The following is a 57,671-nucleotide window of genomic DNA, read 5'->3' as shown; positions in this document are numbered from 1 at the left end:
GGCTATCGGGTATGTCACTGCCAAAGTTCATTATCGGAATGTGTTTTGCGCTGGCGATCGTGATCGTCTGGTCCTATTTGGGCGGCGCCTCGCTCGGTACGACGCTGTTTCGTGTCATCGGCTGCGCTATAGTCATCCAACTGGGTTATTTTCTGCTGGTCTTTGCCATGGTTGCCAGAAATGCCCCGACCCCGGCCGACAAAATCCGCGACGCTGAACGAAAGCTGAGTTCGAACGAAGCGGCCGAAGGCGAGAAACTCAGCGCCAGGAGAGGCCTTCACTGATTTCGGGCCTGGTCGCGGTCTGCGATGTCCATGTGACCTGTGGTTAAGCTCGCCGGTCCTCTGACGAATTGCTCGCCTCAACGACACCGGCAGTCGGCATTCCTGCTCTTTCAATTCCTTGACACTGCGGGCCTCGACGCGCTCGCTCCGCCCCGCCGCCGTCCGGTCGGCGAGGATCAGCAACTGGTTTCTGCCAGTCGAGCGCTCTGATGGAGCGTGCAGGAACGGCTCTGCCAAGCGGCGCATTTCTGGAGCCATCCCGATTGAGGCTCGCCGCCTGCCCAACCGGGCCATGACACGCAGCAAAATGAAAAACTGGACGGCGCCGATGATTTTGGCGATGCTTGCTTCGCACTTGCAGCATAGGCGTTTGGGCCGATGCATTTCAGAATGGGCGGTGGGGCATTGAGCGGACGGGGCGAGGAAACCCGCAACGACTTCTGCAATCGAGAGGCATGTTCATGACATCATTCCAGGTCTGCGTGATCATCGCCGCCCGCAATGCGGCGCGGACAATCCCGGCTGCCATTGCATCGGCATTACGCGAGCCTGAGGTTGCGGAAGTTGTCGTCGTCGACGACGCGTCTACCGACGATACCGCGAAAGTCGCCCACGCGGCCGGCGACGGCACGGGCCGCCTTTCCGTCATCCGCTTCGACGTCAATCGCGGCCCATCCTTTGCACGCAACGCCGCGATAGCCGGTTCCAGGTCGCCGTTCATCAGCATTCTGGACGCTGATGATTTCTTTTTCGAAGGCAGGTTTCACAGACTGTTCGCCAGCACCGATTGGGATTTCGCCGCAGACAACATCATGCTTGTCAGGGATGACGCGGCAACCGACGTTTCGAAAATCGTTGCTCCACCGTTCTCGCCCGAGCCGGAATTCCTCGATTTCGAGGGTTTCATCGACGCCAACATCTCCAGGCGCCGTGTGCAACGCGGGGAACTGGGCTTCCTCAAGCCGGTGATCAGCCGCGCCTTTCTCGATCGGCATGGGCTGCGCTACGACGAGAAGCTGCGCCTGGGTGAAGACTATGAACTCTATGCGCGCGCGGTTGCCCATGGCGCGCGCTTCAAGGTCATCAAATCCTGTGGCTACGGCGCGATCGTGCGCGCCGATTCGCTGAGCGGACGGCACAAGACCCAGGACCTGAAGCATCTGGCCGATGCCGACCTGGCACTGCTTGCGATCGACAGTTTGCCGGAGGCATCGAAGGCTGCGCTGAGAAGGCACGAGCGGCACATCCGCGACAAATACCGGTTGCGGAAGTTTTTAGACGTGAAGGCTGAGCGCGGGCTGGCGCCGGCCGCGGCCTACGCCTTGGCCGGCTCGTCCAATCTCACAGCCGTCGTCCGCGGCGTCGCCTCCGATAAGCTGGATGCGCTGTTTCGCCGCGCCGGCCTCGCCGCGAAGCGTCAGCATGTGCCGCCGCTGCGCTTCCTCATGGCCGGAACCAGCACGGCCAGCCAAAGCTAGGCCCGTCAACGTGCGACGGCGGTAGCTACTCCCTTACCCTTCGGTCGGCTCGCACCGTTTCAACGAGATTCATGAGTTTACGATCTAGGTGGTTGCCTATCCGCGCAGGGAATGGCAATCTATGTTGCGGTGCAGCAATTTTGGACGGCCAACCGAACTGGCCCGAGACATACCCTGTCGGAGGAGCTGGACGATGCAAGAAATGTCTTTTGAATGTGGACGGGCACTAAGGCCGTTCACCAGCTCGACGATGATGGGGCGCTGACTGCATGGCCTCGATCTTTCGCTTCCGATCGAGAGATCCGGCGCGCGACACGCAGACCGACACCTCGCGCCTCGATCGGTTGGCAAAGCTGCTGGACCAGATCTCGGCCGAAGTCGAGGCGGAGAAGAGCGGCCTTGAGAACCGCTACAGGACGACGGCTACCAATGCCGCCTTTCTGGTCGAGGCGATGGAGAACGGAGCGGTCTCCTCTCGCAGGTCTTCCGAAGTCGGCGAACTGACCAGGTCGATTCTGAATTGCGAGCGGCGCATCGCAGCGCTGTCGCGCCAGGTGCAGATGATGAAGGATCTCCGTCATTCGCTGGATGAAATCTTCGAGGAGAAGCGGCAGACCGGTCCCGACATAAGGACCGATTTTGTGAAGCCCGCCGATTCCGGCACAGGCTGAGCGAACACCCCGGGTCGGCGCAATGGTTTTAGGCACAACACGGAGCTTGGGAGCGACAGAGGTCAAGATCAGGTTGTTTTCGTCACGGTTCGAACGATCGCTTTGGGGGCGCACAGCACAAGGTGAGTTTGATATGAATACAGATCCTAAAAGCACGTCCGCCCCGGCAACCCGCGGCACCCCGTTCACGCGCCCGATCCCAGGCAAGCTGCAGCGGCTCCGTTCAGACGGCGCGTTTCTGCTGGTCGTTCTCGGCAGCATGGTTGCGGGCCTGGTCCCCGTGCGCGCCCAGGATCTCCCAACCGCGCCGTCCTTTGTCGATGATTTCACCAGCCTCAGTCGCGCGCGCTGGTACATTTCCGACGGCTGGACGAACGGCAAGCATCAAAACTGTACCTGGTCCAAAAGCCTGATCGGGCTTTCCAACGGCATGGTGACGCTCGGTTTCGAGAAGCGCAGGCTGAAGGATCGCGAATTCGCCTGCGCCGAGATCCAGACCAAGCAGCGCTTCGGCTACGGCACTTATGAGGCGCGGATGAAGACCGACACGGGCTCCGGCGTCAACGCGGCATTCTTCAGCTTCGTCGGCGACGCCGACAAGCAGCCGCATGATGAAATCGACTTCGAGGTGCTGACCAAGGACACGTCCAAGGTTCAGGTCAACGCCTACATAGCCGGCAAAGGCAAGAACGAGAAACTGGTCGACGTCGCCGGCGGCACCGACAAGGCCTTCAACGACTACGCCTTCGTCTGGGAAAAGGACCGGCTGCGCTGGTACGTCAACGGCAAGCTTGTCCACGAGATCACCGATCCGGCGAAGCTGCCCACCCATTCGCAAAGGATTTATTTCAGCCTGTGGGGCAGCGATACGATGAAGGGCTGGATGGGGCCGTTCTCGGATCCGGGCCGCAAGCTCACCATGCAGGTGGATCGCGTTGCATTCACCGCACTTGGCCAGCCCTGCCAATTCCCCGAATCGCTGGCATGCAACACCAACTAGAAGCGCATCTGAACCGGCCGGGCCGAAGGTGGTCGGAAACCCGAAGCTCGAAAAGGCCCGAAACCTTGAACAGGAATGAAACCGAATGAATTTGACTGTCTTTGGAATCGGCTATGTCGGTCTTGTACAGGCGGCGGTGCTTGCCGAAGTCGGCCATCAGGTGGTCTGTGTCGACATCGATGCAATAAAGGTCGAACGGCTCAACCAGGGTCATGTCCCGATCTTCGAGCCCGGGCTCGAAAATATGGTCAAGGAGAACCATGCCGCCGGCCGCATCAAGTTCACCACCGACGCCGCCGCGGCGATCAAGCATGGCCAGATCCAGATGATCGCCGTCGGCACGCCGCCGGGCGAGGATGGTTCGGCCGACCTCAAATATGTGCTGGCCGTCGCCGAGGCCATCGGTCGTGAGATGGACGAGCCCAAGATCGTCGTCGGCAAGTCGACCGTGCCCGTCGGCACCTGCGAAAGGATAAAGGCCAGGATCGCCGCAACGCTGAAGGCGCGCGGGCGCGAGGATCTGGCTTTCGACGTCGCCTCCAATCCGGAATTCCTCAAGGAAGGGTCCGCTGTGAGCGACTGCATGAAGCCCGACCGGATCATCGTCGGCACCAGCAACGAGGACACCGAGGCGGTGATGCGCGAGCTCTACGCGCCGTTCAACCGCAACCACGAGAAGATGATCGTGATGGATGTGCGCAGTGCCGAATTCACCAAATACGCGGCCAATTGCATGCTGGCGACCAAAATCAGCTTCATGAACGAAATGGCCAATCTGGCCGAGCAGCTGGGCGCCGACATCGAGGAGGTCCGCAAGGGCATCGGCAGCGACCCGCGGATCGGCTACCACTTCATCTATCCGGGCCTCGGCTATGGCGGCTCGTGCTTCCCGAAGGATGTGCGTGCCCTGATCAAGACCGCCGAGGCCGTCAAGTTCGACGCCAAGCTGCTGCGTGCCGTCGAGGAGCGCAACAACCAGCAGAAGTCGGTCCTGTTCGAGAAGGTGGACCGCTATTTCAAGGGCAATCTCAAAGGCAAGACATTTGCGCTGTGGGGCTTGGCCTTCAAACCCAATACCGACGACATGCGCGAGGCCCCGGCCCGCACGCTGATGGAAGCGCTCTGGGCCGCCGGTGCCAATGTGCAGGCCTACGATCCGGAGGCGATGCAGGAATGCCAGGCGATCTACGGGCTGCGCGACGACCTGCAACTGTGCGGCACCAAGGAGGCCGCGCTGCGAGGCGCCGACGCGCTCTTGATCGTGACAGAGTGGAAGAGCTTCAGCGCGCCGTCCTTCGATGCGCTGAAGAACGCGCTGACCACGCCCGTTATCTTCGACGGACGCAATCTCTACGACCCCAAGGTCATCGCCCGCCACGGCATCGAATACCACAGCATCGGTAGAATGGCGGCGTGACGCTAGGGCGGTCCAGCAAGGAGCCAGGTCAATGAAAGTTCTGTTTGCGGGCGGCAACGGCTACACGCCGCAGTTCAGCGGTGGCGTTCAGTCGAGCACGCACCATCTGGTCGAGCAGCTGCGCGAGCACGGTCATGACGCCTCGGTTCTGGCGGCGCTGTTCGGTGACGGCATGTTCGGCTTCAAGGCGCGCGCCAAGATGAAGCTGCTTCGTCAGCGAGCGGTCATCGACAGCTATCCCGGCTATCCGGTCGTGCGGGCATGGTTTCCCTGGGAGGCGGCGCGCTTCGCGGTCGAACGGCTCGATCCCGATGTCGCCGTCGTGCAGTGCCACAAATCGGTGCCGATCGGAAAGGCGCTGCAGGCACTCGGCGTGCCGCTGGTGGTCTATCTGCGGAACGTCGAATTCCACGAACTGGCCGGCGACCTGCGCGAATTGCATTCGGCGCTTTATATCGCCAACTCCGAATTCACTGCGCGCACCTATAAGGAAAGGTTCGGCATCGATTCGACCGTGATCCCGCCGACCATCAATCCCGGGCTCTACAGCACGCCGACCACCGGTGAATTCGTCACGCTGATCAATCCCTACAATGAAAAAGGGTTCGAACTCGCCGTGCGCATCGCCGGCCAATGCCCCGAAATCCCGTTCCTGTTCGTCGAAAGCTGGAAGCTCGACGACGACCATCGGGCGCAGATCGAACAGATCATCGCCCCGCTGCGCAACGTCAGGCTGGAAAGCCGTACTAGCGACATGAAGACCGTCTATGGCCGCACCAAGATTCTGCTGGCGCCCAGCAAATGGGAAGAGGCCTGGGGACGGGTGGCATCCGAGGCCCATTGCAGCGGCATTCCAGTCGTCGGGTCCCGTCGCGGCGGCCTGCCGGAAGCGATTGGCGCCGGCGGCGTGGTGCTCGACTATGACGCACCGCTCGACGACTGGGTCGCCGCGGTCAGGCGACTATGGAGCGACAAGGCCGAGTACGATCGGCTGTCGGCGGCGGCGCAGCTGTTTTCGGAGCGGCCGCAAATGAACCCCGACAGCCAGTTCGCGACCTTCCTCCGCGTTCTCGACAACGCCAGGCAAGGCGCGCTGGAGCGTGCCGCCTGATGCATTTCGTCCAAAACCATGCACGTTGCCCAAAAGCCGGCTCTCGCGCCTGACCGGGGTGGGAGCTGCCTTGGGACAAAGACACGCACAACACCAGACGCTTGAGGCGCCTCGCACGGTGGCGACGGGCGTCATCCCTCATCCGCGCGAGCAGATCGCCGACCGGCCTCGAAAGATCGTCCATTCGATGAAGATTTGCTTCGTAGTTGATAAGTTCCCCTCTTTGTCGGAGACCTTCGTCCTCGACCAGATAGAAGGGTGCCTCGAGCGCGGCATGCAAGTCGGCGTCGTCTGCAACGAGACGTCCTTCGGCAAGGACAGCAACATCGACGATCGCCGCTGGCAGGCTCTCCCTGGCAAGGTCGTCTGCTGGTGGGGCGGGCTGGGGCGCTTTCGCCCGACGCTCAGGAGATGGTCGGGCAGGTTCTGGGATAAGCTCTCGACCGCTGTCGACATCGCTTTTGCGCGCAAATTGCAGAACGCCGATGTGATCGTCGCGCATTTCGGCAATAACGGCATGCGCGTCGCCCGCGCCATGAAACGAGGCCGGATTTCCGCTCCGCTGGTGACCATATTCCACGGCCGCGATGTCGGCGAACCGCTGCATGACAACACGCTCACGCGCTACAAGGTTGTCTTCGACAAGGGCGTTCTCCAGCTCCCGGTGAACGCGTTTTTCCGCGATGCCCTGATCGGCGTCGGAGCACCCCCGGCGCAAGTCATGGTTCACCATATGGGCGTGCGGCCCGGTGAGATCGGCTACCATTGGCGTTCCTGGGACCGGGACACGCTGTCCTTCATCTCGGTCTGCCGGCTGACCGAAAAGAAGGGCATCGAATTCGCCCTTCGCGCGCTCGCCAGCCTGCCGCGGCGCGACTGGGTCTATTCGGTGATTGGCGGCGGCGAATTGCTGGAAGAGTTGAAGAAGCTCGCCGCAAATCTCGGCGTTGCCGACCGGGTGACTTTCCTCGGGCCGCGTCCGCACGCCGAGGTCAAGCAGCGCCTGCGCAATGCCCACGTATTCCTGCTGCCTAGCGTTGCCGCGCGAGACGGCGATCTCGAGGGTATTCCGGTGGCGCTTATGGAGGCTATGGCCGCCGGGCTGATCGTCGTCAGCACCTATCACTCGGGCATTCCCGAACTGATCGAGGATCAGGAGACAGGCTTCCTCGCACCGGAGCGAGACGTTGCGGCGTTGGCCCGCAAGCTTGTCTGGGTGGCCGAGAACCCGGACAAATGCGAGCGCATCGCACGTGCGGCGCGCCGCAAGATCGAGCAGGATTTCAACGCGGACGTACTCAACGAACGTTTTGCGCAGATCGTTGCTCAACTGGCCGAAGCCAGGCAGCCGGCATGAACGCCAACCCGCCCCCCCAGTTCGGTCGCGTCGCCCTGCGCGGCGGCGTGGTGACGATCGGCGCGCAAGGCTTCAAGATGGCGATCCAGTTTCTCTCCGTCATCGTGCTTGCGCGTCTGCTCGTGCCCGAGGATTTCGGCCTGGTGGCTTCCGTCGGGCCGATCGTGGCCTTTGTCGGGCTGCTTCAAAACCTTGGCCTGCAGCAGGCCGTGGTCCAGCGGAAGGACATCAGTACCGAGCAGCTCAACCAGGTATTCTGGATCAGTGCGCTGGTGGGGCTGGGCAGTGCCGTGGTGGTTGCATGCCTGGCGCCCGCCATCGCTGCCTTCTATGGCGATCAACGCATGGTCGGGATCACCATCGGCTCTGCCTTGCCGCTGCTGCTTGGCAGCCTCGCCGCGGTGCCGCTGGCGCTGATGAACCGTCACTTGCGCTTTGGCCAGCTCGCGCTGAACGATGTGATTACCGCCGCTGCCGGACTTGCGACTACCGCAATCGCCGCCTATGGGGGGCTGGGCTACTGGTCGCTGGTCATTGGCCCGGCGGTTTCGGCTGTTGTCGCGCTGGCCGCGGCATGGCAGGTGGCGCGCTGGACGCCGTCGCGGCCGGACCTGAAGGTCGATACCGACATATTGTCTTTCGGCGCCAATCTGACCGGCTTCAATCTGGCCAACTTCTTCTCGCGCAATCTCGACAACATCCTGATCGGAAAATATTCGGGCGCGATCGAGCTCGGCTATTATGACCGCGCCTACAAGCTCCTGCTGTTTCCGCTGCAGAACATCAACCAGCCGCTGACACGCGTGATGGTGCCGCTGCTGAGCCGCATCCATGAGGACAAGGCGCGGTTTCGCGACATCTATGTGCGAACCAATTGGATGCTGGCTGCCATTACTATGCCCGGCATCGCGGCGCTGACGCTGACGTCGGACCAGGTCGTCGGGCTTCTCTTCGGCGAGCGCTGGACAGCGGTGGCGCCGATCTTCGCCTGGCTGGGCATCGCCAGCCTGATCCAGTCCGTCTCGAGCACCACCGGCTGGATCTTCATCTGCCAGGGCAAGACCAAGACCATGTTCCACTGGGGCATCTACTCGTCGCTGACGACGGTCGCCGCCTTCATCATCGGCCTGCACTGGGGCGCCGTCGGTGTCGCGGCGGCCTACGCGATCAGCGGCTATGTGCTGCGCGTCCCGGTGCTTGCCGTTCTTGTCCACCGGGTCGGCCCGGTGACCGCAGCCGACTTCCTGGTCATGCAGGGGCTTTTCATCGCGTCATCGCTGCTTGCCTGGTCCGTGTACCGGGAGTTGCCGGCATCGCTGACCAGCCAGTCAGACCTGCTCGCGGTGGTCCTGGCGGTTGCCCTCAATTATTTGATCGGCCTGGTCCTCATGCTTGCCCTTCGCCAGTCGCGCAGCGCCCTGTTCACCACGCTTTCCAGCGCCATGCGCAACGCCCGCTAGGCCGGCAATCACCGGCCTCAAAAGCTCACCTGCCGACATCGCCGACGCATGCTCCTCAAGCACTGCCTGAAGGCTCGTCCTGCGATAGAGGTCGAGATTGGCGGTAAGTCTGCCGAGCTTCTCGCTCGCTTCCTCGGGCGTCACCGTGTCGATGTCGAGCAGCAGGTCGGCGACGCCGATCCGCTTGGCAAGTTCCTTGGTCTTGAATTCATAGGCGATTGGCAGCACCGGCGTGCCGACGCAGAGCGACATGATCATCATGTGCATGCGCGTTGCGACAACGAAGTCGAAGCCTTTCACCAGTGCCATCAGTTGCTCCGGCGTGTGGAACGAAGCGTCCACGCTGACATGCTTGGCGATCTCCGAATCGAGTTCGGCAACGATAGCCCGCGCCGTCTTGGAATCATCATGGGCGTATTCCGGCACGCCCTGGCAGGTGGAGACGAAGGTGACCTCCTTGGCGTGGTCCCTGACCAGGATGGTCGCGATCGCGCGGATCGAGTCGATGTAGCGGCGCATGCCGCCCTCGCCGTCGCTGACATAGTTCCAGTGACGGACGGAAATGGCGACGCGGCCGGTGACGGTCGCCGACTGGCCGGAGGCCAGAATTTTTCCGATCCTGTCGGTGTCGGCCAGGGCAAAGACGGCGTCGGCCACGACGTGGCATTTGCCGGGGTCTTTCACCATGTCCACAATGTGGCCTCGCGAACGTTCGTCGCGCAGCAGGATGAGCGGGCTCCGATCGAAGATTGGGCTCAACTCCTGGCGATTGTAACTTTTGTTGAACGGGCCGAGCGATTGCGTGAAGAAGACGGGGTCCTTGCCCAGAATCGCGTCGATCCGGAATTGATTGAGTCGCCGTTCCAGATTGTAAGTCTCGACAAGATAGGTTCCGCCTGTCGTGACCACGAGGTCGGCGTCTTTGTAGATCTCGAGACCACGGCGAGTGCTTGAGCTGAACAAACGCCCGAGAACGCCGCGGATGCCGAACCGCCGCAGGGCGTTGAGGACGAGCCGATTGTAGATCGGCTTGAACAGGTTCTTCAGCCCACTGCCGTATTTGTAGCGGAACAGCGATTCCGACAGCAGCTTGTGGAATTCGAGATCAGGATACTCTTTCTTCGTGTAGAGCCTCGCCGCCACCTCCGGCTGGCTGTCGAAGACGTAGAACTGGATATCGTCTAGCACGATCGTCTTGAAAACATGGCGGATCGCCAGGAGAATCGCTGCATCCCCGGTATTCAGGCAGACGGTGTTTTCAACCGCGATCTTCATGGAATGACCTCATTTCGTGAGTAGTCCCGTGCTTCCATCGACGGGTGCGAAGGGGCGGATTGCAGGCGGGTTGGCCGAAAATGCTGCACGCCAAGGATGGTTCTCGCGTCGTGATTATTGGCGCGCAGCCCGATGGCAGGCCAACGCGCGGTCCATGTGGCCCAAGCAGAGCGAGATTAACCCATCGATTTTGCAGTGCAACAAAAAACGGGGATCTTTGCTACGCTGCAACCAAAAATGTTGCGATGCAGCAAGAGCTGTACTAGCATTGTCGCGGGCGGGCCAACAGCGGTCGAGTTTTCATGCTGCATGTCTTGTACTTGGTACACGACGTCTCCGACCCGGCAGTGCGCCGGCGGATCATAATGCTCAAGGCAGGCGGCGCCCAGGTTACGCTGGCGGGCTTTCGTCGTACGGCAAGCGCAGTTGCTGATGTCGAGGGCTTGCAGCCGATCGATCTCGGCCCGACTCGTGATGGCCGATTCGCCCAACGTCTGGCCGCGATCATGAAGGCAGTCGTCTCGACCGGCTCGAAGCTGGGCTCAATGCCACGGCCCGACCTCATTATCGCGCGCAATCTGGAAATGCTGGCGCTTGCCCGCCGCGCCAGGTCGGCTTTCCAGGCAACGGTGCCGATCGTCTACGAGTGCCTGGATATCCATCGCCTGCTGCTTCGCGACGATCCGCTGGGCTGGGCGATGCGCGGCGCAGAACGCTTCCTGGCCAGGGATGTGAAGCTTCTGGTGACCAGCTCTCCGGCCTTCATCGCCAACTATTTCAAGCCGTTCGGACAGATTGCCGCCCCGGTCGAACTGCTCGAAAACAAGTATTTCGAGCCAGCCGCGGCCTCGCTGGATGACCGCGCGGCGCCGGAGAACCCCGTTGCGCCGCCTTGGCGGATCGGCTGGTTCGGGGCGCTTCGCTGCCGTCGCTCCCTGGAGCTTCTGGCCGAATTTTCGCGCCGCCTCGACGGCCGCTTTGAAATCGTCCTCAGGGGGCGCCCGGCGCTGTCCGAATTTCCCGATTTCCACGGTTTCGTCGAATCGGAACCCTGGCTCTCGTTTGGCGGGCCCTACCGCAATCCCGAGGATATGGCGGCGATCTACCGCGAGGTCCACTTTTCCTGGGCCATCGACTTTTTTGAGCAGGGCCTGAACTCCGAATGGCTGCTGCCCAACCGGCTCTATGAGGGCTGCCGCTTCGGAGCCGTGCCGATTTCGATGGGAAACACCGAAACCGGCCGGTTCCTCGACCGGCAAGGCATAGGGGTTCTTTTGCCAGAAGCCGCGCCCGAGGCGCTCGAAGCCGCCGTCGGCACGATGGAGCAGCATCGGTTCGGGACATTGAGGGAGCGTGTTCTCGCCCGAAATCCGCGCACCTGGAGCTACGACCGCGCCGATTGCCGGGCGCTCGTCGAAAAGCTCCGCGGGCTGACTGCGGCTCCCGGTCCATATGCTGCCGAAGCATTGGCATAGAAGGACTGCCGATGACGCAAACCGAAATTCCATCCTGCATGATCGTGGTTCCGTGCCTGAACGAAGCGGCCCATATCGGCGCGTTGCTTCGAGATCTCCGCCCTGCGGCCGAGAGGCTGGGCGCCGTGATCATCGTTGCCGATGGCGGCAGCACGGACGGCACCAGGACGATCGTCGCGGACATCGCCGCAAAAGATCAGCGGGTGATCCTGCTGCACAATGAAAAGCGCTTGCAGAGCGCGGCAATCAATCTCGCCGTCGCCAGGTTCGGGGAAGGCGTCGACTATCTCATTCGCATCGACGCGCATGGCGGCTATCCTGCGGATTATTGCAACCGGCTGGTCGAAGAAGCGCAGGCCACCGGTGCGGATTCGGTCGTTGTCTCGATGCTGACCAGTGGCAGCGGCATGGTTCAGAAAGCAGCGGCAGCGGCGCAGAACTCCAGGCTCGGCACCGGCGGCTCCAAGCACCGGCATCTTTCGGCGGGGGAATGGGTCGATCATGGCCACCACGCACTGATACGGATATCGGCCTTCACCGCGGTCGGCGGCTATGACGAAACCTTCAGCCACAATGAGGATGCCGAACTCGACTATCGGCTCCGCCAGGCCGGCTACCGCATCTGGATGACCGGCAAGACGCAAATGGTCTACTACCCGCGCTCCTCGCTGAAGGGCCTCTATTTTCAATATCTCGGCTATGGCCGTGGCCGGGCGAAGAACGTTCTCAAGCACCGCATGATCCCGAAGATCCGGCAGATGGTGCCGCTTCTGGTGTTCCCCGTGGTTCTTCTCGCCGCCTTTTCCTTCGTCCACTGGCTGGCGGCCGTGCCGCTTTTGCTATGGGCGTCGGTCTGCCTCGGCTACGGCTTTTGGACCGCCGTCAGCCAGCGCAAAGCCGACATTGCGCTTGCCGGGGTCTCGGCAATGGTCATGCATTTCGGCTGGTCGGTCGGTTTCTGGCTGCAACTGCTCGCACCGCGACCGCAGCGCGGGGTGGCGTGATGGACCCGCTCAGGAAAAATCGAAGCATCGATATCTGCGTCTGCACATTCCGCCGGCCGGAGCTTGCCGACACGCTTCGCTCCATAGCGGCCATGGATATGCCCGCGGGGTTCGACGTCGGTATCGTCATCGCCGACAACGACGATACGCCGACGGCCGAAACGCTGGTCGCCAAGCTGGCGGGGGAGTTGAAGCTACCGGTGACCTACCGGCACGCCCCGGCCCGCAACATCTCGATCGCGCGCAACGCTTGCCTCGATACCAGTGCGGCGGATTTCGTCGCCTTTATCGACGACGACGAGACGGCCACCGCTGGCTGGCTTGCCGAACTGGTGGCGACGGCGGAAGCAACAGGTGCTGCGACGGTGCTTGGGCCGGTGCAAGCCCGTTACCTGCCGGATGCGCCCGCCTGGATGCGCAAAGGCGATTTCCACTCGACCTTGCCGGTCTGGGTGAGCGGCGAAATCCGCACCGGCTACACCTGCAACGTCCTGCTCAGGATTGGCGCTGAGAGCCTGCGCGGCCGGCGCTTCAGCCTGGCACGTGGCCAGACCGGCGGCGAAGATACGGAATTCTTCGACCAGATGGTCAAGGCCGGCGGCCGCATCGCCTTTTCGCCGGAGGCTTGGGTCGACGAAGCGGTGCCACCTGCCAGGGCGGCATTCGACTGGCTCGGCCGCCGCCGGTTCCGCGTCGGGCAGACGCACGGTCATCTTCTGGGGCGCAACGCACACGGCCTTGCCCGGCTCAAGCAGGTCGGCATTGCCGCGGCAAAGGCCGCCTACAGTTTCCTGTCGGCAATTCCGGTCGCCATCGACCCCGTACGTCGGAACCGCAGCGTGCTTCGCGGCATTATGCATGTCGGCGTCGTCAGCGGCCTCGTCGGGGTTCGTGAAATCCGCCAATACGGCCTGTCTTCGCCGCAGCAAGGGGGCAAGCGTGCAGCCTGACGTGAGCTTCGTGATCGCCGCCTACAATGCCGAGGCGACCATCGATCGGGCGATTGCCAGCGCCGTCGCCCAGCGCAATATCAGCGTCGAGATCATCGTCGTCGACGACAAGTCGCGCGACCGGACGCTCGACCTGGCGAGATCGTACCCCGAAGACATCGTACGCGTTGTCGCGCTTGAGCAAAACCGTGGCCCCGGCGGCGCCAGGAATGCCGGCCTTGAGCTTGCACGCGGCAGGTGGGTCGCGGTCCTCGATTCCGACGACGCGGTCTATCCCGGGCGACTCTGCACCATGATCGAAGGCGCGGAGAAAGCGGGCGCCGAGATCGCGGTCGATAATCTGCAGGTCGTTCGCGAGGATGGCGTTGCCGAAGAGACGATGTTCCCGGCCGACTATCTGGAAGGCCTCCGTGAAATCTCGCTGGCGGATTTCATCGGCGGCAATGTCCTCTTCGAATCGAGGTTCAATCTCGGCTACCTCAAGCCGATCTTCCAGCGCCGGTTCCTGAACGAGAACGGGCTTCGTTACGATGAAAGCCTGATCATTGGCGAAGACTATATCCTCCTGGCCAGTGCTCTGGCTAAAGGCGGCAAATGCGTGGTCGAGCCGACGACGGGCTATATCTACCACATTCGCACCGGTTCCATCTCCCGGGTGCTCGAACTTCATCACGTCGAGGCGATGCGCAGGGCCGATGCCACCTTCGCCGCGACCCATTCCATGGATGCTGCGGCCGAGGCGGCGTTCGCCAGGCGCGCTCGCAGCCTGCGCCGGGCGGCATCATTCCTGTCGCTGGTCCAGCACATCAAGGCGCGGTCCCCGCTCAAGGCGATATGGACGGCGCTCAGCGATCCGGCGGCGGTTCGGCATATGAGCATGCCGATCGCCGTCCGGCTGCGAAGGGTAGCGGCACAGTTTGCCGTGGTGGCGGGGAGGTGAAGGGCTGCAGGTGAATGAAGACAGTTTCGCCTGCGACAGGGTTGAAATCGATCTCCTCAGAAGGAACGTGCAATGAAAAAAGTCAGGAAGGCAGTCATACCGGTGGCGGGGCTCGGAACGCGGTTCCTGCCGGCGACCAAGTCCATGCCGAAGGAAATGCTGCCGGTGGTCGACAGGCCTGTCGTGCAATATGCGGTTGACGAGGCGTTCGAGGCCGGCATCGAGCACATCGTCTTCGTCACCGGCCGCAACAAGGCGGTGATCGAGGACTATTTCGACCTGCATCCTGAACTGATCGGAACCCTGGAGCAGAGCGGCAAGAAGGCGCAACTCGAATCGCTTGAAAGCCTGCTTCCCGTCGCCGGCGCGACGAGCTTCATCCGCCAGCAGTCGCCGCAAGGCCTCGGCCATGCCGTCTGGTGCGCGCGCGAAGTCATCGGTGACGAGCCCTTCGCATTGCTGTTGCCGGACATGGTGTCCTTCGGCGGGCGCGGGTGTCTCGCCGAGGTCGCCGATCTTTATGCGCAGACTGGCGCAAACGTTATCGCCGTCGAGCGTTGCGATCCGACCGAGACCAGCAAATACGGCATTGTCGGGCGCGGCGCTGATGTCGGCACGGGCTTCGAGGTGACGGCCATGGTCGAAAAGCCGGCTCCTGCCAACGCGCCATCGAACTTCTACATCAACGGCCGCTACATCCTGCAGCCCGAGATATTCTCGTTGCTGGCCAGCCAGCAGCGCGGCGCCGGCAACGAGATACAACTGACCGACGCAATGGTGCGTCTCGCACAGACCCAGGCCTTCTTCGCCCAGCCTTTCGACGGCCGCATGTTCGACTGCGGTTCGAAGGAGGGCTTCATTCAGGCCAATGTCGCTTTCGCGCTGGCGCGGGAGGACATGAAGGGCCCGATCTTCGAGATGCTGCAGGAATTCGTCCGGTCGCATCAGCGTCGGGAAGAAGCCGCATAATGTCCATTTTTTCGAGGCATTGTGGGTGCGGCTGATGACGCAGGACAGGCCGTTGCGCCGAGCGTAACGCGCACTGTCCGGCGCAAGGTTTGCACCCTATGTCCCGACCTTCGAGGCGGTAGCGCCTGCAAACTAGAATTGGACCGAAGATGAACTATGCCAATTTTCCTGTCGACAAGAGGACGCCATTGCCGGCTTCAAATGCGGCAAACGCCGAAGACTTCATCGACATCGAGCGCCTGCTTGGCATGGCCGCGCGGCAGGCGAAAGTGGTTGCCGCCTGCGCCGTCATCGGTCTCTTTCTCGGCGTGCTCTATTTGCAGACGACGCCTCCTACCTATGTGGCGACGAGCAGCGTGCTGATCGACGAAGGATTGAACAAGGTCGTCGACGACATTTCGGCGGCGTCGGTCAGCATGCAGACCGACTCCGCCGTTCTGAGCCAGATCGAAATACTACAGTCGGCCAGGCTGGCTGGGGTGGTCGTCGACAAGCTGAAGCTCGATCAGAACGACGCTTTCATGAACCCTCCGACATCGGCCCTGTCGAAGGTTGCTGGCTTTGTGCGCGGTATCGTCCAGTCTGTCCGCCCCAAGCGCGCCGCTAGCACAACCGATGTCACTCAGCTTGATGCTGCGACGCGTGACGCGATCACCGCATCCTCATCGCCCCGTGACTACGCAATCTTCAAACTGCAGACCCAACTCGATGCCGAGCGGATCGGCCGGAGCTTTGTCATCAGCATCTCCTTTCAGGCGACCGATCCGGCGCTTGCGACCGCCATCACCAAGGCCTATGCCGATGCCTATCTAGCCGATCAACTTGATGCCAGCTTCGACGCGACCGAGCGGGCGGCGGTCTGGCTGCAAGGCCGGCTGACCGAGCTTCGTGAGAGCTCTCAGGCGGCTGCACTGGCGGTCGAAAAGTTCAGGGCCGAACACGGATTGGCCGTCAATGACGGCCAGCTGATCAGCGACAAGCAATTGTCCGATCTCAACACCCAGCTGATCGTCGCGCAGGCCGATACCGCACGTGCCGGCGCCCGCTATCAGCAGTACAAGTCGATCGTCGAAAGCGGCTCGGACAATGCGTTCAAGGACGCTGCGATATCGAACGACCAACCGAGCAGCTCGGTCATCACGACGCTGAAGAACCGCTATCTCACCGTATCCAAGCGGCAGCAGGATGTCGAAGCCAATTTCGGCCCGCAACATCCGCAGGCCGTCGCGCTCGCCAAGGAGAAGGCCGACATATCGGCGCAGATTTTCGGCGAGCTGAAGCAACTGACCGAAAGCTACCGCAACGAATACGAGGTCGCTCTGGCGCGCGAAACCGCGCTCCGCGCAAATGTCGCCTTGGCGGCTGGCAAGAGCTCCATCGACAACCAGTCGCAGGTCAAGCTGCGTGAGCTGGACCAAAAGGCGACGGCGCTGTCGACGCTCTACCAGACGTTCCTGAACCGCTATGAGGAGGCCGCCCAGCAGCAATCCTTCCCGGTCGGCAAGATCCGGGTCATCTCGGACGCGACGATGCCGCAGTCGGCCGCAACCCCGCGCACAGCCATCGTGCTGGGGCTTTCGCTGGCGCTTGGCATGATGCTGGGGGCAGGGGTTGGTGGCCTGAATGAATTCAGGGAACGCTTCTTCAGGACCGGCGAGGATGTCCGCGACCGTGTGGGCCTCAAATTCCTCGGCTACCTGCCGGTCATCGGCAAGGCTGGCAAGGATGACCAGCGCAATGGCGGTCAGCCTGACGTCAAAGTCGTTGAATCCAAGTCCGCCAAGTCCTCCAAATCCCAGCCCTCCAAAACATTGTCGGCAGCCGAAAAACGTGCGCGGATGCGGGTAACCGTCGATGCCCCGGCATCGATGTTCTCCGAGACGCTGCGCAACGCCAAGATCGCCTTCGACGTCGTGATGGAGGGCCAGGGCAGCCGGGTCATCGGCGTGGTCTCGGTGCTTCCCGGCGAGGGCAAGTCGACGGTGGCGGCCAATCTTGCCGGGCTGCTTGCCGTCAACGGATCGAAAACGCTGCTGATCGATGGCGACCTGCGCAATCCCGGCCTCAGCCGCAGCCTCGGTATGGAGGCCGAGCAGGGCCTGATGGAAGCTGTGGTGAGCGGGCAGACATGGCAGTCGGTCGGCAAGATCGACCGGCAGACCAAGCTGGCTATCATCCCGGCCGTCCTGCGTGGCCAGTTTTCGCATACCAGCGAGCTTCTGTCTTCAGCCGGCATGCGGCGTTTCATCGATAACGCCAAGGAAACCTTCGAATACATCATCGTCGATCTGCCGCCGCTCGGGCCTGTCGTCGACGCCAAGGCCTTCGCTCCGCTTGTCGACGGCTTCGTGCTGGTCACCGAGTGGGGACGCACGCCGCGTGCAATGGTGCAATCCATGCTCAGCTCGGAGCCCTACATCGCCAAGAAGATCATTGGCGCGGTGCTGAATAAGGTCGAACTGAAGAAGCTGGCCAAATATGGCGCGATCGGCGGCTCGGAAAAATTCTTCGACAAATATTCGAGCTACTATCTGGAAAAATCGGAAGCGCGCACCAAGGCAGCCGCCTGAGCGACGACATCGCGCTCAGGAAAATATCAACCTGGCGCGGTTGTCGACGATCCTGAGGGCGGTCAGCTGGCCGGTTTGGAAGGCGCCGGTGTCTATGCCAAGCCGGCGTCCCTCGAGCTTCGGAGTGTCGACCGGCGTATGTCCGTGCACGACATAGCGGTCGAGAAGATGCGCAGCGTCGAAGAAGTCCGAACGGATATTCAGCAGGTCGTCTTCGTCCTGCGCGGCGAGGTCGATGCCGGGCCTGATGCCGGCATGGACGAACACGAATTTCGCCGAACAGACCATGACCGGCAGCGCGCGCATGAAGCTAATGTGGTCGGCTGGAATGACTTCCCGAATGCGCTTGTCGACCTCCTCGCTTGACCCATAGAGATCGGCCATGCGCGACGGGTCGACGCCGTAGGAAAACAGCGTTTGCAGGCCGCCTATCGCCAGCCACGACTCTCTCGAAATGATCCCGTCGACGTAGTTCAGCATCACGACTTCGTGGTTGCCGGCAAGGCAGATGCGCTGGAAATCATGGAGCGGTGGCGCCAGCAGATGATCGAGCACACGCGCCGACTGGGGTCCACGATCGACGTAGTCGCCAAGCATGATGATGAGCTTGCGCCCTTCGAAGGGCGCCGAATCGAGCAGGATCTTCTGCTCCAGGGCGCGGAGTTCCTTGTAGCAGCCATGCACGTCGCCGATCGCATAGACGACTGCGCCCCGCATATCGATCTCCGGCCGCTGGCGTGCCGCGGCCTGGGGCTTTTTCGATCGCTGGAACAGGGTCACGTATGGCATCTCGCATGGCTGTGGGTGCGTCTCGATTCCGAAACAACATGACGACACCGCGCGTGGATACCACGTCCGGCGCCGGTCGTTCCATACCGGAGCTTCGGACGCAACTCGGCTTCGGCGCCCCTTACAGGCCGATGCCGCGCCGGTTCAGCGCGGCGGTGATCTCGTCGAGGATGGCCGGGTCGTCGATCGTTGCCGGCATGGCCCATTCCTCCTTGTCGGCGATCTTCTGCATGGTGCCGCGCAGGATCTTGCCGGAGCGCGTCTTCGGCAGGCGCTTGATCGTCACCACCGTCTTGAAGGCAGCGACCGGGCCGATCCGTTCGCGCACCAGGGTGACAACCTCATTTTCGATGATGCCGGCGTCGCGGTCGACGCCGGCATTCAGCACGACGAAGCCGAGTGGAACCTGGCCTTTCATAGCATCGGCAATACCGACGACGGCGCATTCGGCGACGTCGGGATGCGCGGCCACAACCTCCTCCATGGCGCCGGTCGATAGCCGGTGGCCGGCGACATTGATGATGTCGTCGGTGCGAGCCATGACATAGAGATAGCCATCCTCGTCCATCATGCCGGCATCCGCGGTTTTGTAGAAGCCGGGGAACTCGTCGAGATAGGCTTGGCGAAACCGCTCGTCGGCATTCCACAGCGTCGGCAGGCAGCCGGGGGGCAACGGCAATCTCACCACGACATTGCCAAGCGTACCACGCTTGACCTCATGCCCGGCATCGTCGAGCACGCGGATGTCATAACCGGGCATCGGCACGCCGGGCGAGCCGTATTTGACCGGCAGCAGGCCCAGTCCGGCGGGGTTGATGGTCATCGGCGAGCCGGTCTCGGTCTGCCACCAATGGTCGATCACCGGCACGGTCAATTTCTGCTCCGCCCATTTGATGGTTTCCGGATCGGCGCGCTCGCCGGCGAGGAACAGCGTCCGGAATTTGGACAGGTCGTATTTCGGGACGAATTCGCCCTTCGGGTCCTGTCCTTTGATGGCGCGAAAGGCGGTTGGCGCGGTGAACAGCGCGACGACGCCATGCTCGGCGATCACACGCCAATAGGTGCCGGCATCGGGCGTGCCGACCGGCTTGCCCTCGAACAGGATCGTTGTGCAGCCATGCAGCAGCGGGCCGTAGACGATATAGGAATGGCCGACCACCCAGCCGACATCGGAAGCCGCCCAGAACACTTCGCCCGGTTTGACGCCGAACTCGTTTTCCATCGACCATTTCAGCGCGACCATATGGCCGCCATTGTCACGCACGATTCCCTTCGGCTGGCCGGTCGTGCCCGACGTGTAGATGATGTAGAGCGGATCGGTGGCAAGCACCGGAACACAGTCGACATTGGCACCCGCGGCCCGCTCCCGCGCCACGGCGTCGGCATAGTCGATATCGTGGTTTTCCCTGAGTTCGCAGCGCAGTTGGTCGCGCTGCAGGATAAGGCAGCTTTCCGGCTTGTGCCGCGACATCTCGATCGCCTTGTCGAGCAGCGGCTTATAGGCAACGACGCGCCCTGGTTCCAGGCCGCAGGAAGCGGAGATGATCAGCTTCGGCTTGGCGTCGTCGATGCGGGTGGCGAGCTCATGCGAGGCAAAGCCGCCGAAGACCACCGAATGCACGGCGCCGATCCGCGCACAGGCAAGCATGGCGAAGGCTGCTTCCGGTACCATCGGCATGTAGATGATGACGCGATCGCCTTTTTGGATGCCACGATTCTTGAGCACCGAGGTCAGCGCGACCACCTCGCGCTTCAACTCGGCATACGTGAATTTCCTGATTGTGCCCGAAATCGCGCTGTCATGGATCAACGCGATCTGGTCGGCACGGCCGCCCGCCACATGACGATCGACGGCATTGAAGCAGGTGTTGCACGAGGCGCCAACGAACCACCTGCCATAGACGCCGGCATTGGCGTCGAACACCGTCTCGAAGGGCGAGAACCAGTCGATTGCGCCGGCGGCATCGGCCCAGAATTTTTCCGGGTCGCGTTTCCAGCCGTCATAGACCTCGTGGTAGCGTGACGCCATCCAGCTTCCTCCCCAGGAATGTTTGCTGTCCTTGAAATAGCGTATGCTGGTTTGTGTAACCATGTATTTGTGCGTTTCGTTTGCCGTCGTTCTAACTTGGCCGCAAGTGCGGGTCATGGTGGTCTGGGGGCCGGTATCGTTCGAATTTTCGGCATTAGGGGCAGGGCGCGATGAAATTGCGATATGAGCTTGGGTTTGCCGCGGTTGCGACGCTGGCGGTGGTGCTCGCTTCAGCTGCTCAGGCAGGCGACGCGGCGGCTCGGCGCGTCATCGGCTTTTCGCCAGACGGCAACTACTTCGCCTTCGAACAGTACGGCACGCTCGATGCCGGTGCTTCGGATTCGGGCTGGTCGGAGATCGACATAATCGACACGCGGACCGATGAGTTCGTCGGCGGCAAGCCGATCGTCATCGCCGACGAGACGGAGGATTCGACATTGACGCTTGCGCAGGCGAGGGCACAGGCCGCCGAACTGGCGGCGCCCTTGCTGGCCAAATATGCCATCGCGCCGCGCGGCGAGCGGACTGCCTTGGACAGGTTCACCTTTCCCGACGACATGGTCGCCTACAATGACATTGCGCGCCTCGAGCAGGTTTCGCAAAAATGGCTTTCGCCGGCCTATGACGAGCTTGGCACCATCCAGCTCGAGCAGATCCGTGCCGACAGCACGGCGGATTGTTCAGCGAGTTTCGACGCGACGCTGCAAGGCGAAACGACCGGCAAGGCGCTCGGCTTTCGCCTGACGCTGCAGGGTCAGGACGGCAAGCCGATCAAGCTGCTGCATGAGGACAAGGCGGTGCCCGGTTCGAGGAATTGCCCGACTTCCTACAGCCTGTCGGAATCTTACGCATTCACCCCGGATGGAAAACCGGGCGTGCTTGCGGTGCTCGTGCAGCGCTTCAGCCAGGGATTTGAAGGGCGCGACCGCCGTTTCATCGCCGTGACTGGCCAGGCGCACTGAGGCAACGCGCTGAGACGTAGTCCGCTACCCGAGTTTGTTGTCCCTAAAGCGGGAGGGCAGCGAGCATAAGTCCGACCCCGCCGACGATCAGCAAGGCGGCTGCCAGCACCTTTCCATGGCGCTCGAAACCCGTCGGCGCCCGATCCCAATTGTAACGCATTCTCGAACTCCCCAAACCCGCAGATTCTTTATCTTACGCAGGTTGAGGAGGGCAACTGTCTGGCGATGCGCGGCGTTGCCGATACCGGTCTTGTCACCGACTATTTCTGAGGCATTCTCCGCCGCTACATGCCCCAGCGCAGCGCGGCCGTATGTACCGGTGCATCCCACCAAACAGCCGCCTCGTCGTCGAGCATGCTCAGCGTGATCGAACAGCCGGCCATGTCGAGCGAGGTCACATAGGACCCGACCAGCGACCGGATCACCGTCACGCCGTGCTTCTCGAAGATTTTGCGGGCGCTGTTGTACATCAGATAAAGCTCCATCAACGGTGTGCCGCCAAAGCCGTTGACGAAGAGTAGCGCCTGGCCTCTGGCACCGTCGCCCAGGTCACCCAGGATTGCGGTACAGATCTCCTCGGCGATAGCATCGGCGCTTTTCAATGTGTCGCGCCGCCTCCCAGGCTCGCCGTGGATGCCGACCCCGAACTCCATCTCGCCGTCGCCGATATCGAAGGTCGGCTTGCCCGCCGCCGGCACGGTGCAACTGGTCAGCGCCACGCCCATCGAGCGCGTCGCGCCGTTGACGCGCTCGCCGAGCGCCTTCAACGGCTCCAGTGCCATGCCTTGTTCGGCCGCCGCGCCGACGATTTTCTCGACCACCAGCGTGCCGGCGACGCCGCGCCGGCCGGTGGTGTAGGACGAATTTTCGACCGCAACGTCGTCATTGGTCACGATTTGCATCACGCCTTCCGACATTTCAGCGGCCATGTCGAAATTCATCACGTCGCCCTCGTAGTTCTTGACGATGAACAGGCAGCCGGCGCCCGTATTGACGACTTCGGCCGCCGCCATCATCTGGTCAGGCGTTGGCGAGGTGAATACCTGGCCGGGGCAGGCCGCATCCAGCATGCCGTGCCCGACGAACCCGCCATGTAGCGGCTCGTGACCCGAGCCGCCGCCGGAGATCAGCGCCACCTTGCCCGGTGTGAGCAGCTTGCGGCGGACAAATTTGTGTTCCTCGCCAAGCGCCAGGATATCGGCATGCGCGGCAACGAAGCCGTCGAGGCTCTCGGTCAGCACCGTATCGACCGAATTCAAAAATTTCTTCATGGCCGTCCTCCCGAAATAGCCCAGCGTCAGCTGCCCTTGCCGGCGATGCTGGTGATCTTCTGGATGAAATCGTTGACCGCCCGGTCGAGCGCCGCGTTCTGCTTGTCGTCGCCGAAATCGGGGACGATCAGCGAGACATGGCGTGTCTTGCGCAAGCCTGCGGCCAGCGACATCTTTCCCGGATGCGCCCGATGGTAGGCCTCAAGGAAATGATCGCGTTCGGCCGGGCTGAAATGGCAGACGGAGAAGATAGCCGGCAAATGCTTCGACGGGATCGGCGTCGAATAGGCCGGGCTGGAAATCTGCGTGACGAAGCTGCGATGCTTGCCCAGCGCATCAGCGAGGCGCTGGCGCATGCCGGACGGGCGCTGGTCGATCACCTGCGACAGGATCGTCTTGTAGGCGCGGATTGCCTCTTCGGGGCCGGATTGCGACGCCTTGTCTGCCATACCGGGGCCTAGATCGAAACGTCCGCGATGGCCGCCTTGGCCATCGCGAGTTGGGCGGGAGCGACGGAGAGGTCACGCAGGCCGGTTTCGAGCAGCGCCGGGATCGAGGCGGGGTCGCCGCCGGCATCGCCACACAGGCTGACCGGGATATTATACTCGCGACCGAAGGCGGCAACCGAGGCGATCAGCCGGAGCACGGCCGGGTGCCTGACCGAATTCAGATGCGCGACCGACGCATTGTCGCGCGCGGCGGCCATCACGTATTGGGTCAAATCATTCGAACCGATCGAGAAGAAGGCGGCCTTGGCGAATGCCTCCGGTGCGATGGCCACCGACGGCACCTCGACCATGATGCCAAGCGGCGGCATTTTGTGCGCGATGCCGCGCGCCAAAAGGTCAGCCTGCTCCTCAGCGAACAGCGCGGTGGCGTGTTCATACTCTTCCGGAACGGCGATCATCGGGAACATCACCTTCAGATTGCCGTGCATGGCGGCACGTAGCAAGGCGCGGATCTGCACACGAAAGACCGCCGGACGCATCAGTGACAGCCTGATTCCGCGCAGGCCAAGGAATGGATTACCTTCCTCGACGGTCAGGCCCGGCACAGGTTTATCGCCGCCCGCATCGACAGTACGGATCGTCACCGGCCTGTCGCCTGCCCATTCCAGCACTCTACGGTAGGCGCGATATTGCGTCTCCTCGTCCGGCAGCGTCTTGCCGAACAGGAATTCGGTCCGCATCAGCCCGACACCGTCGCACGCCGCAGCATCGATGCGGTCGACATCGGACGGATCGGCAATATTCACCTGCACGTGGACCGCTATGCCGGTCTTCGTTGCTGCCGGCCTTGTCAAATAGGCTGCCGCTTTGTCGCGATGCGCCGCGAAAGACGATGACGATCGCCGGAATGCGTCGATCTCCGCTTTCGAAGGCGCCAACACGATGCCGCCATGTTCGGCATCGAGCAGTGCGATTCCGGCAAGCTGAGCCGGCGAAGCACAGGGCCCGGCTACCCCACGCGCTACGAGCCCCAACCCCACCACCATTGGCACGCCGCGTGAGCGTGCCAGCATTGCGACATGACTTGCGGCACTTCCGGCCGTAAGTGCTATGCCGCCGCCGGCACTCCAGTCGGTTTCGAGGAAGCGCGTCGGTGCGATATCCTCGCCGTAGAAGATCGCACCTGCCGGCGCGGCAATGTCGCCGCCCCCGGCAAGCGCGCGTAGCACCTGGTCGCGTATGTCGCGCATGTCGGCCGCGCGCGCCCGGAAATAGTCCTGCTCGGATGTTTCATAGCCGGCTATCTCGGCGTCGAGCGCTTTTCGCCAAGCCACATCAGCAGCCATGCCCTCGGCAATTCGCGCAAAGGCCGGGCCGGTCAGCGCGTCGTCCTCCAGCATGGCGAGCTGGAATTCGAGGATCCCGGCCGCCTCGCTGTCGCTGGTTTCGATCAATGTCGCGAGCCGGCCTGCGGCAATGGAGATGGCGGCCTCAAGCGCCGCCTTCTCGTCCGCGGCAGTCGCCTTGCGGACATAACGCACAGCAGCCTGGTCCAGATCGAACAGCGGCCCCTCGGCATAGCCGGCCGATGCCGAAATGCCCTGCAGCCTAAGCGGTTCGGGCATGGTCCTTGCCTTCGTCGAAATCGCGCCGCACCAGCTCGACCAGTGCGCCGACCGCCTCGCCGGCGCCGTCCCCTTTGGCTCTGATATGCAGGACAGTGCCTTTCGGCGCTTTCGCCGCCATCACCTTGACGATGCTCTTGGCGTCGAACCATGGCCCGTTGGCGGCGAGCGCAATCTCGACGTCGGCCGAAAACGTCTTGGCAAGCTTGGTGAACTTCACCGAAGGACGCGCATGCAGTCCCACCTCATGGGTGATCAGGACGCTGGCTTCGGCTGCTGCGGACATGCTTGTCAAAATTCCCGTTCGTTCACGACGGCGACAATTCGTGCGCCGTCGCCACCACTTCCCTGAGCGAGGCGCCGCCGGAAGCCTCGGTCGCCGCCATCACCGCGCCTTCGACGATCGGCGCATTGCAGACGATGATCTTCTGGGCGCGTGGTTCGCCGATCATCTCGACCGCCATCTCGCTATTGGTCTCGGCACCGCCGAGATCGACGAGGATCGCGACCCCCGCCTCCGACCAGGCCTTGTCGATGGCGCCCATGATCGCCTCGACATTGGTTCCCAGCCCGCCATGGCCGTTTCCGCCGCACCATGCAAGCGGCACTTCGTTGCCGACCATCTGCCGCACCATGTCGGCGGTGCCTTCGGCGACCAGCGGCGAATGCGATACGATGACGATGCCGACATTGCTCATGCGCGCCTCTCGATTGCCTCGGCTACGGCCCGCACCAGAAGCGCAGTCGAGCGTGCGCCGGCATCCATATGACCGATCGAACGGTCGCCAAGGAATGAGGCGCGCCCACGCAGCGCCTTCATCGGCACGGTCGCGTCGGCCGCGTTGTCGGCGATCTCGACGATGTCCGCTGCCGTCTTTCCCTGCAGCAGGGCCTCATGCACCGGCTGCAGCACGTCGAGCATGGTTTTTTGCCCGGCCTGCGACTTGCCTCTGGCGGCAACCGCTTCGATCGCCTTGCCGAAGGCCGCCGCCAGGTCGGCGCGACCCGGCGCGGCGGAAATCTCCTTGCCGAGCGCCATGAACAGCGTGCCGAACAAGGGACCGGAGGCTCCGCCGACGGTCATCACCAGTTTGGTGCCGATCGCCTTCAGCGCCTCGGGCAACGGCTTTGCCGCAAACGCGCCGGCCTCGGCCCGCACTGCCTCGAAGCCGCGTTTCATGTTGAGCCCATGGTCGCCGTCGCCGATCGCCTGGTCGAGACTGGTCAGCTCTTCGGCATGTGCGGCGATCGTGTTTGCCGCCGCCTCGATCAGCCTGAAAATATCCGCTGCCGCCATATCACCCATGCTCCTGGCCCCTGCGCTGCCGGCAGTACGAGAAAATTGCATATCCGGCAATTGAAGCATTCTTTTCCCCAGTCAAGCGGGTTCGAGCAACGCAGCGAGGGCAGTGAAGACCTCGGCGACGGCAAAGGCGCCGGGGTCGACCACGCCGTCGAGCTGGCTGCCAACATAGGCGGACCGCCCGGCCTTGGCCTTGCGCATGGAAGCGGTGGCCTCGGCTCCGCGTTGCGCCGCGACCGCCGCATCTTCCAGACTCCCCCTATCCAGCGCCCTCAAGGCGGGTTCCAGGGCATCGATCATCGTGCGATCGCCGACCCTCGCTCCACCATAGAAGGACATCCGATCGAGGCCGGCGAGAAGCGCCTTGGGAAGCGTTTCGCCAGACTCCAGCGCCTGCGCGGCGGCGGTGAAGAAGATCGACAACAGCACGCCGCTAGAGCCGCCCATGCTGGCGCTCAGGATGTCGCCCACGACGGCGAGCGTTGCGGCAGGGTCAGCGAGCGGCAGTCTCGCAATGCGGCCAAGCACGCTGCGCGCACCGGCCGCCACAGTCGATCCGGTGTCACCGTCTCCCGCCTTGGCATCCAGTCCGTTCAACGCGCCTTCAAGCGAGATCAGCCGTTCGCAGACCGCGACAACCAACCGGTCGGTGCGTGCGTCCTGGCTGGCTTTCGACGCGTTGTTCGGGCCGGCCGCTTTGGCCATCGGCACGACGCTGGCTTGGCGAACGGCTCTTGCCGGCAGCCAGGCGTGAGGGCCTACCGGCGCCCGCAACGCCGCTTCGCGCGACGCATCGAGCCGGATCAGCGACAGGGAAAAGCCGTTCATGTTGAGCGCGGTCACAAGCTGCCCGGGCCCGATTGTCAGCGTCACCTTTTGCGCCAGCGGTGAAGCCAGTACCGCATTGGCGACAAGCAACATTTCCAGCGGTGGCACCGAACCGAGATTATTGATCAGCAAGGCGTAGTCGCTGACCGGATCAAGCCGCGCGGCAAGGCGCTCCGACATGATCGCAACCAGCCTTTCGGCACTTTGCACCGCAATCCGCTCAACGCCCGGTTCGCCATGAATGCCGAGGCCGAGTTCGGCATCGTCCGCCCCGAATCTTTCTTCATGGCTCTGACCGGGGATCGAGCAGGATGACAGCGATATGCCGAGCGAAACGATATCCGCCGCCGCTGCCCGCGCCGCCGCGGCAACCGCCGCCAGGTCAATGCCGGCTTCCGACAGGTGGCCGGCGATCTTGTGCACGAACAAGGTGCCAGCAACGCCACGCGGCTGGGCAATGTCCGGCAGGGCGATATCGTCGGCGACAATCACCATCTCGACGCGAAAACCTTCGGCGCGCGCCTTCTCGGCTGCCAGGCCGAAGTTGAGGCGATCGCCGGTATAGTTCTTGACGATCAGCAGGCACCCGGCGGGACCGGTCACCGCGCGGATGGCGGCCAATACCGCTTCCACGCTCGGCGAAGCAAAGATCTCGCCCGAAACCGCCGCCGTCAGCATGCCAATGCCGACAAAGCCGGCATGGGCAGGTTCGTGCCCGGCCCCGCCGCCGGAAATGACCGCGACCTTGGTCTTATCCCAGTCCGCGCGGAGAATGACCTTGATCTCGGGATAGCCGTCGAGGCGAGCGAGATCGCCGGCGCCGGTCGTACCGAGGAAGCCGTCCAGGGCCTCAGTTACGATCGTATCCCTGCGATTGAAAAAATGCTTCATCGAATTGGTCCAGTCCGGTGCCCGAAATTGCCGGTTGAAAGGTGCCAGGAAAACACTCGCGCAGCGCTCACATCAGCCGTCGCCCATCGGCGCCGAAATACAGCGGCGAGCGATAGCGGATCATGATCCTGTCGCCCTGCGCCAGGTCGGTGTCGGGGTCGGTTAGCGTCACCAGCTTCCTGGTCCCCACCGTCACATGCAGGTGGTTCTGGTCGCCGAGATGCTCGACCCAATCGACGACGCCGTCGGCATGGCCGTTCGCCGCCTTCTCGATCGAAAGATGTTCGGTGCGAGCACCGATCGTCTTTGTTCCCGCCGGCGCGCCGCCATCCGGCAGCAGTCCGACCGGCAACAAATTGATTGCCGGTTGGCCGAGCCGTGCGGCGACGTGTAGGTTTGCCGGCTCAGAATAGATCATGCGCGGGGAACCGATCTGCACCAGCACGCCGTCGGCGAGAATGCCGATGCGGTCGGCCATGGTCATCGCTTCGATCTGGTCGTGCGTGACGTAGAGCATTGTGGCGCCGAGTTCCGCCTGGATGCGCTTCAGCTCTAGCCTGAGATCGGCGCGCAGCTTGGCGTCGAGCGACGACAGCGGCTCGTCCATCAGGTAGATCGACGGCTTGCGCACCAAAGCGCGGCCGATGGCGACGCGCTGCATCTCGCCGCCAGAGAGTTTGGTCGAGCGATTATTCAGCTTGTGGTGGATGCGCACCATCTTGGCCACGTCCTCGACGCGGCGGCGGATCTGATCCTCCGGCATTTTCCGTGCTGGCGAGCGCAGCGGAAAGGCGAGGTTGTCGTAAACCGACAGATGCGGATAGAGCGAATATTGCTGGAACACGAAAGCGGTGTCGCGCTCGGCCGGCGACAGCGTCGTCGTGTCGTGGCCGGCAATATGGATCGAGCCCGCTTCCGGACGCTCCAACCCGGCGATCAGCCTGAGCGTCGTCGTCTTGCCGGCGCCGGTCGGCCCGAGCAGCACGACGAATTCCCCGTCGGCGATATGCAGGTCGAGATTGTCGACGGCGACATGCTCGCCAAAAGCCTTGGTCACGCTTTTGATGTGAACGTCAGCCATGATGTGCTCTCCCCTGGGAGGCCGAGTCATGGATTTCGGTGCGCACCGCACGGCCGGATCCTTTTGCGAACAGCGACAGCCGCGCGCTGCTCAGTGCCAGGCCCACATGATCGCCCGGATTGAGCCGGATTTCGGCCGGCACCCTGGCCTTGATGATGCCGTCCGCTGTCTCCACCGCGACGATCTGAGTGGTGCCGAGATATTCCGTGCCGTAAATAGCACCGCGCAGCTTCGAAGCGTCGTCGAAGCGGATGTGCTCCGGTCGGATGCCAAGCGCCATCTCGGCTGGCGCGACGTCCTCGCGGATCTCCGGCACGGCCACCTTCGCGCCTTGCACAACAATTTCCCTGGCGCCCTTTGAAAGCCCGCCGCCGAAGCCGAGGAAATTCATCGGCGGCGAGCCGATGAAGTCGGCGACGAACATCGTCGCCGGCCGGTCGTAGATCTCGCGCGGCGTGCCGAACTGCTCGATGACGCCGTGGTTCATCACCGCGATCTTGTCGGCCATCGACATCGCTTCCATCTGGTCATGCGTGACATAGACGGTGGTGGCGTGAATGCGGTTGTGCAGTTCTCGCAATTCATGGACCATCAGGTCGCGGAATTCGGTGTCGAGCGTGCCGAGCGGCTCATCCATCAGGAAGCATTTTGGCCGCCGTACGATGGCGCGGCCGAGCGCCACGCGCTGGCGATCGCCGCCGGCAAGCCCGGAGACCGATTTGTTGAGCAGATGGTCGATCCGCAAAAGCTTCGCCGTCTCCTCCACTCGGCTCCGGATTTCAGCGCCTGGCATGCCTTGCGCCAGCAGTGGAAAGCCGATGTTCTTCCGTACATTCATGTGCGGATAGAGCGCGAACAGCTGGAAGACGAAGGCGATGTCGCGCTCGCGGGCACGCCGCATGGTGACGTCCTCGCCGCCAAGCAGGATCTTGCCGCCGGTCGGCAGTTCGAGCCCAGCGATCATGCGCAACGTCGTTGTCTTGCCGCAGCCGGACGGCCCCAGCATGACGAAGAATTCGCCGTCCTCGACGACGAAGTTGGAATCCTGCACGGCGACGAAATCGCCGAATGCCTTCCTCAGATGTTCGACCCTGATCTCGGCCATCGTCTACTCCGGAAATTTCGAGACGATGATGAACATCGCCGTGCCCGCAAGCATGGTGATGAAGGAATAGGTGTAGAGCACCAGTGCGAAGGGCTGGAACAGCATCAGGAAGCCGATGGCGATGATCGCGGTGGCGACGTTTTCCATCAGCCCCCGCCTGGCCCAGACGGGCCAGCGCGATTTGCGTTTTGCGGTCATGCTCATTTACGCACCGCGCCAAAGGTGATGCCGCGCAGCAATTGCTTGCGAAGCAGGATGGTGAAGACCAGGATCGGCACCAGGAAGATCGTCGTGCCGGCCGCGACCGCCGGCCAGTCCTGACCGCCTTCGCCGATGATGGTCGGAATGAAGGGCGGCGCGGTCTGCGCCGTGCCCGAGGTCAGTAGCGCAGCGAAGGCATATTCGTTCCAGGCAAAGATCAGGCAGAAGATGGCGGTTGCGGCAATACCGGTGGTCGCCTGCGGCAGTACCGTTCGCCAGAACGCCTGCAGCCTCGTGTAGCCGTCGATCATCGCCGCTTCTTCATATTCGCGCGGGATCTCGTCGATGAAGCCTTTCAGCAGCCACACCGCCAAGGACACGTTGACCGCCGTATAAAGCAGGATCATGCCGAGAGCCGTGTCCGACAGGCCAAGCTCCCGGTACATCAGGTAGATCGGGATGGCGACCGCGATCGGCGGCATCATCCGCGTCGACAGGATGAAGAACAGAAGGTCGTCGGCGAGCGGCACCTTGAAGCGCGAAAAACCATAGGCCGACAGCGTGCCGAGGAACACCGCGCAAAACGTCGAGCCGAACGCGATGATCAGCGAATTGACGAAGCGCGGCATGAAGTTGGACGGGCCGGCGATCACCATGTTGCGCTTGCGCACCGTCTCGTCGCACAGGCCCGTCGCCGGTCCCAGCGAGTTGATGTATTCCGGTGTTTGCCGAGTCCGGGTCGAGAACAGGTTGCAGTAGCCCTCGAGGCTGGGCTGGAAAAGGATCTTCGGCGGATAGGCGATCGAATCCGGCGGCGTCTTGAAGCTGGTGGCGAAGATCCACAGCAGCGGCACGATCGAGATCAGCGCGTAGGCGACGATGATCGTGCCGGCGACGCGCTTCGACGTGGCCGACGGCGCGACAACGGAATGGGCTGACGTCAGGCTCATCTCTGCTTCACCTTGTTGAGCGCCTTGACGTAGATGTTTGCGAGGCCGAACACCGCGACGAACAGGATGATGGCGAAGGCCGAGGAATAGCCCGTCCGCCAGCTTTCGAAGGCCTGCCGCTTGAGAGTGATCGAGGCCACTTCGGTGGTCGATCCCGGCCCGCCGCCGGTGAGCAGATTGACCATGTCGAACATCTTGAAGTTCTCGATGCCGCGAAACAGCACCGCCAGCATGATGAAGGGCAGCGCCATCGGCAGCGTGATCGACCAGAACTGCCGCCAGTTGGAGGCGCGGTCGACCTCGGCCGCTTCGTAGATGTATTCGGGGATCGAGCGCAGGCCGGCGAGGCAGATCAGCATCACGTAAGGCGTCCACATCCAGGTGTCGACGATGATGATCGACCATGGCGCCAGTGACACGTTGGAGAGCATGCTGATTTCGGTTGCCGGAATGCCGGTGACGAACGAAACGGCATAGGCGAACAGCCCGATCTGCGGCTCGTAGAGGAAGCGCCAGAAATTACCGACCACCGCCGGCGACAGCATCATCGGCACCAGGATGATTGTCGTCCAGAAGGCGTGGCCCCGAAACTTGCGGTCGATCAGCCAAGCCAGCGTGAAGCCGATCAGCGTCTGCAGCAGGATGGTCCAGAACACGAAATGCGCCGTCGTCTGCATGGCGATCCAGATGTCCTGGTCGGCGAGGATGCGCTTGTAGTTTGCCAGCCCAAGGTTCTTCACAACCTCGTTGGGCCGATTGGCGCGAAAATTGGTGAAGGACAGATAGATTGCCCAGAACAGCGGAAAGATGTTGATAGCTAAAAGCAACAGGATCGTCGGCGAGATGAACAGCCAGGCGAGGCCCTTGTCGCTGATGCCCCGGACCTTGCGGGCCAACGGCTCGGGCGTAGCCCGGGCAACGCTGTCCGCCGTCCGATTGAGCATGGTCAGTCCTGCTTCGGTCACTTGGCTCGTCTCGACAATGGAATTTATCTGAACTGTGTCCCGTGCCAAGTGGCACGGGACGGTTCGGTCACGGGCTCGGGAGGAGCCGGTTACATCTTGCCCCGGCTACATCTTGCCATCGTCCTGGAAGACCTCGGTCCAGTCCTTGACGAGGCCGTCGAGCGCATCCTTGGCTGAGCCTTGCCCGGCAACGACATAGTCGTGGAAGCGCTTCTGCGATGCCTGCAACAGCGGGGCATAGCTCGGCTCGGCCCAGAAGTCCTTCACGATGGCCATCGAGTCGAGGAAGGTCTGCGCGTAGGGCTGGCTGGCCGGGAAGGCCGGGTCCTTGACGACCGCGTTGAGGCAGGAATAGCCGCCGAGCGACCACCATTTGGACTGCACGTCCTTGTTGGCGAACCATTTGATGTATTTGAGCGCGGCTTCCTGCTTGTCGGAATAGGAGACCACCGAGATGCCTTGGCCGCCGAGCTGGGCGAACTGGTCCCCGTCCGGACCTTTCGGATTGACGAAATAGCCGATCTTGTCGCCGCCGACATTCTCGTCCTTCTGCAGGCCTGGCCAGGTGAAGGCGAAGTTCATGTGCATCGCCACCTGGCCGGATTTGAAGGCATCGACGCCTTCGCCCATGTAGCTGTTCGAGGCGCCGGGAGGGGTGCAGCAATCGTAGAGGGCTTTGTAGAACTCCAGGCCCTTCACCGATTTATCGGAGTTGACGAAGCCTTCCATCTCGTAGGGCTTTTTCGGGTTTTCGTACTGGAAGCCGAAGCTGTAGAGCACGTCCATGGCGCCCATGGTGATGCCTTCCGAGCCGCGCTCGGTGTAGATCGACGCGCCATAGACGGTCTTGCCGTCGATGTCGCGCTTCTGGAAGAATTCGGCGATCTGCTTCAATTGGTCGAAGGTCGTCGGCGGGCCGAGATCCCAGCCGTACTTTTCCTTGAATTCCTTCTGCAGCTCCGGCTTGGAGAACCAGTCCTTGCGGTAAGTCCAACCGACGACGTCACCCATGGCCGGCAGCGCCCAGTAATTCGGCGAGTTCTTCGGCCATTCCGAATAGCCGACGACGGTCGCCGGCACGAAATCGTCCATGCTGATCTTCTCCTTGTCGAAGAAGTCGTTCAGCTTGACGTAATGGCCGTTCTCGGCGGCACCGCCGATCCACTGGCTGTCGCCGATGATGAGGTCGCACAGCTTGCCGTGCGAATTCAGCTCGTTGAGAAAGCGATCGGCATAGTTGGTCCACGGCACGAATTCGAATTTCATGCCGATGCCGGTTTCCTTGGTGAAGTCCTTGGACAATTCCACAAGCGCGTTGGCCGGGTCCCAGGCTGCCCAGCAAAGCGTCAGATCTTCTGCCTGCGCGACATTCGAAACGGCTGTCGACGCAAAGAGTGTCGATGCCAGTCCCAACGCCAATTTCAAGGTCGATTTCATGCCTTCCTCCCATTTGCGAAACGCGTCCGGATGACGGTTTCAAGAGCCCGCTAAACCCCTCCTCCGGGGCCCAAACACAACGACGCGGCGGCGCACCGGATGTTTAGTAATTTGTTTAGTGATGCAATTTTTACTAAACAAGGCAAGCGAATTCGTTGCTGCATCGCAGCATGCTGGATAGGAAAGCAACGTGAGAAGTTGCGGCGACCTGCCTAGGTCACCGTCTTGTTGCTGACGGCCACCGGACGGATCACTGGGGCCGGCGGCAGCAGCGCGCGGATATCGGCGAAGGGGAAGACTGGCTCGAAGCGGAAGGCCTCGGCGAACGATCCGGCTGGGCCGTTGCACTGGCCGGCGCGAAAGGCGTTCTGCGTGCGCGCCGCGTCGACGAAACGCTCGGGATCCTGCGACTGGTGCGCCCGGATCGCCTCCGCCTTGAGATCGAAATGCCTGGAGGTATCGACGTAGTGCGTTGGCGAAAACCCGGTGCCGCCGAACGTGTCGGCATGTAGCACCGGCACCGAGAATGACGCTGCGATGCGCACGCCATCCGACAGCGCGCGGTGGTCGCCATGATAGTCGTTCGGCGCATGCGTTATCACCAGATCCGGCCCTATCTCGCCGATCAGTGCTTTGAGCGCCCCGATCAGCGCGGCATCCGCGACCAGCCCGCCATCGGGAAAGTCGAGGAAGCGCGGCGTCACGCCAAGCAGGCCGGCCGCCGCCATCGCCTCCTTGCGGCGCGTGCGGGCAAGTGCGGCCGGATCGCCATAGCCGCCCCTGGCGCCATCCGTGGCTATGGCAAAAAAGAGTTCTGCGCCTTGCGCGGCATAGGCGGCCATCGTACCGAACATGAAGATCTCGATGTCGTCCGGATGCGCGCCAAGCGCCAATATCTTCACTCTCATCTCTCCCGGAAATGGAAAAACGTGCCCAACGGAATTCTGCTCGCGCTCATCGCCTATGCAAGCTATTCGTGCAGCGACGCGGTTGTCAAAAGCCTGGGCGGGCAGTTCAACGTCTTCGAGATCGGCTTCTTCTCGACATTGTTTGCCGGCTGCTTTCTGTTCTTTGCCAGGCCGGCAGGCGAGCGCTGGCTCGATTTCTGGCGCACCAACCGGCCCTGGGCGGTACAGGCCCGGGCCTGGGCCGGCATCGCCTCGGGCGTGCTCAGCGTCTATGCCTTCACCACCATCCCGCTGGCGGAAGTCTATGCGCTCATCTTTCTGGCGCCGCTGTTCGTCACTATCCTGGCCACGCTGGTCCTCAAGGAAAAGGTCGGCCCATGGCGATGGCTGGCGGTCGTCGCCGGCTTTGCCGGGGTCATGCTGGTCGTCAGGCCTGGTTTTCGCGAGTTGCAGCTTGGCCATCTGGCGGCGTTCATCATCGCCTTCCTGGCCGCCACCAATGTCATCCTGATGCGTTCGCTCGCCGCGCAGGAAAAGCGCACAACGATGCTCGGCGTGCTGATCGGCTACGGCCTGCTCTTCAACGGCGTCGGTGCGGCGGCTACCTCGTTCTCGCTGCCGGATGGCAGGCAATGGGCCTGGCTGGTGCTGGCCGGCGCCTTTACCGCCGGCGGCCAGCTGCTGCATCTGCTGGCGGTCAAATACGCGCCGGCCAACCGCATCGCGCCGACGCATTACTCGCAAATCGTCTGGGCGGTGGTTCTAGGTGCGCTGTTCTTCAGGGAATATCCGGATTTTCTGTCGCTGGTCGGCTTGGCCGTGGTCGGCGGTTCCGGCCTGCTGACGATGGTGCGCGAGGAGGTGCGGCTCGGCACGGTGCGCTGGAACCCGTTTTCGCGGACCAGGCTTTGAGTCGGCGCCGAGGTTGCGTCGCGACCGCCACCGCTGATATGCGGTCGCTGCCAACTGGCTGCACAGCATAGCACATGACGACAAAACCCTTGCCGGACCTGCCGGTCTCCGTTGTCTTGCCGGCGCTCAATGAAACGCTGAGCCATGGTAACAGCGCCGTGCTGGTGGCGCCGCCCGGTGCCGGCAAGACGACGCTGGTTCCACTGGCGCTGCTCGACGCTGAATGGCTCGGCGCCGGAAAGATCATCCTGCTCGAGCCGCGCCGCCTCGCCGCCCGCGCTGCCGCCCGCCGCATGGCCGAATTGCTCGGCCAAGAGCCTGGCGAAACCGTCGGCTATGCCATGCGCATGGAAAACCGCAGTTCCGCAAAGACCAGGATTCTCGTCGTCACCGAAGGCGTGCTGTCCCGCATGATCCTCGACGACCCGGAACTGCCTGGTGTCGCGGCGGTGCTATTCGACGAGTTCCACGAACGCTCGCTCGACGGCGATTTCGGGCTGGCGCTGGCGCTCGACGTGCAGGGTGCGCTGAGGCCCGAACTCAGATTGCTGGTGATGTCGGCAACGCTCGACGGCGCGCGTGTCGCAAAATTGCTGTCCGGCGCCCCGGTGATCGAGAGCGCAGGCCGCGCCTTCCCGGTCGACATCCGCTATGACGAGCGGCCGGCCGGCGTCACCATCGAGGACGCCATGGCCAAGGCGATCCGCTCGGCGCTTGCCGGGGAGGAGGGCAGCGTGCTCGCTTTCCTGCCCGGCCAGCGCGAGATCGAGCGCACCGCCGAGCGGCTGGCGGGCAAGGTCGGCGCCGATACCGACATCGTGCCGCTCTATGGTATGCTCGACAACAAGGCGCAGGACGCGGCGATCAAGCCGGCGCCGCTCGGCCGCCGCAAGGTCGTGCTGGCGACGTCGATCGCCGAAACCTCCATCACCATCGACGGCGTGCGCGTCGTCATCGATTCCGGCCTGTCGCGGCTGCCGCGCTATGAACCGGCGAGCGGCCTGACGCGGCTGGAGACGGTACGTGCTTCCCGCGCTTCCGCCGACCAGCGCGCCGGCCGTGCCGGGCGCACGCAGCCGGGCGTCGCCATCCGGTTGTGGCGGGCCGAGCAGACGGCGGCCCTGCCGGCCTTCACGCCGCCGGAAATCCTCGAGGCCGATCTTTCCGGCCTGTTGCTCGATAGTGCGGCGTTCGGCGTCGCCGATCCGACCAGCCTGTCCTTCCTCGACCCCCCGCCGGCTCCGGCGCTCACCGAGGCGAGGGCGCTGCTACGTGCGCTCGATGCTGTCGATGCGGCAGGACGCCTGACGGATGCCGGTGCCGCGATGCGCAGGCTGGCGCTACCGGTGCGGCTCGCCCACATGGTCGCCGAGGCGGCAAGGACCGGAGAGGCGCTCGAGGCGGCGATGCTCGCCGTATTATTGACCGAGCGTGGCCTTGGCGGCGATGGTGCCGATCTCGAACGGCGGCTGCTGCGCTTTCGCGCCGAAAGATCGCCGCGCGCCACCGCCGCCCGGCAGCTGGCTGAGAGGCTGGCAAAGCAGGCTTCACCCTCCCCCTCGAGGGGAGGGTCGGCGAGCGAGCCGAGCGCAGCGAGACGAGGGAGACGGGGCGGGGTCGTCGATGGCGTGCCCGAACCGACCCCACCCCGATCCGCTACGCGGATCGACGCGCCGGGGCGAGCCACGGGTCTCGCCCGTCCTTCCGACCCGCTCAAGGGGGAGGGCAGCACAGCCGGCGCTCTCCTCATCCATGCCTGGCCGGATCGGGTCGCCAAAGCGCGCGGCGAGCGTGGCCGCTTCGTGCTTGCCAACGGCTCGGGCGCCATGCTCGACGCCTCCGATCCGCTGGCCGGCGAGACCTGGCTCGTCGTCGCCGACCTGCAGGGCAAGGCGCAGAACGCCCGCATCACCGCAGCGGCAGCCATCGATGAGGCCGACATCCGCACTGCGCTGGCGGAAAAGATCGAGACCCGCCGCGAGGTGAGCTTCGACCGCGACAGGCGCGCGGTGCGGGTGCGCGAAACGGTTCGCCTCGGCGCCATCACGCTGTCCGAACGCATGCTGCCGGCGCCGACCGGTGCCGACGCGGATCGCGCCATCCTCGACGCCTTGCGCGAACACGGCCTGCCCCTGTTGCCGTGGAACAGGGAGGCGGAGACGTTGCGGCAGCGGCTCGGCTGGCTGCATCGCGGCCTCGGCGCGCCATGGCCCGATGTATCCGATGCCGCGCTCGTCGAGCGCCTCGACGACTGGCTGCTGCCGTTCCTTTCCGGCGCGGCATCCTTTGCGGCAATCGATCCCAGCGTGCTTTCGCAAGGCCTGATGACGCTGGTGCCGCACGAATTGCAGCGCAAGATCGACACATTGGCGCCGACCCATTTCGACGCGCCGTCGGGCAGCCGGCTGCCGATCCGCTATGACGGCGAATGGCCGGTGCTGGCGATCCGCGTGCAGGAACTGTTCGGCTTCGACCGGCATCCGGCGATCGCCAACGGCACTGTGCCGCTGACGCTCGAATTGCTGTCGCCGGCTCACCGGCCGATCCAGACGACGCGCGACCTGCCCGGCTTCTGGCGCGGCTCCTGGGCCGATGTGCGGGCAGAGATGCGCGGCCGCTATCCCAGGCATGTCTGGCCGGAGAACCCGCTTCTCGCCGCCGCCACCAGCCGCGCCAAGCCGCGCGGTACCTGATGCTTCCAGACTGTCATCCCGAACCGAGGGCCGGCTTCGGCGGTTTTCGGAAAAGACCTCCGGCTGTTTCCCCTCTATAATCACTGGCCATGATAAACATCCTGCACGCACCCGACTTCCAGCAAAGCCAGCGGCTGCGCCTCAACACGCTGATCAGGTTGCGCTGGCTTGCCATCGTCGGCCAGAGCCTGACCGTGCTTGTCGTCGCTTACGGGCTGAAATTTCCGCTGCCGGTCAGCATGTGTTTTGCGCTGATCGCCTGTTCGGCCTGGATGAACCTTTTGCTGACCTTCCGCTATCCGGCGGCGCATCGGCTTACCCCGTTCTCGGCCTTCGCCATCCTGACCTTCGACAGCCTGCAGCTTGCCGGCCTGCTCTACATGACCGGCGGACTCACCAATCCGTTTTCGCTGCTGATGACCGTGCCCGTCGTCGTCTCGGCGACGTCGCTGCCGCTGCGGCTGACCGCCATGCTCGGCGCGCTGGTGATCGTGGCGGCGACGCTGCTGGTCTTTTACCACCTGCCGCTGCCATGGCATGAGGGCGCGCCATTGGCGATGCCGTTCATCTATGTCGCAGGCATTTGGATGGCGGTGTTCTGCTCCATCGCCTTTACCGCGATCTATGCCTTTCGGGTGGCCGAGGAGGCGCGGCTGCTTGCCAACGCGCTTGCCGCCACGGAATTGGTGTTGCAGCGAGAGCAGCATCTCTCTGCCCTCGACGGCCTCGCCGCGGCCGCCGCGCACGAGCTCGGCACACCGCTCGCCACCATCACACTTGTCGCCAAGGAAATGGAGAAGGCGCTTGGCGAAGATCCGAAATACGGCGAGGACGTGAAGCTGCTGCGTTCGCAGAGCGAGCGCTGCCGCGAAATCCTGAAGCGCCTGACCAGCCTGTCCTCCGAGAGCGAGGTGCACCTCTCGCGCCTGCCGCTGACCTCGCTGGTCGAGGAGGTGACGGCGCCGCACCGCGATTTCGGCATTTCGATCAAGCTTCGGCCGGGCGAGCGCGTCGGCCCGGAACCGGTGGGCCGGCGCAATCCCGGCGTCATTTACGGCCTCGGCAATCTGGTCGAGAACGCGGTCGACTTCGCCCGCAACAGCGTGACAGTGCGCTGGAACTGGAATGAGGCCGCCGTCAGCTTCTCGATCATCGACGACGGGCCGGGCTTTCCACCGGAGATCATCGACCGTATCGGCGAACCCTATATGTCGACGCGACAAGGCACCGAAGCTGGCGGCGGCCTCGGCCTCGGCCTATTCATCGCCAAAACCTTGCTCGAACGCTCCGGCGCGACGCTCGATTTCCGCAATTCAAGCGAGCCCGGCGAGGGCGCTATCGTGCAGATATCGTGGCCGCGCAGCGTCTTCCTCAATCCCGAGCAGGCTTCGGCCACCATGTTCGACACGGCCTAAATTGGACAATAGCGTTGCGAAACTATATTTGCGTAAAAATCAGGCAGCAGGATTTTCAGCACGATGAGTACTGACGAAACGATTGGCGCAATGGTCGAAGGCGAGGATACCTCGCTGCTGATCGTGGACGACGACAAGCCGTTCCTGACGCGGCTTGCCCGCGCCATGGAAACCAGGGGTTTCGTGGTCGAGACGGCGGAGAGCGTCGAGGAGGCGGTTGCCAAGGCGCGCGCCAATCCGCCGGCCTATGCGGTGGTCGACATGCGGCTGGCCGACGGCAACGGCCTCGACGTCGTCGCCGCGATTCGCGAGAAGCGCGACGACGCCCGCGCCATCATCCTCACCGGCTACGGCAACATCGCCACTGCGGTGACGGCGGTAAAGCTCGGCGCCATCGACTATCTGTCGAAGCCGGCCGATGCCGACGATATTTTTGCCGCTCTGACCCGCACCGCGGGCGAACGCGCAGCGCCGCCAGAAAATCCAATGTCGGCCGATCGCGTGCGCTGGGAACACATCCAGCGCGTCTACGAAATGTGCGACCGCAACGTCTCGGAAACTGCACGCCGCCTGAACATGCATCGCCGCACGCTGCAACGCATCCTCGCCAAGCGCGCGCCGCGCTAAAGGGCTCTCATTACAGGCTTGCCCGGCCAGCGCTGTTTGCGCATCATCGCTTGGCGGTGTCGGACCTTGCCGCTGATACGACGGAGGCGACATGCAGGACGAAAAGCGGCTGGTCTCCATGCTGCGCGAATTCCTCGACAGCGAGGCGGCCGGCGGCCTCATCCTGATGGCTGCGGCGGCCTTGGCCCTGATCGTCGCCAATTCGCCGCTGGGCGAGGCTTATTTCTCCGCCCTCCATGCCTATCTCGGACCGCTCAGCGTCTCGCACTGGATCAATGACGGCCTGATGGCGGTGTTCTTCCTGCTGGTCGGCCTCGAGATCAAGCGCGAAATGCTTGACGGCCAGCTGTCGACCTGGCCGCGCCGCGTGCTGCCCGGCATCGCCGCCGCCGGCGGCATGGCAGCGCCGGCACTGGTCTACGTCGCCATCAACCGCAACAATCCAGCCGCTCTGTCCGGCTGGGCGATCCCAACCGCCACCGATATCGCCTTTGCGCTCGGCGTGCTGTCGCTGCTCGGCAGCCGCGTCCCGGGCTCGCTGAAGATATTCCTCACCGCGCTCGCCATCATCGACGATCTCGGCGCGGTGCTCATCATCGCGGTGTTCTATACCAGCGGCCTCTCGCTCGCCTATCTCGGCGCCGCCTTCGCCGTGATCGCGCTGCTGGTGGTGCTCAACCGCATGCGGGTGCTGACGCTGCTGCCGTACATCTTGCTCGGCATCGTTCTGTGGGTTTTGGTGCTCAAATCGGGCGTCCATGCGACGCTCGCCGGCGTCGCGCTGGCCCTCACCATACCGCTGAAGATATCGCCGGGCAGCGGCCATGATCTCGACCATTCGCCGCTGCACCGGCTCGAACACGGCCTGCACAAAGTCGTCGCCTTTTTCGTCATCCCGATTTTCGGCTTTGCCAACGCCGGCGTCTCGCTCGCCGGTCTCAGCGCTGCCGCCCTGGCCGAGCCGCTGACGCTCGGCGTCGCCGCCGGCCTCGTCTTGGGCAAGCTGGTCGGCGTGTTCGGGTCTTCCGCGCTTGCCATCCGGCTTGGCTTCGCCGATCTGCCGGTCAATGCCGGCTGGCTGCACATGGTCGGCATTTCGCTGCTCTGTGGCATCGGTTTCACCATGAGCCTGTTCATCGGCCTGCTCGCCTTCGCCAGCGACGCCGCCCTGCAGGACGCGGTCAAGGTCGGCATCCTCGCCGGCTCCTTCATCGCCGCGCTCCTCGGCGCCGCTGTGCTGCTGGTGGCGCCGGCCGCAGGCGAGGCGGAGGAGGCGGAAGAATAGGCGTCTCCTCGCGGGCGCTACCCGTGAGCGACCATGACGTGGCGGACGGCGGTATAGTCCTCCAGCGCGTAGAGCGACATGTCCTTGCCGTAGCCGGATTGTTTTAACCCGCCATGCGGCATCTCGTTGGTCAGCATGAAATGGGTATTGATCCAGGTGCAGCCATATTGCAGCCGGGCCGCCGTCGCCATGGCGCGCGAAACATCCTTGGTCCACACCGACGACGCCAGGCCGTAGTCAGAGTCATTGGCCCAGTTCACCGCTTCGTCGACTTCGGAAAAGCGGGTGACCGAGACCACCGGACCGAACACTTCGCGGCGCACGATCTCGTCCTCCTGCAGCGCGCCGGCGACGACGGTCGGCTGGTAGAAGAAGCCGGAGCCCTCGCCCGGCTTGCCGCCCGTGGTGATCTCGATGTGCTTGAGCTCAGAGGCGCGCTCGACGAAGCTCGAGACGCGGTCGCGCTGGCGACGCGAGATCAGCGGGCCGATCTCGTTTTCGGTATCGTCAGGACGATCATACTTGATGGTCGAGACGGCAGCGGAGAGGTCGGCGACGAGCTTGTCGTAGATCTTCTTGCCGGCGTAGATGCGGCAGGCGGCGGTGCAGTCCTGGCCGGCATTGTAATAGCCGAAGGCGCGCAGGCCGTTGACCACCGCGCCGAGATCGGCGTCGTCGAAGACGATGACCGGCGCCTTGCCGCCGAGCTCGAGATGCGTGCGCTTGACCGATTTGGCGGCAGCCTGCAGCACCTTCTTGCCGGTGGCAACGTCGCCGGTGATCGAGATCATGTTGACCTTCGGGTGGTTGATCAGCGTGTTGCCGACGCTGTCGCCGCGACCGAGCACGACGTTGACGACGCCTTCCGGCAGGATCTCGGCAAGGATTTTCGCCAGCTTCAGCGCGGTCAGCGGCGTCTGTTCCGACGGCTTGAAGACGACGGTGTTGCCGCCGGCAATCGCCGGCGCCAGCTTCCAGGCCATCATCATCAGCGGATAGTTCCACGGCGCGATCGACGCGACAACGCCGATGGCGTCGCGGCGGACCATCGAGGTGTGGCCGGGAATGTATTCGCCGGCGACCTGGCCGGGCATCGAGCGGACCGCGCCGGCAAAGAAACGGTAGCAGTCGACGATCGCCGGGATCTCGTCATTGAGCACGGCATTGATCGGCTTGCCACAGTTCAGCGCCTCGAGCGCCGCGAAATCCTGTGCAGCAGCCTCGATGCGATCGGCGATCTTCAGGAGATAGCCGGCGCGCTGCGCCGGTGTTGTGCGGGACCAGGTGACGAAGGCTTTTTCGGCAGCAAGCACGGCCGCCTCGATCTGCGCTGGGCTGGCCTCAGGCAGATTGAGGATGGTCGCCCCGGTCTTCGGGTTGAGGATCGGCTCCTCGGTCTCGGTGCCTTTTTCGAATTTCGAGCCGATCAGCATCTGCGTGTCCATGGAAGTCTCTCCCTTATGAACGAGATCATTTGCCCGAACCGGCGATCTGGTCGCCGTCGCGGGTCAGGTAATAGGCAGCGAGGATGGGGAGCAGCGTCACCAGCACTACCACCATCGCCACGACATTGGTGACCGGACGCTGGCGCGGACGGATCAATTCTTCGAGCATCCAGATCGGCACCGTCTGCTGCTGGCCGGCGGTGAAGGTGGTGACGATGACCTCGTCGAAGGACAGCGCAAAGGCAAGCATGCCGCCGGCCAGCAGCGCGGTTGCGATGTTGGGCAGCACGACATGCCGAAAGGTCTGGAAACCATCGGCGCCGAGATCCATCGACGCCTCGATCATCGAGCCGGACGTGCGGCGGAAACGGGCGACCGCATTGTTGTAGACGACGACCACGCAGAAAGTGGCGTGGCCGAGCACGATCGTCCAGAACGAGAACGGGATTTCGGCCAGCGCGAAGGCCGAGCGCAGCGCGATGCCGGTGATGATGCCGGGCAGCGCGATCGGCAGGATGACCAGCAGCGAGATGGTTTCGCGGCCGAAGAATTTTGTGCGGGACACGGCGGCTGCGCACAGCGTGCCGAGGATCAGAGCGATGGCAGTCGAGATCGCCGCGACCCGCACAGACAATGACAGCGCCTGCCAGACGTCGGGGCGGTTCCAGGTGACGGCGAACCATTGCGTGGTCAAGTCCGGCGGCGGCCAGACGAAGCTCTTCTCCTCGGTGGTGAAGGCATAGACGAAGATCAGCAGGATCGGCAGGTGCAGAAAGAGCAGGCCGCCGGTGGCAGCGAGCTTCAGGCCGATCGGCGCGGATGGGCCACGGTCAGAGCGCATCGAAAGCCCCCATGCGCTTGGCGCCCCAGAGATAGAAGCCCATGATGACGATGGGCACCACGGTAAAGGCGGCGGCGAGCGGGATGTTGCCGGCGGTGCCTTGCTGCGAATAGACGGCCTGGCCGATGAACAGCCGCGAGGTGCCGATGATCTGAGGAATGATGTAGTCGCCGAGCGTCAGCGAGAAGGTGAAGATCGAGCCGGCAACGATGCCGGGCAGCGCCAGTGGGAACAGCACGTTGCCGAAGGTCTGGCCGGGCGAGGCGCCGAGATCGGACGAAGCCTCGACCAAATTGCCCGGCACGCGCTCGAGTGCGGCCTGCACCGGCAGGATCATGAATGGCAGCCAGACATAGACGAAGACGATGAAGGTGCCTGTTGAGGAGACCGACAATGAGTTGCCGCCGACGATCGGCAGCGATAGCCAGGCATCAAGCAGCCAGAGAAGATGCAATTTGGCCAGCAGCCATGTCAGGATGCCTTCCTTGGCCAGGATCAGCTTCCAGGCATAGATCTTGACCAGGTAGCTCGACCACAGCGGCAGCATGACGCCGAGATAAAACAGCGCCTTCCAACGGCCGCGCGCATAGCGCGCCGCGTAATAGGCGATGGGAAAGGCGATGACCGCCGCAGCCAGCGTCACCAGCGCCGCCATCGTCACCGTGCGCAGGATGATGTCGAGATTGGCGGCCTGCAGCAGGTCGCCATAAGTCTTCAGCGTGAACTCGCGGTTGATGAGGCCGGAGAACTCATCGATCGAAAAGAAGCTCTGCAAAAGCAGCGCAAACAGCGAGCCGATATAGACGATGCCGAGCCAAAGAACCGGGGGTAGCAGCATCAGGAGCAGCAAGAATTGCGGCCGGCGCCAGAAGAGATCGGAGAGCCCGCCGCGTACGCCGCCACTACCCGGCAGGATGGCGGGGGCCGTGGCCCGCGGCATGGCAGCGTCCAGGCTCATCCTAGCTCGTCCATCAGATGCAAATGCTCGCGGTTGAAGGTGAGCACCACCGCCTCGCCTTCCCGGGGCAAGACAGCACCCGCCGGCACGATGGCATGCAGCCGCAAGCCCTCTGCATCGAGCGCCAGTCTTGTCGTGGCGCCGAGATAGTTGGTCGAGACCAGGCGGGCGGCAACCCCTTCGCCGTTGGCCCGGCCAATACGGATGGATTCGGGCCGCAGGCTGCCCCAGCGATGCTGGCCGGCATAGCGCTGGACGAAATCCGGCGGCAGCACGTTGGACGAGCCGACGAAATCGGCGACGAAGCGGGTCTTGGGGCGCTGGTAGATGTCTTCCGGCGTGCCGATCTGCATGATCTTGCCGTCATTGAAGACGGCCACGCGGTCGGCCATCGACAGCGCTTCGCCCTGGTCGTGGGTGACGAACACGAAGGTGATGCCGAGCGCCTTCTGCAGCGATTTCAACTCCTCCTGCATGTTTTCGCGAAGCTTGAGGTCGAGGGCGCCGAGCGGCTCGTCGAGCAACAGCACCTTGGGCTGGTTAACCAGCGCACGGGCGAGCGCGACGCGCTGGCGCTGGCCGCCGGAAAGCTGGCCAGGGCGACGGGCGCCGTAGCCGGGAAGCCGCACCAGCGCCAGCGCTTCTTCCGCCGCCTTTTGCCGCTCCGGTCTGCCGACGCCCTTGACCATCAGCCCATAGGCGACGTTGTCGAGCACGTTGAGATGCGGGAACAGCGCATAATCCTGGAACACGGTGTTGACGTTGCGGCGATAGGGCGGCACGCCCTCGGCGCGTTCGCCGAAGATCGAGATCGAACCCGCCGTCGGCTGCTCGAAACCGGCGATGAGGCGCAGGCACGTCGTCTTGCCCGAGCCGGAAGGCCCGAGCATGGCGAAGAACTCGCCCGGCACGATGTCGAGATCGACCGCGTCGACGGCACGCACGCTGCCGAAATGGCGAGAGACGTTTTGGAAGGAAACGGCGGAGGTCATGGGGCTGTCCTGATCTGTCAGGCTCATCAAATTTCAGGCGGTAGCGCTGCCTCTTATCCGCCTGCCGGCACCTTCTCCTCGTATAGTGGACGGGGAGAAGGGAGGCGCTCCAACGCTGGCGACCCCCCGTTCTTCACCGGGAGAGGGTAAGGGTGAGGGGCAGCGCCAAGCTTCGTAGGTGAGGCGAACTCACCGCCCGCCGATGACGCCGATATAGTCCGACACCCAGCGGTAATAGGGCACGCACTGGTCGTTCTGGGTGGCGCATTTCGAGACCGGCGTCTTCCAGAACTTGATCTTGTCGAAATTGTCGTACCCGTTGGTCTTGCAGCCTTCTTCGCCGAGCAGTTCGTTGCCCTTGCAGGCGGCGGGCACCACCGGCAGCGAGCCGAACCAGGCGGAGACGTCGCCCTGCACTTTTGGCGACAGCGAATGCTCCATCCACATGTAGGCGCAGTTCGGGTGGGCAGCATCGGCCTCCATCATCGTGGTATCGGCCCAGCCGGTGACGCCCTCCTCGGGGATAGTCGAGGCGACCGGCTTCTTGGCCGCGATCAGCGTGTTGACCTGATAGGGCCAAGAACCGGAGGCGACGACGCCTTCGTTCTGGAAATCGTCGACCTGGATGGCGGCGTCGTGCCAATAGCGTCCGACCAGCGTACGCTGGACCCGCAGCAGGTCGAGCGCCGCCTTGTACTGATCCTCGGTCAGTTCGTACGGATCCTTGATGCCGAGCTCCGGCTTGTGAGCCATCAGGTAATTGGCGGCGTCGGCGATGTGGATCGGCCCGTCATAGGCCTGGACGCGGCCCTTGTTCGACTTGCCGTCGGGAAGCTTCATTTCCTCGAAGACCACGTTCCAGCTCTTCGGCGCCTCCTTGAACACTTCGGTGTTGTACATCAGCACGTTCGGCCCCCACTGATAGGGGACGCCGTAATGGACTCCGCCGACGGTGAACCAGGGCGCATCCTTCAGCCGGTCGTCGACCGTCTTCCAGCTCGGGATGAGGTCGGTGTTGATCGGCTGGACGCGCTTGCCGGCGACCAGACGCAGCGAGGCATCGCCCGAGGCGGTGACCAGGTCGAAACCGCCCTCGTTCATCAGCGAGACCATCTCGTCGGAGGTGTTAGCGGTCTTGACGTTGATCTTACAGCCGGTTTCCTTCTCGAAGGACGTGACCCAATCATAGGCCTTGTCGGTTTCGCCGCGCTCGATATAGCCCGGCCAGGCGACGATATTGACCTCGCCTTCGCCTTTGCCGAGCTCCTTGACCTGGGCGGTGGCCTGGCCGGAGAAGCTCAGCGCGACCGTCAAGGCAGTGCATGATTTCAGCAATGAATTCATCGTCGATCTCCCATTTTTGCATGACCTTGAAACCAGTTTCGGGTTTCGGAAAGAAGATCATGCGCCCGTTCAAAAACGTTGGATGCGCGGCTCTGAAGGGCCGTGCTCCTCGCATCGGCCCGAAAATCGGAATAAAGTCTTAGAGCGTACTATGTGGGTCCAATTGGACGCACGTCGCTCTAACGGCAGCTTTGTTCCCTGACCGAAAAGTGCTGCGAAATTTCCGGTTTCGCAAATTCATTTATCAGAAAGCCGATATCGGTTTTTCCGATACGTCAGCGGCCGATCTTCTCGGGCCGTTGGCGCACCATGCGCTGCGACTGGGCAAGTCCGATGAAGTCGCGAGCCGCCTGCGGCAGGCCGGAGCCGCGCCGCCAGACCATGCCGACCTGGACGACTGGTAACGACCCCGAAATATCGCGCGATTCGATGCGGTCGCCTTCCAGCGACCATGGCCGGTAGACGAGGTCGGGCAGCAGCGCCACGCCGGCGCCGGTAGCGACGAGGCTGCGCACCGCTTCGACCGAGCGGGTGCGGAAGGCGACATGCGGCTTGGCGCCGATTGCCGTCAGCAGCTTTCCGGTATTCTCCTCGATCTCGTCGACGGTCAGCATGATCAGCGGTTCCGAGGCGATGTCGCCGATGCCGATGATGTCGGCACCGGCCAAGGGATGGCCGAGCGGCAGCCACAGCCGGTAGGCCGAGACTTCGAGGATTTCGGACTGCAGTGCCGTGCGGTCGCGCAGGTTCGAGGTGACCATGACGGCAATGTCGAGCTTGCCGCCAATTAACAGGTGCTCGAGATAGTCGCCATTGTCCTCGATCGCCGAGACCTCGACACCCGGATAGGCGCGGCGGTAGCGGGCAAGAAGATCGGAAAGCACATAGCCGGCGACCAGCGAGGTGACGCCAAGTTGTAGCCGCCCGCTTGCCGCGGCCTGTTCGCCGAAGAAGGCGCGGCGCGCATCGGAAACGTCGGCCAGGATCTTTCTCGCATGGCGCAGGAACTGGTGGCCTTTGTGGGTGATGTTCAAGCCGCGCGGGTGGCGCTCGAACAGCTCGACGCCGAGATCGTGCTCCAGCTCCTTGATCGCCTCGGTGACCGAGGATTGCGAGATCGACAGGTTCTGGGCGGCGCCCGACACTGTGCCCTGCTCGGCGACGGCGATGAAGAACTGCAATTGGCGGATGGTGAAAGCCATGGCCGGACTAAACACGGCAGAGGCGGCGCTGGGAAGTGGGTGCTGGCGCAGATCTCCCGATAGAGCTCACGCTAGAGCTCAGCCCTCGCTTCCGCCATCGGCAATGCTGAGCCGTGCGCCGGCCTGGGCAAGGGCGGCGGCGATGTCGTGCGGCGGCGGACGGTCGGTCGCGAGTTCGGAAAAGCCGCCGAAGCCGCAGACCTGAACAAGGCCCTGGCGGCCGAATTTGCTATGGTCGGTGACGACAAGCGAACGCTGGCCGCGCGACAGCACCATGCGGGCGAATTCGGCCTCTTCCAGATCATAGTCCATGACGCCGGTGACGGCATCGACCGCACCGGTCGATATCACTGCATGGCTGACGGAAAAGCGGCTGACGAATTCGATGGCCGAGACGCCGAAGGCAGCACCGGAATCGCTGCGCAGCTCGCCGCCGGCCATGTAGACCTTATTGCCGTTGACGGTGGCCAATGTGCGGGCGATGTCGGAGGAGTTGGTGACGACCGTCAGCCGCCGGTGGCCGAGCAGTTCCCGGGCCAGGAAAGAGGTGGTGGTGCCGGTGTCGAGCATGATCGATTCGCCGTCGCGGATGGTGGCGGCGACCATGCGCGCTATTGCCCGCTTGGCATCGGCGTTCTCGCGCATGCGCCGCTCGAACGGCGCTTCGCCGGCAATCGACGGCAGGCCGACGGCGCCGTGCATCTTGAGGATGGAACCGTCGCTGGTCAGTGGCTTGACGTCGCGGCGTACTGTCTCCAGCGAGACGCCCAGCCGGTCGGCCAGGCTCGCAATGGTCACGGTGCCTTCCTCCTTGAGGAGGCGCAGGATTTCGCCATGCCGCTTCGAGTGGACCATCGGTTCCATCCGGTCGGATTGTTGCACCGCTGACCGTTTCTACGGCATAAATGCCACTAACTCCAAGGAATTTAGCAAAATTCGGGCAAAAAACCAGAAAATACCACAATTTCGCGTTGACAACGCCTCCAGCGTGGCGCGACATTATCGCTGTGACAGGCTCGGAACGGAGGACGGAGGCTGAGCCGCACGAAAAATCGCTTGCCCGAACGCCCGGGAGATCGTCGGGTGCAAGGGTACCGAAATTCAGGATCCGCGGGGGCGGATGCCGGTGTCGAAGAACCCGGCACAAAGGGGCTCGTCGGTGCGGTGCGGGATACCGATCCCGAGATCTGCACCGACGAGATCTTCGCGTTGCCTCCATTCCTCCGTCCGATTGTCATCGCTGGCCAGCCGTGACATGCGTGGAAAATTGACCCAATGTTGGACGAGATCGTGACTGTCGAAGACCGCATCCGTGCGCTGCCTTGCTGGACCGGCAGCATCGACATCGCGCCGCTGCCGGGCGGGCTGAGCAATGCCAATTATCTGGTCAAGGACGCGGCCGGGCGGCACGTCGTGCGGCTCGGCCAGGACTATCCGTTCCACCATGTCTTTCGCGAGCGCGAGATGATGACGGCGCGGGCAGCGCACGCGGCAGGCTTCGCTCCGGCCGTCCACTTCACTGGACCCGGCGTCATGGTGACGGAGTATCTCGGCGCCAAGGCCTATGTCGCGCAGGACGTGCGCGCCGATCTCGGCCGCGTTGCCGCGTTGCTGCGCGGTTTCCACCGGGAGATGCCCGGTCATGTCTCCGGCGCCGGCTTCATGTTCTGGGTATTCCATGTCATTCGCGACTATGCGCGCACGCTGGAGGAAGGCCGCAGCCGCAAGTTGGGCGAACTGCCGCGCCTGCTGACGCTGGCGGACGAGCTCGAGCGCGCGCAAAAGCTGCTGCCGATCGTCTTCGGCCATAATGACCTCTTGCCGGCTAACATAATCGATGACGGTCACAGGCTGTGGCTCATCGATTTCGAATATGCAGGCTTCAACACCGCGATGTTCGACCTTGCCGGCGCGGCGTCGAATGCAGGCATGAGCGACGAGGAGTCCTTCGCCTTCCTGACCGCCTATTTCATGAAGGAGCCGGACCCGGCGATACGGCGCTCGCACGCCGCCATGCAATGCGCGTCGCTGCTGCGTGAGGCGATGTGGGGCATGGTTTCCGAGCTTTACCTCGACGCGCCCGGTGTCGACTACGCCGCCTACGCTGACGAAAACCTGGCGCGGCTCGAAGCCGCCCTGGAAAACTACAAGACAAAATACGGGACGCGGACATGACCTTGCCCGCCCAGGCCGGGATCGTCGTCATCGGCGGTGGCATCATCGGCTGTTCGACGGCCTATCATCTGGCGCGCGACCACAAGGCCGAAATCGTGCTGCTCGAACAGGGCAAACTGACCTCGGGTTCGACCTGGCATGCTGCCGGGCTGGTCGGCCAGCTGCGCTCGTCGGCGTCGATCACGCGCGTGCTCAAATATTCCGTCGATCTCTACAAGGGGCTGGAAGCCGAAACCGGCCTCGCCACCGGCTGGAAGATGACTGGCTGCCTGCGCCTCGCCACCAATGCCGACCGCTGGACCGAGTATAAGCGGCTGGCAACGACGGCTAAGAGCTTCGGCATGGACATGCATCTGCTGTCGCCGGCCGAGGTCAAGGAAATGTGGCCGCTGCTGGAAACCGGCGACCTCGTCGGCGCGTCCTGGCTGCCGACCGACGGTCAGGCAAGCCCTTCCGACATCACCCAGTCGCTGGCCAAGGGTGCGCGCATGCATGGCGCAAAATTGTTCGAGGAGGTGCGGGTCACCGGCTTCGAAATGAGAGACGGCCGGATCACCGCGGTAAAGACCAGCAAGGGCGATATCGCCTGCGACAAGGTAGTGAACTGCGCCGGGCAATGGGCGCGGCAGGTGGGTGCGCTCGCCGGCATAAACGTGCCGCTGCAGCCGGTGAAGCACCAGTACATCATCACCGAAAAGATCGATGGCCTGCCGACCGACGCGCCGACAATTCGCGACCCCGATCGCCGCACTTATTTCAAGGAGGAGGTCGGCGGGTTGGTGATGGGCGGTTACGAGCCGAACCCGCAGGCGTGGACGACCGGTCTGCCGGGCGGCGATGTGCCGGACGATTGGGAGTTCCGGCTGTTCGACGATGATTACGATCATTTCGAGCAGCATATGAGCCAGGCGATCGAGCGTGTCCCGGCGCTCGCCAATGCCGGCGTCAAGCAGATGATCAACGGGCCGGAGAGCTTTACGCCGGATGGCAATTTCATCCTCGGTGTGGCGCCGGACTGTGCCAATATGTTCGTCGGCGCCGGCTTCAATGCCTTCGGCATCGCGTCCGGCGGCGGCGCCGGCTGGGTGCTGGCGCAATGGGTCGTCGACGGCGAGGCGCCGCTCGATCTGTGGGTGGTCGACATCCGCCGCTTCTCCGATCTCCACCGCGACCGGCAATGGGTCCGCGACCGCACGCTGGAAGCCTATGGCAAGCACTACACGATCGGCTTCCCGCATGAGGAATATGTCAGCGGCCGGCCGCGCATCGTCTCGCCTTTGTACGAGCGGCTGCAAAAACATCGCGCCGTGTTCGGCTCGAAACTTGGCTGGGAGCGGCCGAACTGGTTCGCGCCGGAAGGCATCGAGCCGAAGGACGTCTATTCGATGGGCCGGCAGAACTGGTTCCCGGCGGTTGGCGACGAGCACCGCCACGTGCGCGAAAAGATCGGTATTTTCGACCAGTCGTCTTTCGCCAAATACGAAATGACCGGAGCCGACGCGCTGAAGGCGCTGGACTGGATCTGCGCCAACGACGTCGCCAAGCCGGTCGGCCGGCTGACCTACACGCAGCTCCTCAATACGCGCGGCGGCATCGAGGCCGATTTGACCGTGGCGAGGCTCGGTGAGGAAAAATTCTACGTGGTCACCGGCACCGGTTTCCGCACGCATGATTTCTCCTGGATTGCCGATCATATCGGCAGGGAGTTCGACGTGACGCTGACCGACGTCACGGAGGATTTCGGCACATTGTCGCTGATGGGGCCGCGCGCCCGTGACGTGCTGTCAGCCGTGACCGATGCCGACGTCTCGAATGCCGCCTTTCCATTCGGCCATGTTCGCGAGATCGCCATTGCCGGTCACGCCGTCCGGGCACTGCGCGTCACCTATGTCGGCGAGCTCGGCTGGGAACTGCATGCGTCGATCGCGGCGACGGGCGAGGTTTTCGACGCACTGATGACGGCGGGCGCTGTCCACGACATTCGCCCGGTCGGCTATCGGGCGCTGGAATCGCTGCGGCTGGAAAAGGGCTACCGCGCCTGGGGCGCCGACATTACACCCAACGACACGCCGCAGGAGGCCGGCCTCGGCTGGGCGGTGAAGCTCAGGAAGAACACCGATTTCCTCGGCCGGCGGGCGCTTGAAAAGCTCGATGGCTCGACGCTCGGGAAACGCTTTGCCGGCTTCACTGTCGATGATCCGGACGTCGTGCTGCTCGGGCGCGAGACCATCCTGCGCAACGGCGAGGCGGTCGGTTATCTCACCAGCGGCGGCTATGGCTACACCATCGGCAAGAACATCGGCTACGGCTATGTGCGCAATGCCGATGGCGTCAACGATGATTTCCTCACTTCCGGCAACTACGAGCTGGTGGTGGCAATGGAAGGGACGCCGGCTAAGATACACCTTGAGCCGCTTTACGATCCGGCAGGAGCAAAGGTGAAGGCATAGAGCCTTCCGGATTCAGCCTCAGTTCACGATGAGCACCAGCCCCCGGCTCGGCACGGTATCGGCCTCGCCTGGCATCGAAACATAGGGCGGCGTCTCTTCGGCGCGCGTGACGGTGCCTTGCGCCTCGAGCTCGGCGATTCGCGCGGCAAACCCGGCATCCCACAGCGTGTTCTTCACTGTCAGCACGATCACCCCGCCCGGCCGGCAGATGCGGATCAGCTCGTCCAGACCCTCGGCCCCGACATGGCCGGACGTGAAGACGCCGGCTGAGATGATCCCGGCATAGGCGTCGTCCACGAAGGGCAGCGGTCCGCCAAGCGCCAGGCAGTGAAGCGCCGAATAGACGCCCTTGCGCGCGGCTTGCGCCAGCATGCCTTCCGAGATGTCGAGCGCCTCGACCTGCGGATAACCGGTAATGGCAAGCCATTCGCCGATGAGCCCGGTGCCGGCGCCGGCATCGAGCAGAGGAGCGGCGCCGCGCGCTAGATGGCGGGCCAGCAAGGCAAGGCAGATGGTGGGATGGCGATAGCCAGCCGCCGACATGTCGGCGTCATAGGTGCCTGCCCAACTGTCGTAGAGCGCCGCGACGTCTTCCGGCCGCTTCGCCGCATAGGCTGCGGCGAGTGCGCTCTGCTGATTGCTGTCCGTCATCGCTTTCCGTCGCCTGGTATCGATCCGCAACGCGATCATAGCCAAACGGCGAAAACTGTGGAACCGTCATCGTCCCAATAACACGGGGAAAGGAGCGAAATCCATGGCGGACGACCGGGCGCGCGCCGCACTTGCGGCCATTCCGATGCTGGCCGGCTATGACGGCCCTCTGGAACGGCTCGGCGGTCTCACCAACCTCGTCTTCAGGGGTAAGAATTTCTGCCTGCGTATCCCCGGCAAGGGTACCGAGGAATACATCAACCGCGCCAACGAGGCAGTGGCGGCGCGGGAAGCGGCGAAGGCCGGCGTCAGTCCCGATGTGCTGCATGTCGATGCCGAGACCGGCGTGTTGGTGACCCGCTTCGTTGCCGGTGCCGAGACGATGTCACCGGAAAAGTTCAAGACTCGGCCGGGCAGCCCGGCACGCGCCGGCAAGGCCTTTCGCAAACTGCACACATCCGGCGCGGTGTTCCCCTTCCGCTTCGAGCTGTTTGCGATGATCGACGATTATCTGAAAGTGCTGTCAACCAAGGACGTCGCCCTGCCTGCCGGCTACCACGATGTGGTCCGCGAGGCGGAGACCGCGCGCGCGGCACTTGCGGCTCATCCTCTGCCGATCGTCGCCTGCCACTGCGACCCGCTCTGCGAAAACTTTCTCGATACTGGGGACAGGATGTGGATTGTCGACTGGGAATATTCCGGCATGAACGATCCGCTCTGGGATCTCGGCGACCTCAGCGTCGAAGGGCAATTCGACGCCGCGCAGGACGAAGAAATGATGCGCGCCTATTTCGGCGGCGAGCCGAGGCCGGCGTGGCGCGCCCGCATCGTCATCTACAAGGCGATGTGCGACCTGTTGTGGACGCTCTGGGGCTTGATCCAGCTTGCCAACAAAAATCCGGCCGACGACTTTCGCGCCTATGCCGACGGCCGGTTTGCGCGCTGCAAGGCACTGATGGAGACGCCGGAATTTTCGCGGCATCTCGCAGCAGTGCGCCGGAGTTAGTTCACGCCCTTTGGCACGTTTTCGGGCGGTACCGTGTCGACCACCTTCTGGCGGTGAAAGATGAACAGGCCGGCCAGCACGACGATGGCCGAGCCGACCAGGATGCGCGGCCCAGGCACATCGCCGAAGAAGGCCAGGCCGAAGACCACTGCCCACAATAGCAGGCTGTAATGCAGCGGCGCCAAGGTCGAGGCAGGGGCAAGCTTCAACGCCCGCGTGATCATCAGGTGCGCGCCGCAGGAGACGACGCCGAGAAGCAGCATGGCGCCGAAATCGAGCGATGACGGCGTCTTCCAACTGCCGACGGTCAACACAGCGCCGACCAGCAGCGTGCCGACGGTCTGCCAGGTGACCAGCGAGGTGTCGCTGGTGCCGCGCAGCCGCCGATTGAGGATGATGGCGAAGGCAAATGAAATGCTGCCGGCGAGCGCGAACATCGACGACAGGGAGAACGCGGCCGAGGATGGCTTCAGCATGATCAGCACGCCGCAGAAACCGACCAGGATAGCCGCCCAGCGGCGCCAGCCGACCCTTTCGCCGAGCAGGAAGTGCGACAGCGCCGCGACATAGATCGGCCCGGCCATGTAAAAGCTCATCACATCGGCGAGCGGCAGATAGACGACCGCCGCGTAGAACAGCGCCGTGTCGAGCGTCGTCATCACCACGCGAAGCAGCTGCAGCTCCGGCCGCTCCATGCGAAACAGCTTGGCCGCACCCTGATGTGCAATCATCGGCCCGAGTATGAAAAACGCGCCGATCGAGCGGATCAGCACGACCTGGCCGACGGAAAAACTGGCGACCAGCCACTTGCCCATCGCGTCGTTCAGCGCAAACAGGAAATCGCCGGCGAGCATCAGCAGGATGCCGGCCAGCAGCACGTTCATGATCGTTGAGTACTGGGCTGCGGGCTGCGCCATTCCGTTACCGGTTCCTCGCCGTGGGGTACGGTGACCCGCGTCGTAGTCGCAAGCTGCGGCCATGACGAGACGAAAATCGAGAATTCGGTAAGACCAGCGCCGGAAATCGGCTGGACTAATGCATGTCGCGCAAAAGTGTGCAGCGGTTTTGCGATAACGACACGCTTAAAAACAAGACCTTAAAGCGCGTCGCGTGGGTCCGTTCAAACGCGACGCGCTTTAAGCGTGGCGCCGGTTCACCGTGCCCGGCCTTCCGGCGATCGAAAGCCGCGTGTCCTGCCGGCTCCGCTCGGCCACCACCTTGCCCCTGGCGATGACGCAGAGGCGCTCGGGGCGCAGGCGCAGCGCTTCGACCGGATTGCCGGCATCGAGAACGACCAGGCTGGCGCGCTTGCCGACCGCCAGGCCAAGGTGGTCGAGGCCCATGATGGCGGCATTGACGCTGGTGACCATGTCGAAGCAGCGCGCCATCTCGGCCGGGCTCGACATCTGCGCGACATGCAGGCCCATGAAGGCGACGTCGAGCATGTCTGCGGTGCCCAGCGAATACCAGGGGTCGAGCACGCAATCCTGGCCCCAGCCGACGCGGATGCCTTGCGCCAGCATCTCCTTGACCCGCGTCAGTCCGCGGCGCTTGGGAAAGGTGTCGTGGCGGCCCTGCAGCATGATGTTGATCAGCGGATTTGGGATCGCCGAAACGCCGGCCTCGGCAATCAGCGGCAATAGCTTCGAAACGTAGTAATTATCCATCGAATGCATCGATGTCAGGTGCGAGCCGGCCACTCTGCCCTGCAACCCGAGCCGCTGCGTCTCATAGGCAAGCTGCTCGATGTGGCGCGACAGCGGATCGTCGGTCTCGTCGCAATGCAAGTCGACCATCAGGCCGCGCCTGGCCGCCATCTCGCAGAGTTCCGTCACCGAGCGCGTGCCGTCGGCCATTGTCCGCTCGAAATGCGGAATGCCGCCGACGACATCGACGCCCATGTCGAGCGCGCGGATGGTGTTTTGGCGCGCCGTCGGCGAGCGATAGAAGCCGTCCTGCGGAAAGGCGACCAGTTGCAGGTCGATATAGGGGGCGACCGTCTTCTTCACCTCGAGCAGCGCTTCCACCGCCAGCAGGCGGTCGTCGCAAACATCGACATGGGTGCGGATGGCGAGCAGGCCCATCGACACCGCCCAGTCGCAATAGGCGAGCGCACGGTCGCGCACCGCTTCGTGGGTCAGAAGCGGCTTCAACTCGCCCCAAAGCGAGATGCCTTCGAGCAGCGTGCCCGAGACATTGATGCGCGGAATGCCGAGCGAAAGCGTGGCGTCCATATGGAAATGCGGATCGACGAAGGGCGGCGAGACCAGATTGCCATGGGCATCGATCGCCGTGCCGGCGCTGACGTTCAGCTCGGGCTCTATCGCTGCGATCGTTTCGCCGACGATGCCGATATCCGCGATCCTGCCGTCGGGCAGCGTCCCGCCGCGCACCACAAGGTCAAAATCCATCTAGCGCCACCTCGTTCAAAAAAGCCGTTTCTTTCCATGCAGCGTGCTGCCGCAAGGCGGAACCTTCAGGCGCGGCCCTTCCCTTCTCCCCTTTGTTTGGACTGGGGACATCGCGAACAGATGTGCGAGGACATCGCGAACAGTTTTGCATGCTATCGCGCCAGGACATTGAGGTCGATGGTTTCTATTTTCTGATGTCTGAACCAGGCGTCGAAGACACCGTCTGTGGCGGTGGGCCTGAAGGCGACGGATTTTCCTGTGAAGGCCCTGCACAAACGCATGGTGCGGCCAAGAATGGAGACGAAGCCATGCTGCTGTACGCGGCGGATGAGATCGCCCTTGGCGTATTCGAACGGCTCGACCGTTTCGCGATAAGGGCGCAGCGATGCCCAGTAGCGATCGAGCGGCATCGTGGGGACGCTGGGCGTTGTAGACATGGCGCCACTGGTCGAATGCGTCCTGGGCCTTGGCGAGATCGGCGAAGGGCGGTCCCTGCAGCGCCTCGGCCT

At 63.3% G+C, this 57,671-nt stretch carries 50 protein-coding genes and 2 pseudogenes (1 of these 52 running past the window's edge); 23 read left to right on the top strand and 29 right to left on the bottom strand.

The window, feature by feature from the left end:
- From NKJ91_RS05050 to NKJ91_RS05015, 8 genes are all read left to right on the top strand, one after another.
- A protein-coding gene (locus NKJ91_RS05050) for an exopolysaccharide production repressor protein (RefSeq protein WP_352454700.1) crosses the window boundary here: on the top strand, positions 1–284 show its 3' portion. Its footprint begins 37 nt before the window's first position; only the last 284 of its 321 coding nucleotides appear in the window; its start codon lies beyond the left edge, outside the window; it ends in the stop codon at positions 282–284.
- A 455-nt stretch (positions 285–739) separates the two neighbouring features.
- A complete protein-coding gene (locus NKJ91_RS05045) occupies positions 740–1,762 on the top strand; it encodes a glycosyltransferase family 2 protein (RefSeq protein ID WP_352454699.1) in 1,023 nt (340 codons plus the stop codon).
- A gap of 269 nt (positions 1,763–2,031) precedes the next feature.
- Positions 2,032–2,433 (top strand): hypothetical protein, encoded by a 402-nt coding sequence (locus tag NKJ91_RS05040; RefSeq protein WP_352454698.1) that lies wholly within the window; start codon positions 2,032–2,034, stop codon positions 2,431–2,433.
- 133 nt (positions 2,434–2,566) lie between these two features.
- On the top strand, positions 2,567–3,433 hold the full coding sequence (gene exoK, locus NKJ91_RS05035) for an endo-1,3-1,4-beta-glycanase ExoK (RefSeq protein WP_502903557.1): 867 nt from the start codon (positions 2,567–2,569) through the stop codon (positions 3,431–3,433).
- A gap of 85 nt (positions 3,434–3,518) precedes the next feature.
- Positions 3,519–4,850 (top strand): UDP-glucose dehydrogenase family protein, encoded by a 1,332-nt coding sequence (locus tag NKJ91_RS05030; RefSeq protein ID WP_352454697.1) that lies wholly within the window; start codon positions 3,519–3,521, stop codon positions 4,848–4,850.
- Positions 4,851–4,881: 31 nt separating this feature from the next.
- Positions 4,882–5,961 carry a glycosyltransferase gene (locus NKJ91_RS05025; protein ID WP_352448452.1) on the top strand — a complete coding sequence of 360 codons (1,080 nt, stop codon included), beginning with the start codon at positions 4,882–4,884 and terminating at the stop codon, positions 5,959–5,961.
- A gap of 70 nt (positions 5,962–6,031) precedes the next feature.
- Positions 6,032–7,318 carry a glycosyltransferase gene (locus NKJ91_RS05020; RefSeq protein WP_352448453.1) on the top strand — a complete coding sequence of 429 codons (1,287 nt, stop codon included), beginning with the start codon at positions 6,032–6,034 and terminating at the stop codon, positions 7,316–7,318.
- Positions 7,315–8,778 carry a lipopolysaccharide biosynthesis protein gene (locus tag NKJ91_RS05015; RefSeq protein ID WP_352454696.1) on the top strand — a complete coding sequence of 488 codons (1,464 nt, stop codon included), beginning with the start codon at positions 7,315–7,317 and terminating at the stop codon, positions 8,776–8,778. The genes NKJ91_RS05020 and NKJ91_RS05015 overlap by 4 nt, the downstream gene beginning before the upstream one ends.
- 222 nt (positions 8,779–9,000) lie before the next feature.
- Here the strand turns inward: NKJ91_RS05015 and NKJ91_RS05010 are convergent.
- Positions 9,001–10,053: pseudogene (locus tag NKJ91_RS05010) on the bottom strand (polysaccharide pyruvyl transferase family protein); the annotation flags it as partial.
- 302 nt (positions 10,054–10,355) lie between these two features.
- On the opposite strand from NKJ91_RS05010, the gene NKJ91_RS05005 reads away from it, so the two are divergent.
- The 6 genes from NKJ91_RS05005 (at position 10,356) to NKJ91_RS04980 (ending at position 17,961) form a co-directional block, all read left to right on the top strand.
- On the top strand, positions 10,356–11,528 hold the full coding sequence (locus NKJ91_RS05005; protein ID WP_352454695.1) for a glycosyltransferase family protein: 1,173 nt from the start codon (positions 10,356–10,358) through the stop codon (positions 11,526–11,528).
- Positions 11,529–11,539: 11 nt separating this feature from the next.
- The gene (locus NKJ91_RS05000; RefSeq protein WP_352454694.1) at positions 11,540–12,532 is read left to right on the top strand and encodes a glycosyltransferase family 2 protein; all 993 of its coding nucleotides are present in this window, start codon (positions 11,540–11,542) and stop codon (positions 12,530–12,532) included.
- Positions 12,532–13,482: a glycosyltransferase family 2 protein gene (locus NKJ91_RS04995; protein ID WP_352454693.1), complete on the top strand. Its 951-nt coding sequence runs from the start codon at positions 12,532–12,534 to the stop codon at positions 13,480–13,482. The genes NKJ91_RS05000 and NKJ91_RS04995 overlap by 1 nt, the downstream gene beginning before the upstream one ends.
- On the top strand, positions 13,472–14,422 hold the full coding sequence (locus tag NKJ91_RS04990; RefSeq protein WP_352454692.1) for a glycosyltransferase family 2 protein: 951 nt from the start codon (positions 13,472–13,474) through the stop codon (positions 14,420–14,422). The genes NKJ91_RS04995 and NKJ91_RS04990 overlap by 11 nt, the downstream gene beginning before the upstream one ends.
- A 72-nt stretch (positions 14,423–14,494) precedes the next feature.
- Positions 14,495–15,391 carry a UTP--glucose-1-phosphate uridylyltransferase gene (locus NKJ91_RS04985; protein ID WP_023676320.1) on the top strand — a complete coding sequence of 299 codons (897 nt, stop codon included), beginning with the start codon at positions 14,495–14,497 and terminating at the stop codon, positions 15,389–15,391.
- A 149-nt stretch (positions 15,392–15,540) separates the two neighbouring features.
- Positions 15,541–17,961, top strand: coding sequence for a polysaccharide biosynthesis tyrosine autokinase (locus NKJ91_RS04980; RefSeq protein WP_352454691.1), 2,421 nt, complete (start codon positions 15,541–15,543; stop codon positions 17,959–17,961).
- Positions 17,962–17,976: 15 nt separating this feature from the next.
- Here the strand turns inward: NKJ91_RS04980 and NKJ91_RS04975 are convergent, their stop codons facing one another.
- Together NKJ91_RS04975 and NKJ91_RS04970 are read right to left on the bottom strand one after the other, a co-directional pair.
- Complete coding sequence (locus tag NKJ91_RS04975) at positions 17,977–18,678, bottom strand: metallophosphoesterase family protein (RefSeq protein ID WP_352454690.1); 702 nt, start codon at positions 18,676–18,678, stop codon at positions 17,977–17,979.
- A gap of 193 nt (positions 18,679–18,871) precedes the next feature.
- Complete coding sequence (locus NKJ91_RS04970) at positions 18,872–20,779, bottom strand: propionyl-CoA synthetase (protein ID WP_352454689.1); 1,908 nt, start codon at positions 20,777–20,779, stop codon at positions 18,872–18,874.
- Positions 20,780–20,949: 170 nt separating this feature from the next.
- On the opposite strand from NKJ91_RS04970, the gene NKJ91_RS04965 reads away from it, so the two are divergent.
- Positions 20,950–21,741: a DUF2259 domain-containing protein gene (locus tag NKJ91_RS04965; protein ID WP_352454688.1), complete on the top strand. Its 792-nt coding sequence runs from the start codon at positions 20,950–20,952 to the stop codon at positions 21,739–21,741.
- A 284-nt stretch (positions 21,742–22,025) separates the two neighbouring features.
- On the opposite strand, the gene dhaK is transcribed toward NKJ91_RS04965, so the two are convergent.
- The 14 genes from dhaK to NKJ91_RS04895 form a co-directional block, all read right to left on the bottom strand.
- Positions 22,026–23,012 (bottom strand): dihydroxyacetone kinase subunit DhaK, encoded by a 987-nt coding sequence (gene dhaK / locus NKJ91_RS04960; RefSeq protein ID WP_352454687.1) that lies wholly within the window; start codon positions 23,010–23,012, stop codon positions 22,026–22,028.
- 26 nt (positions 23,013–23,038) lie between these two features.
- The gene (locus NKJ91_RS04955) at positions 23,039–23,461 is read right to left on the bottom strand and encodes a hypothetical protein (protein ID WP_023676327.1); all 423 of its coding nucleotides are present in this window, start codon (positions 23,459–23,461) and stop codon (positions 23,039–23,041) included.
- Positions 23,462–23,469: 8 nt separating this feature from the next.
- A complete protein-coding gene (ptsP, locus tag NKJ91_RS04950) occupies positions 23,470–25,086 on the bottom strand; it encodes a phosphoenolpyruvate--protein phosphotransferase (protein ID WP_352454686.1) in 1,617 nt (538 codons plus the stop codon).
- Positions 25,070–25,372, bottom strand: coding sequence for an HPr family phosphocarrier protein (locus NKJ91_RS04945; RefSeq protein ID WP_023676329.1), 303 nt, complete (start codon positions 25,370–25,372; stop codon positions 25,070–25,072). The genes ptsP and NKJ91_RS04945 overlap by 17 nt, the downstream gene beginning before the upstream one ends.
- A 22-nt stretch (positions 25,373–25,394) precedes the next feature.
- Positions 25,395–25,784 (bottom strand): dihydroxyacetone kinase phosphoryl donor subunit DhaM, encoded by a 390-nt coding sequence (gene dhaM / locus NKJ91_RS04940; RefSeq protein ID WP_352448466.1) that lies wholly within the window; start codon positions 25,782–25,784, stop codon positions 25,395–25,397.
- Complete coding sequence (gene dhaL / locus NKJ91_RS04935) at positions 25,781–26,383, bottom strand: dihydroxyacetone kinase subunit DhaL (protein ID WP_352454685.1); 603 nt, start codon at positions 26,381–26,383, stop codon at positions 25,781–25,783. Before dhaL ends, dhaM begins: the two co-directional genes overlap by 4 nt.
- A gap of 81 nt (positions 26,384–26,464) precedes the next feature.
- Complete coding sequence (locus NKJ91_RS04930) at positions 26,465–28,108, bottom strand: dihydroxyacetone kinase subunit DhaK (RefSeq protein WP_352454684.1); 1,644 nt, start codon at positions 28,106–28,108, stop codon at positions 26,465–26,467.
- A 67-nt stretch (positions 28,109–28,175) separates the two neighbouring features.
- Positions 28,176–29,189, bottom strand: a complete 1,014-nt coding sequence (locus tag NKJ91_RS04925) for an ABC transporter ATP-binding protein (protein ID WP_352454683.1) — start codon at positions 29,187–29,189, stop codon at positions 28,176–28,178.
- Positions 29,182–30,294, bottom strand: coding sequence for an ABC transporter ATP-binding protein (locus NKJ91_RS04920; protein ID WP_023676333.1), 1,113 nt, complete (start codon positions 30,292–30,294; stop codon positions 29,182–29,184). The genes NKJ91_RS04925 and NKJ91_RS04920 overlap by 8 nt, the downstream gene beginning before the upstream one ends.
- Before the next feature lie 3 nt (positions 30,295–30,297).
- Entirely contained in the window at positions 30,298–30,498 is a 201-nt protein-coding gene (locus tag NKJ91_RS04915; protein WP_023676334.1) for a hypothetical protein, read from the bottom strand.
- Entirely contained in the window at positions 30,495–31,445 is a 951-nt protein-coding gene (locus NKJ91_RS04910) for a carbohydrate ABC transporter permease (RefSeq protein ID WP_023676335.1), read from the bottom strand. Before NKJ91_RS04910 ends, NKJ91_RS04915 begins: the two co-directional genes overlap by 4 nt.
- The gene (locus tag NKJ91_RS04905; RefSeq protein WP_031211681.1) at positions 31,442–32,389 is read right to left on the bottom strand and encodes a carbohydrate ABC transporter permease; all 948 of its coding nucleotides are present in this window, start codon (positions 32,387–32,389) and stop codon (positions 31,442–31,444) included. Before NKJ91_RS04905 ends, NKJ91_RS04910 begins: the two co-directional genes overlap by 4 nt.
- Before the next feature lie 126 nt (positions 32,390–32,515).
- Positions 32,516–33,847, bottom strand: coding sequence for an ABC transporter substrate-binding protein (locus tag NKJ91_RS04900; RefSeq protein WP_352454682.1), 1,332 nt, complete (start codon positions 33,845–33,847; stop codon positions 32,516–32,518).
- Positions 33,848–34,059: 212 nt separating this feature from the next.
- Complete coding sequence (locus NKJ91_RS04895; RefSeq protein ID WP_352454681.1) at positions 34,060–34,749, bottom strand: PIG-L deacetylase family protein; 690 nt, start codon at positions 34,747–34,749, stop codon at positions 34,060–34,062.
- A 27-nt stretch (positions 34,750–34,776) separates the two neighbouring features.
- On the opposite strand from NKJ91_RS04895, the gene NKJ91_RS04890 reads away from it, so the two are divergent.
- The 5 genes from NKJ91_RS04890 to nhaA all read left to right on the top strand — a co-directional run bounded on the left by NKJ91_RS04890 (position 34,777) and on the right by nhaA (position 41,687).
- Entirely contained in the window at positions 34,777–35,667 is an 891-nt protein-coding gene (locus NKJ91_RS04890; RefSeq protein WP_352454680.1) for a DMT family transporter, read from the top strand.
- Positions 35,668–35,741: 74 nt separating this feature from the next.
- Positions 35,742–38,360, top strand: a complete 2,619-nt coding sequence (gene hrpB, locus NKJ91_RS04885; RefSeq protein ID WP_352454679.1) for an ATP-dependent helicase HrpB — start codon at positions 35,742–35,744, stop codon at positions 38,358–38,360.
- Positions 38,361–38,449: 89 nt separating this feature from the next.
- On the top strand, positions 38,450–39,775 hold the full coding sequence (locus NKJ91_RS04880) for an ActS/PrrB/RegB family redox-sensitive histidine kinase (RefSeq protein WP_352454678.1): 1,326 nt from the start codon (positions 38,450–38,452) through the stop codon (positions 39,773–39,775).
- 63 nt (positions 39,776–39,838) lie between these two features.
- A complete protein-coding gene (locus NKJ91_RS04875) occupies positions 39,839–40,402 on the top strand; it encodes an ActR/PrrA/RegA family redox response regulator transcription factor (RefSeq protein WP_023676342.1) in 564 nt (187 codons plus the stop codon).
- A 91-nt stretch (positions 40,403–40,493) separates the two neighbouring features.
- Entirely contained in the window at positions 40,494–41,687 is a 1,194-nt protein-coding gene (gene nhaA / locus NKJ91_RS04870) for a Na+/H+ antiporter NhaA (protein ID WP_352454677.1), read from the top strand.
- 17 nt (positions 41,688–41,704) lie between these two features.
- Here nhaA and NKJ91_RS04865 read toward each other — a convergent pair whose 3' ends face one another.
- From NKJ91_RS04865 to NKJ91_RS04835, 7 genes are all read right to left on the bottom strand, one after another.
- Positions 41,705–43,132 (bottom strand): gamma-aminobutyraldehyde dehydrogenase, encoded by a 1,428-nt coding sequence (locus NKJ91_RS04865; RefSeq protein ID WP_352448478.1) that lies wholly within the window; start codon positions 43,130–43,132, stop codon positions 41,705–41,707.
- A gap of 25 nt (positions 43,133–43,157) precedes the next feature.
- Entirely contained in the window at positions 43,158–43,973 is an 816-nt protein-coding gene (locus NKJ91_RS04860; protein ID WP_352454676.1) for an ABC transporter permease, read from the bottom strand.
- Positions 43,963–44,913, bottom strand: coding sequence for an ABC transporter permease (locus tag NKJ91_RS04855; RefSeq protein WP_352454675.1), 951 nt, complete (start codon positions 44,911–44,913; stop codon positions 43,963–43,965). Before NKJ91_RS04855 ends, NKJ91_RS04860 begins: the two co-directional genes overlap by 11 nt.
- Before the next feature lie 14 nt (positions 44,914–44,927).
- Positions 44,928–45,923, bottom strand: coding sequence for an ABC transporter ATP-binding protein (locus NKJ91_RS04850; RefSeq protein ID WP_352454674.1), 996 nt, complete (start codon positions 45,921–45,923; stop codon positions 44,928–44,930).
- A gap of 189 nt (positions 45,924–46,112) precedes the next feature.
- Positions 46,113–47,267, bottom strand: coding sequence for an ABC transporter substrate-binding protein (locus tag NKJ91_RS04845; RefSeq protein WP_352454673.1), 1,155 nt, complete (start codon positions 47,265–47,267; stop codon positions 46,113–46,115).
- Positions 47,268–47,542: 275 nt separating this feature from the next.
- Entirely contained in the window at positions 47,543–48,469 is a 927-nt protein-coding gene (locus NKJ91_RS04840; protein ID WP_023676350.1) for a LysR family transcriptional regulator, read from the bottom strand.
- Between the two features lie 78 nt (positions 48,470–48,547).
- Positions 48,548–49,324 (bottom strand): DeoR/GlpR family DNA-binding transcription regulator, encoded by a 777-nt coding sequence (locus tag NKJ91_RS04835; RefSeq protein ID WP_352448483.1) that lies wholly within the window; start codon positions 49,322–49,324, stop codon positions 48,548–48,550.
- Between the two features lie 435 nt (positions 49,325–49,759).
- Here NKJ91_RS04835 and NKJ91_RS04830 point away from each other — a divergent pair, with 435 nt between their 5' ends.
- Positions 49,760–50,644, top strand: coding sequence for a phosphotransferase (locus NKJ91_RS04830; protein WP_352448675.1), 885 nt, complete (start codon positions 49,760–49,762; stop codon positions 50,642–50,644).
- Entirely contained in the window at positions 50,641–53,094 is a 2,454-nt protein-coding gene (locus NKJ91_RS04825; RefSeq protein ID WP_352454672.1) for a GcvT family protein, read from the top strand. The genes NKJ91_RS04830 and NKJ91_RS04825 overlap by 4 nt, the downstream gene beginning before the upstream one ends.
- 18 nt (positions 53,095–53,112) lie before the next feature.
- On the opposite strand, the gene NKJ91_RS04820 is transcribed toward NKJ91_RS04825, so the two are convergent.
- Positions 53,113–53,745 (bottom strand): class I SAM-dependent DNA methyltransferase, encoded by a 633-nt coding sequence (locus NKJ91_RS04820; RefSeq protein ID WP_352454671.1) that lies wholly within the window; start codon positions 53,743–53,745, stop codon positions 53,113–53,115.
- 103 nt (positions 53,746–53,848) lie between these two features.
- Here NKJ91_RS04820 and NKJ91_RS04815 point away from each other — a divergent pair, with 103 nt between their 5' ends.
- Positions 53,849–54,751 (top strand): phosphotransferase, encoded by a 903-nt coding sequence (locus NKJ91_RS04815; RefSeq protein WP_352454670.1) that lies wholly within the window; start codon positions 53,849–53,851, stop codon positions 54,749–54,751.
- Here NKJ91_RS04815 and NKJ91_RS04810 read toward each other — a convergent pair.
- The 4 genes and pseudogenes from NKJ91_RS04810 to NKJ91_RS04795 all read right to left on the bottom strand — a co-directional run.
- Positions 54,748–55,668, bottom strand: coding sequence for a DMT family transporter (locus NKJ91_RS04810; RefSeq protein WP_352454669.1), 921 nt, complete (start codon positions 55,666–55,668; stop codon positions 54,748–54,750). The two genes, NKJ91_RS04815 and NKJ91_RS04810, sit on opposite strands and share 4 nt — an antisense overlap.
- Positions 55,669–55,887: 219 nt before the next feature.
- The gene (locus tag NKJ91_RS04805; RefSeq protein ID WP_352454668.1) at positions 55,888–57,162 is read right to left on the bottom strand and encodes an amidohydrolase family protein; all 1,275 of its coding nucleotides are present in this window, start codon (positions 57,160–57,162) and stop codon (positions 55,888–55,890) included.
- Positions 57,163–57,314: 152 nt separating this feature from the next.
- Positions 57,315–57,572, bottom strand: coding sequence for a hypothetical protein (locus tag NKJ91_RS04800; protein WP_352454844.1), 258 nt, complete (start codon positions 57,570–57,572; stop codon positions 57,315–57,317).
- A gap of 40 nt (positions 57,573–57,612) precedes the next feature.
- Positions 57,613–57,660, bottom strand: a pseudogene (locus NKJ91_RS04795) (hypothetical protein); the annotation flags it as partial.
- Between the last annotated feature and the right edge of the window lie 11 nt (positions 57,661–57,671).

It is taken from the genome of Mesorhizobium sp. M0040, from assembly GCF_040323505.1.
Lineage (GTDB): Bacteria > Pseudomonadota > Alphaproteobacteria > Rhizobiales > Rhizobiaceae > Mesorhizobium.
This window is presented reverse-complemented; position numbering and strand designations above follow the sequence as displayed.

Coding starts and splice junctions, on each gene's coding strand:
- dhaL (WP_352454685.1), bottom strand. CDS start 26,383: ATGGCGGCAGCGGATATTTTCAGGCTGATCGAGGCGGCGGCAAACACG.
- NKJ91_RS04810 (WP_352454669.1), bottom strand. CDS start 55,668: ATGGCGCAGCCCGCAGCCCAGTACTCAACGATCATGAACGTGCTGCTG.
- NKJ91_RS05045 (WP_352454699.1), top strand. CDS start 740: ATGTTCATGACATCATTCCAGGTCTGCGTGATCATCGCCGCCCGCAAT.
- NKJ91_RS04850 (WP_352454674.1), bottom strand. CDS start 45,923: ATGACCTCCGCCGTTTCCTTCCAAAACGTCTCTCGCCATTTCGGCAGC.
- NKJ91_RS05005 (WP_352454695.1), top strand. CDS start 10,356: ATGCTGCATGTCTTGTACTTGGTACACGACGTCTCCGACCCGGCAGTG.
- NKJ91_RS05040 (WP_352454698.1), top strand. CDS start 2,032: ATGGCCTCGATCTTTCGCTTCCGATCGAGAGATCCGGCGCGCGACACG.
- NKJ91_RS04875 (WP_023676342.1), top strand. CDS start 39,839: ATGAGTACTGACGAAACGATTGGCGCAATGGTCGAAGGCGAGGATACC.
- NKJ91_RS04840 (WP_023676350.1), bottom strand. CDS start 48,469: ATGGCTTTCACCATCCGCCAATTGCAGTTCTTCATCGCCGTCGCCGAG.
- NKJ91_RS05025 (WP_352448452.1), top strand. CDS start 4,882: ATGAAAGTTCTGTTTGCGGGCGGCAACGGCTACACGCCGCAGTTCAGC.
- NKJ91_RS04980 (WP_352454691.1), top strand. CDS start 15,541: ATGAACTATGCCAATTTTCCTGTCGACAAGAGGACGCCATTGCCGGCT.
- NKJ91_RS04945 (WP_023676329.1), bottom strand. CDS start 25,372: ATGTCCGCAGCAGCCGAAGCCAGCGTCCTGATCACCCATGAGGTGGGA.
- NKJ91_RS04985 (WP_023676320.1), top strand. CDS start 14,495: ATGAAAAAAGTCAGGAAGGCAGTCATACCGGTGGCGGGGCTCGGAACG.
- NKJ91_RS04900 (WP_352454682.1), bottom strand. CDS start 33,847: ATGAAATCGACCTTGAAATTGGCGTTGGGACTGGCATCGACACTCTTT.
- hrpB (WP_352454679.1), top strand. CDS start 35,742: ATGACGACAAAACCCTTGCCGGACCTGCCGGTCTCCGTTGTCTTGCCG.
- NKJ91_RS05030 (WP_352454697.1), top strand. CDS start 3,519: ATGAATTTGACTGTCTTTGGAATCGGCTATGTCGGTCTTGTACAGGCG.
- NKJ91_RS04925 (WP_352454683.1), bottom strand. CDS start 29,189: ATGGCTGACGTTCACATCAAAAGCGTGACCAAGGCTTTTGGCGAGCAT.
- NKJ91_RS04880 (WP_352454678.1), top strand. CDS start 38,450: ATGATAAACATCCTGCACGCACCCGACTTCCAGCAAAGCCAGCGGCTG.
- NKJ91_RS04835 (WP_352448483.1), bottom strand. CDS start 49,324: ATGGTCCACTCGAAGCGGCATGGCGAAATCCTGCGCCTCCTCAAGGAG.
- NKJ91_RS04995 (WP_352454693.1), top strand. CDS start 12,532: ATGGACCCGCTCAGGAAAAATCGAAGCATCGATATCTGCGTCTGCACA.
- exoK (WP_502903557.1), top strand. CDS start 2,567: ATGAATACAGATCCTAAAAGCACGTCCGCCCCGGCAACCCGCGGCACC.
- NKJ91_RS04825 (WP_352454672.1), top strand. CDS start 50,641: ATGACCTTGCCCGCCCAGGCCGGGATCGTCGTCATCGGCGGTGGCATC.
- NKJ91_RS05015 (WP_352454696.1), top strand. CDS start 7,315: ATGAACGCCAACCCGCCCCCCCAGTTCGGTCGCGTCGCCCTGCGCGGC.
- NKJ91_RS04845 (WP_352454673.1), bottom strand. CDS start 47,267: ATGAATTCATTGCTGAAATCATGCACTGCCTTGACGGTCGCGCTGAGC.
- NKJ91_RS04820 (WP_352454671.1), bottom strand. CDS start 53,745: ATGACGGACAGCAATCAGCAGAGCGCACTCGCCGCAGCCTATGCGGCG.
- NKJ91_RS04815 (WP_352454670.1), top strand. CDS start 53,849: ATGGCGGACGACCGGGCGCGCGCCGCACTTGCGGCCATTCCGATGCTG.
- NKJ91_RS04970 (WP_352454689.1), bottom strand. CDS start 20,779: ATGGCGTCACGCTACCACGAGGTCTATGACGGCTGGAAACGCGACCCG.
- ptsP (WP_352454686.1), bottom strand. CDS start 25,086: ATGCCCGAACCGCTTAGGCTGCAGGGCATTTCGGCATCGGCCGGCTAT.
- dhaK (WP_352454687.1), bottom strand. CDS start 23,012: ATGAAGAAATTTTTGAATTCGGTCGATACGGTGCTGACCGAGAGCCTC.
- NKJ91_RS04955 (WP_023676327.1), bottom strand. CDS start 23,461: ATGGCAGACAAGGCGTCGCAATCCGGCCCCGAAGAGGCAATCCGCGCC.
- NKJ91_RS04905 (WP_031211681.1), bottom strand. CDS start 32,389: ATGCTCAATCGGACGGCGGACAGCGTTGCCCGGGCTACGCCCGAGCCG.
- NKJ91_RS04855 (WP_352454675.1), bottom strand. CDS start 44,913: ATGCCGCGGGCCACGGCCCCCGCCATCCTGCCGGGTAGTGGCGGCGTA.
- NKJ91_RS04860 (WP_352454676.1), bottom strand. CDS start 43,973: ATGCGCTCTGACCGTGGCCCATCCGCGCCGATCGGCCTGAAGCTCGCT.
- NKJ91_RS05000 (WP_352454694.1), top strand. CDS start 11,540: ATGACGCAAACCGAAATTCCATCCTGCATGATCGTGGTTCCGTGCCTG.
- NKJ91_RS04865 (WP_352448478.1), bottom strand. CDS start 43,132: ATGGACACGCAGATGCTGATCGGCTCGAAATTCGAAAAAGGCACCGAG.
- NKJ91_RS04975 (WP_352454690.1), bottom strand. CDS start 18,678: ATGCGGGGCGCAGTCGTCTATGCGATCGGCGACGTGCATGGCTGCTAC.
- NKJ91_RS04805 (WP_352454668.1), bottom strand. CDS start 57,162: ATGGATTTTGACCTTGTGGTGCGCGGCGGGACGCTGCCCGACGGCAGG.
- nhaA (WP_352454677.1), top strand. CDS start 40,494: ATGCAGGACGAAAAGCGGCTGGTCTCCATGCTGCGCGAATTCCTCGAC.
- NKJ91_RS04915 (WP_023676334.1), bottom strand. CDS start 30,498: ATGAGCATGACCGCAAAACGCAAATCGCGCTGGCCCGTCTGGGCCAGG.
- NKJ91_RS04930 (WP_352454684.1), bottom strand. CDS start 28,108: ATGAAGCATTTTTTCAATCGCAGGGATACGATCGTAACTGAGGCCCTG.
- NKJ91_RS04965 (WP_352454688.1), top strand. CDS start 20,950: ATGAAATTGCGATATGAGCTTGGGTTTGCCGCGGTTGCGACGCTGGCG.
- NKJ91_RS04800 (WP_352454844.1), bottom strand. CDS start 57,572: ATGCCGCTCGATCGCTACTGGGCATCGCTGCGCCCTTATCGCGAAACG.
- NKJ91_RS04910 (WP_023676335.1), bottom strand. CDS start 31,445: ATGAGCCTGACGTCAGCCCATTCCGTTGTCGCGCCGTCGGCCACGTCG.
- NKJ91_RS04920 (WP_023676333.1), bottom strand. CDS start 30,294: ATGGCCGAGATCAGGGTCGAACATCTGAGGAAGGCATTCGGCGATTTC.
- dhaM (WP_352448466.1), bottom strand. CDS start 25,784: ATGAGCAATGTCGGCATCGTCATCGTATCGCATTCGCCGCTGGTCGCC.